Here is a 57,671-nt window from a genome sequence, read left to right on the forward strand (position 1 = left end):
GTCGGGGTTTTCCCGCTGCGCGATACTCCCAGCAGGATGATATCGGCTTGTTCCAACCCTTTTAGCGTGATGCCATCATCATGCGCCAATGTATATTCAATGGCCGCGATACGGTCGAAATAAGTATCGGAATCTTTCCCCACACTGCGAGAACGTTGCAACTTGGGTTTTGGCGCCATCTGAATGTCATCTTGCACTTTCTGTACAATGCTTTCCAACACATCGTAGCTGTATGCAGGCGCTTCCAGAAGCATTTCACGTACGTCTGGCACCACGATAGAGAAAAACACCAGAGGTTTGACGCCATTGCGTTGGTAGGAAGTTTCAATTTCTTTTACAACGTCAGCAACTTTGTCCTGGCTTTCTACGAACGGAAAGGTTTTTTCGTTAGGAATGAACGGAAATTGACCGAGAACAACATGTCCTAATGTCTCACATGTTATCGCCGTACCGTCAGAAACATAGAACACATCACGACTTTGGTTATTTATTTGCATTTCTGTTTAATTTTTCAAAATCTTTTGAGTAGGATGGTAAACATAATATTAATAAATCAGTTTGGCTTTCAGTTAGGTTCACCACAGCTTTAAAAATTCTTTTGAATTTTTTTTAGCCAGAACGTAATCGTTTGCCTTTGATATCAATCTAAATGAAGCAATGTATGGTCAAAGTGTAATAACAGCCAACATGCGATTGTTTAGAGCGATTTAAGTCCCCCTACTAAGCTGCAATGTTTCTGGAGAAAGACATGCAAAAGAACACCCTCTGGTTCAATGGCCTATCCATGGATGATGTCGACAAAGTCGGCGGTAAGAATGCTTCACTTGGCGAAATGGTTTCTAACCTAGCGAACGCAGGCGTTTCTGTACCAAATGGTTTTGCGACAACCTCATACGCGTTTAACCAATTCCTTGACCACGAAGGTTTGGATGAGCGTATTCACCAATTACTTGATGAACTAGACGTTGAGGATGTGGAAGCTCTGCGTAAGACAGGTGCAACCATCCGTCAATGGGTATTAGAGGCCCCTTTCCCTGCGGACCTTGAACAAGAAATCCGTGAAAACTACCAAGAACTGATTGAAGGCAACCCTGAGCTTTCAGTCGCAGTTCGTTCGTCTGCTACGGCAGAAGACCTGCCTGATGCTTCTTTTGCTGGTCAGCAAGAAACGTTTTTGAACGTGAAAGGCATCGATGCAGTACTAGAAGCAACTAAGCACGTTTACGCTTCTCTATTTAACGACCGTGCGATCTCTTACCGTGTACACCAAGGTTTCGACCATCGTGGTATCTCACTATCTGCGGGTATCCAACGTATGGTGCGTTCAGACAAAGCTTCTTCGGGTGTGATGTTTACGCTTGATACTGAGTCTGGTTTCGACCAAGTTGTCTTCATCACCTCTTCATGGGGCCTAGGTGAAATGGTCGTTCAAGGCGCAGTAAACCCTGATGAATTCTACGTTCATAAGCCAATGCTTGAAGCGGGCGAACACCCGATCGTTAAGAAAACATTTGGTTCTAAGTTGATCAAAATGATCTACTCTGACAACCAAGAGATCGGCAAACAAGTTGATATCGTTGATACTTCTGATGAAGAGCGCAACACGTTCTCACTGAACGACGAAGAGATCAAAGAGCTCGCCAAACAAGCGATGATCATCGAGAAGCACTACCAGCGTCCAATGGACATTGAGTGGGCAAAAGATGGCATCGACGGCAAGCTGTACATTGTTCAAGCTCGTCCTGAAACCGTATGTTCACAAACGGAACAAAACGTGATTGAGCGCTACGAGCTACAGAACAAAGCAGATGTTTTGATTGAAGGTCGTGCAATCGGTCAACGTATCGGTAAAGGTGCAGTGCGTTTGGTTGACTCTCTGGACCAAATGTCATTGGTTCAGGAAGGTGATGTGTTGGTTACAGACATGACTGACCCAGACTGGGAACCAGTGATGAAGAAAGCTTCTGCTATTGTTACCAACCGTGGCGGACGTACTTGTCACGCAGCAATCATTGCTCGTGAACTTGGTATTCCTGCAATCGTTGGCTGTGGCGATGCGACAAGCAAACTGACTGATGGCGCAACAGTGACAGTATCTTGTGCAGAAGGCGAAACGGGTTACGTTTACCAAGGTGAACTTGAGTTTGATGTAAAACGCTCTTCTGTTGATGAACTGCCACTACTGCCGACCAAAGTGATGATGAATGTGGGCAACCCAGATCGCGCATTCGACTTTGCTCAGATTCCAAACGAAGGTGTTGGTCTTGCTCGTCTAGAGTTCATCATCAACAAGATGATCGGTATTCACCCGAAAGCATTACTTAACTTTGATGCGCAAAGCGATGAGCTAAAAGCAGAAATTAAACAGCGCATTCGTGGTTACAAAGATCCTATCGATTTCTACGTGAGCAAGCTGACTGAAGGCATCGCGACTATCGCTTCTGCTTTCTGGCCAAAACGCGTCATCGTTCGTATGTCTGACTTTAAGTCTAACGAATACAGCAACTTGGTTGGTGGTAAAGCCTACGAACCGCATGAAGAAAACCCAATGCTCGGCTTCCGTGGTGCGTCTCGTTACATTTCTCCAGTGTTTGAAGATTGCTTCGAGTTAGAAACTCAAGCTATCAAGCGCGTTCGTAACGAAATGGGTCTGAAGAACGTTGAAATCATGATCCCATTCGTGCGTACACCAAGCGAAGCTGCATCAGTGATAGATTTGCTAGCGAAGTTTGATCTGCGCCGTGGCGACCAAGGTCTGAAAGTCATCATGATGTGTGAGCTGCCATCCAACGCCGTGCTTGCTGACGAGTTCTTGAAGTACTTCGATGGTTTCTCTATCGGTTCAAACGACATGACTCAGCTAACGCTTGGTCTGGACCGTGATTCTGGCGACGTGGCACATCTGTTTGATGAGCGTAACGCAGCAGTGAAAATCATGCTGAAAATGGCAATAGACGCAGCAACCAAAGCTGGTAAGTACGTGGGTATTTGTGGTCAGGGCCCATCAGATCATGAAGATTTGGCGGAATGGTTGATGGAGCAAGGCATCAGCTCTGTTTCACTAAACCCAGACACCGTTATCGATACTTGGTTACAGCTCGGTAAAGTTAGCAGCAAGTAACGCGCTAAAAACTCAAGCCCTCACACTCCCCTTGTGAGGGCTTTGTTATTCATACGTCATTTCGCAATCAGTTCGTGATTCCTCTCTCAAGATCGCCATTTAGTCAATTTCATTATCAAAGTCTGATGACCTAGAATGAATGATGTATCGACAACTCCAGAGAGAATTTGATGAAAAAGTCTATCGCACTCATTACCACATTGATGCTCCTAGCATCTCCCGCTTACGCAGATTGGGATGATATTTCCAACAAAATGTCTGAGCTAGGCGAAGCGGTTTCTGATACTGCGCAAGATGCTTGGGACGATACCAAAGCCTTTTCAAAACAAGCGTGGCAAGATTTCACGAACTGGTCCGAGGAAGCAATCAATACCGCGGGCGAGTGGACAGAAGCTAGTATCGAGAAAAGCAAAGAATGGATAGATGCAGCCGACAAGAAAATTGATGAACTGATGGAAGGCGACACGCCAGAAGAAGCTCGCCAAGCCGTAGACTTAATGGCGGATAGTGCTTTGCTCAAGTTGTTTAATGAAAAGCCGGAGGCCAAAGCCATTTACGACAACGCTTACGGCTACGCGGTCTTTGATTCTCGTAAATTGTCTTTGTTGTTTCACACCAACTCAGGGTCAGGTGTCGCAGTAAATAAGGAAACAGAAAAACGCACTTATATGAATATGTTTGGTTTGGGCGTCGCACTTGGGGCTGGCGGCAAGTTTTACCAACAAGTGATTCTGTTTGAGAGCAAAGAAGACTTTGACACTTTCGTCAACGAAGGATGGGAAGCGACCAGTGAAGCCTCTGCTGTAGCTGGCGAAGACTCAGAGCAACTTTCAAAGCAATTTAACAGTGGCGTCGCCGTTTATCAGTTGAATGCAAAAGGCTTGCTCATCGATGCCAACGTGTCTGGTTCTAAATATTGGGTTAACGAAGAGCTCACCAACTCGCAGTAACGCATAGCAACTAATCGCTTAAACAGAACGGTTGTTATGCACCCTTATCAATAAGTTAACGCAGCTATGACTCCTCAAAACTGAGTACTTGTGCAACTTTCTCATGGGAAGTCACCAGAAGATGGTGACTTCCCTTTCTCGTTGGATGGCTTTTCGTTATGCTTGCCCAAAACCATCTGCGATTCGGTATCCCATGCCTGACAATAACTTTAATAATCTGCTGGCAGAAGCAATTTCTGCTCTTAATACGCCTAACTTTACTCCTAAGCTTATGCGTGTCATTCGCACTCTTTTTCATTTTGATTGCGCGGTTATTTTAGGTTATCGAGAAGGTAAACATCCTATCTATCTCTACGACTCGATTGAGAACGAGCGAGAGTTACTTTTTCAACGCTACCTTACTGACTCATTTCAAAATGACCCTTTCTTTCTCAAACTAAACGAGACAAAACAACAAGGCATATTTACGCTCAAAGACGTGGCGCGTAAAGGCGTTGACTTCACTTCATACTGCGAGCAGTTCTATCATCAAACAGGGTGGAAAGACGAACTGAGCATGCTAGTCGAAGTCGAACCTGGCCGTTGGGTCATGTTGTACTTCGGGTATATGAATGATGGAAAATACTTTTCTCAACAGCAAATCAATAAATTAAAGCCCTACTTCCCGATAATTCAATCGCTTTGTCAGCAGCACTGGAAACAAACGGAGTTTACCTTTTCTGAGCCTGTTTTTGCCCAGAGTGCTTATTCTGGCAGTATGCGATTAGCCATTGAGCAAGCTTTAGCAACATTTGGCGTAGAATCACTCACTCGTCGCGAGCAAGAGGTGGCTTCACTTCTCGCTCAAGGGTTTGACACCAAAGAAATTGCCGCGCGGTTACACTTAGTTCAAGGCACAGTCAAAAATCATCGAAAACGCATTTACTCGCAGTTAAATGTGTCTTCATTGAGTGAGTTATTCCAGCTTTTCCTCAATCACCTCATTCTCCATTCAAGATAAAAAACTGTCCCTTAAGGGATATATGGAGAAAAGGTGTCGCGTTTTAGTCTGAATACAACAACCACTAAGACAGACAAAAAGAATGACGACACCATTACTGCAAGATTTACAAGATCGTGGCTTGATTGCACAGGCCAGCGATTTGGAAGAAATTCAGACACTTCTCTCACAGCCACAAACCGTTTACTGCGGCTTCGATCCTACAGCAGGCAGCTTACACATCGGCCACCTCGTGCCTTTGATTATGCTTAAGCGCTTTCAAGATGCCGGACACCAGGCTATAGCCTTGATTGGCGGCGCAACGGGCATGATTGGCGACCCAAGCTTTAAAGCGACCGAGCGCAGTCTGAACTCAAAGGAAATCGTCTCAGGTTGGGTTAACGACCTTTCTAATCAAATTCAGCAGTTGATGAATCACCAACTGGCCAAGCCAATGATCATGGTGAACAACGCTGACTGGATGAAAGCGATCAATGTGATCGACTTCTTCCGCGATGTGGGTAAGCACTTCTCGATCAATACCATGATCAACCGAGAGTCGGTAAAGCAACGCTTGCAACGCCCTGATCAAGGCATCTCTTTTACCGAATTTAGCTACGCTCTGCTGCAATCGTACGATTTTGCCGAGCTAAACCGTCAATACGATTGTCGTTTGCAAATCGGTGGCAATGACCAATGGGGAAACATCGTCGGTGGGATCGATTTAACTCGTCGTCAAAATGGTGAGCAAGTATTTGGCTTAACTCTGCCGCTGATCACCAAATCCGATGGCAGCAAATTTGGCAAAACCGAAGGCGGCGCAGTGTGGCTAGATCCTAGCAAAACCTCTCCTTACGCCTTCTACCAGTTCTGGCTTGGCGCAGAAGACGCCGACGTTTACCACTTCTTGCGTTACTACACGTTCTTGAGCTGCGAAGAAATTGCCAGCATTGAAGCGCAAGACCAAGCAAGCCAAGGCAAGCCACAAGCACAACGTATTCTCGCTGAAGAAATGACGCGATTTGTTCATGGCGAAGAAGGTCTAGCCAGTGCCGAACGCATCACGCAAGCTTTATTCAGCGGTAATATGCAACAACTGAGTTTGGGTGAATTAAAACAATTGGAGTTGGATGGTTTACCAAGCATTGAGAGTGCACAACAAGATTTGGTTGAGCTGCTGGTTGAGTCGGGTTTAGCAAGCTCGAAACGTGTTGCGCGCGAACACATCAGCAACAACGCCATCAGTGTAAACGGTGAAAAAGTGTCGGCTGATAACCCGAGTTTAAGCTTCCCACTGTTTGACCAATACTGGTTACTGCAACGCGGTAAAAAGCACTTCTGCCTCGTAAAGCGTACCGCTTAACAAAGCATCGTAGTGACACCTCACAAGGCAAAGTGATATAGCGAGTTAACTGACAAGACTTTATAAGGTTAGCTCGCTCTAGTATCGGCTGTGCATACCAAAATGATGAGACATTCCATCTTCCATTCGGCCGCCTTTCCAGCCACCAGCACCGAATAAATTAAGCACATCTTGAGCGGTATAATCAGCACCAGCAAAGAAGTCATGCGCCACATCAGAGCGGATGGCTTGCAACTCGGGTTGGTTTTCCAAATCAAGTTCTTGCGGATTCGCGTACAACGCCAACGCAATTTTTTGTTGGCACGTGCTTAACTCACTGGTGCTCGTCTTTACCTGACCGACGGAAAAGTACTCACGACTGCCGTATCCCACCACCAATCTGGTACTCATTAGCTTAATCACTTTCTTAATGCGGCGACGTTGTATAAATCTCAACATGTTGAAGCCCTTATTTATATTTCGATAATTAATAATAAGTTTTGTATACCACACATCAATACTCTAGAGTGTCAGGGTTTAGCACGGCGCTCAAAGAGTATGGAGTTCAAGAGTGAAAATTGACGATCTAAAACTGTTCACCAAAGTCGTCCAACTTGGTAGCTTTACAGCGGCAGCCAATGCTTTGGACTTGCCACGAGCAAATGTTAGCCGACGCATTGGAGAACTGGAACGTTACCTCGGAACGCAACTTTTTCACCGCACCACTCGCAGCCTTTCGCTGACAAACAAAGGCGATGCCTACTACCAAGATCTGCAAAAAGTGCTCACCTTGCTTGATTCGGCAAACCAGCAAGCCAGTAACGAAAGCATCGAGGTCAGAGGCAAAATCAAACTTGGCCTTCTGCCAGAAACCTATGAACCTCTTCAACCCATTTTGTTTGAATTTCAGGATCAATACCCGCAGGTTGAGCTCGACATTCGCAATATCAACAATGGCTTTATTGATATGTTTCAGCAGGGGTTGGACATCGCGCTGCACGGCGGCATGCTGTTTGATTCAGACATTGTCGCCAGAAAGATCTTAACGCTAGACCGATGTGTCGTTGCCTCACCGAACTATCTTCAAACTCACGGCACGCCCGCTACATTAGAAGAGTTGAGTGATCATCAGTGCATTTGTTTTCGTTGGCCAAATGGCAATGTCGACAACCTTTGGCATTTTCAGGAACAAAACGTAGCGCTCAAACCGAAACTCATTTCCAACAACATCGGCTTTATCAAAAGCTCCACAGTGCTTGACCGCGGCATCAGTTATATCCCAAAACTGTTGGTAAAAAATGAGCTCGAATCCGGTGCATTGGTGCAAGTATTGTCTCAATATGCCGTCACAGAAGAAACGGGGTGGTTACTCTACCCTAAGCCGAAAACGCTGAACCAAGCTAGCCGGTTACTTATTGAACATTTGTGCAATAAAATCCCAAAACTTTTGTAGCTTGCATTTATTGTCATAAAATTCGTGACATTGAATCATGCGTACGCATGATTATCTGAACATCTGTGAATTATAAGATGGCGCCGAAATTATGGAGCCATCTTATGAATCATCAAATTAAAACCGCCGCGCTGAGCACTATCGCGCTCTCTCTACTCGGCTGTAATCAAACTCAACCTCAGGTTGAGGAGCCTAGCGCATCCAGACCCGTTCAAGTGATTGAAGTCAACGAAAGGAATGAAGAACTCAACAAATCATTCAGCGGGATCGTAAAAGCAAAAGAAACCGCCTCACTCTCTTTTCGTGTACCCGGCACCGTGGAAAGCGTGTTCGTAAATAAAGGCAGCTTGGTAGAAAAAGGCCAAGTCATTGCCATGCTGGACAAGCACGACTACCAAGTCTCACTAGAAGAATTACAAGCACGCATGTTAGAAGCACAATCAGCCCACAAACTTGCGAAAGCTGAGTTAAAGCGCGTAAAACAAGCGACTTCTGATGATGCCATTGCCAGCGTAAACTTAGACCGAGCCATCAGCAGTTACGAACGTAGCCTCTCTGCCGTCAAAGTGGTTGAGAAAAACATCCAACGTGCAAAAGATGCCCTACGTTACACCACTCTACGTGCACCATTCACTGGCATTGTTGCCGACGTTTCTGTTGATCCACATGAACAAACCTTGCCGGGCGGCAGTGTTGTGTCAATTCAGCAAGAAGGCAGCTGGGAAGTGGACATCGACGTGCCAGAAAATATGATTGCGCAATTCGCACTAGGTCAGCCAGCATCATTGACTTGGTATGATTCGGAACAATCCTACCGAGCAACCGTGTCAGAAATCGCGCCGAAAAAGCACCTGCTCAAACAAACCTATACCGTCACGCTAGACATCGATTCGATTTCCAGTGCGCTATTCAACGGTAAAGCAGTCACGGTTAATACCGCGCTCAACACCAGTCACTCAAGCCATTGCTTTCCTTACTCTGCAATTTTGGGGGAGAAACAAACTCTGCACGTGAATGTGGTTCGTGATGCGGTTATTCATTCAGAGCCGGTCAATCTTGACTCTATCGACGCATACCAAGCGTGTGTGACCGGAAGTTTTGAGCAAGGCGATTACGTGGTGATCAGCGGTAGCCATTATCTGAGCGAGGGCGATGCCGCCCCAAACCTGACCATCAAGACGTTGTAGGTGCGAATCCATGATCAATTTAGCTGAATTCGCGATTCGCCAACGTAAGTTCGTTCTGTTCTTTATCGTATTGAGCGTGATCGCTGGCATCTATTCTTACTTCGACTTAGGCAAGTTGGAAGACCCGAGCTTTACGGTAAAAACTGCGGTAGTCGTGACCCTTTATCCGGGTGCATCTGCCGAAGAAGTCGAACACCAAGTCACCGATACCGTGGAAACCAAATTGCAGGAAATGGCGGAGTTAGATCGCTTGCGCTCATTGTCTCGCCCCGGTTTATCTATGGTCTTTGTTGACCTCAAAGAGAGCCTTAATTCCAAAGCACTTCCGCAGGAATGGGACTTATTGAGACGCAAAGTGGACGATGTAAAACTACAGCTGCCTTCCAGTGCGCAGATCAGCGTAGTACAAGACGAGTTCTCTGAAGTCTACGGCATGCTTTTCTCTATCCACAGCACAGATGCTGCACCAGAAGAGTTGCGTCGCTACGCCGAAGAGCTGCAACGCCAAATCAAAGCCGTCGACGGCATCAAAAAGATCGAGCTACACGGCATTCAACCTCGCGTTGTACATATCGATATGCCAGACGAGCGCTTGGCTCAATATGGTTTGTCGATCGCACAAGTTTGGAACCAACTGAGCACACAAAACAGCACGTTCGAAGCGGGAAAATTCGATGCAGGTACAGAGCGTATTCGTATTGCGCAAACCAGTGAGTTTCAGTCTCTAGAAGACATTCGCAATTTAATCATCAATGGTGGCACCGGCGAGTTTGGCTCGGGGTTGATTCGTCTTGGTGACATCGCCGACATCACCATGGGGTATCAAACACCAGCATTGGCAGAAAACCGCTACAACGGAGAGCCCGCTGTCACCTTGGCTGTGAGCCCAGTTCAAGGCATTAACGTGGTGTCACTTGGCGATACGATTCAAGACATCATCGCTAACTACCAGGCAACGCTGCCGCTGGGTGTCGACATCTCGACCGTTGCTTATCAACCTGAAGAAGTACAAAAGTCTATCGACGACTTTGTTGGCAACCTGCTTGAAAGTGTCGCGATTGTTTTTGTGGTGTTGTTGGTTTTCATGGGCTTTAAGAGTGCAACCATCGTTGGCGCAAGCTTGCTCCTGACGATTTTGCTCACGCTTGTATACATGAACATCGCCAGCATCGATTTGCACCGTGTCTCGCTAGGTACGTTTATTCTCGCACTGGGCATGTTGGTGGATAACGCCATTGTGATCACCGATATGATGATCGCCAAGCTCAACAAAGGTATCGAGCGAACTCGCGCCGCGATTGATTCCGTCAAAGAAACCGCTGTGCCACTTTTAGGCGCAACTGTCATCGCGATTATGGGCGCAAGCCCAGTGTTGTTCTCCAAAACCGACTCCGCCGAGTTTGCAAGCTCTGTGTTCTACATTGTGGCATCGTCACTGTTGCTTTCATGGATCGTCGCGATGACGTTTACGGTATTAATGGCGTGGATGTTCATCAAGCCAAAAGCTAACAGCGAAGAGACCAAACCGAGCCGTTATAAACAGTTGGTATTCTGGACGGTGGACAACCCGCGTAAAGCATTAGCCGCTTTGGTTCCGTTAATTTTAGTCACCGCCGTGGCAATCCCGTATGTGGCCGTGAACTTTATTCCTCAGTCGGATCGTTCAATTGTGTTTCTCGATTACTGGCTACCCAATGGTGCCAAGATTGAACAAACCTCGGCAGACATGCGCAAAGTTGAAGAATGGTTGGTCGCACAACCAGAAGTGGAAAGTATCTCTAGCTATGTCGGCACCAGTGCACCTCGCTTCTCGGTAACGGTAGAGCCTGAGCCGCTCGACCCTGCCTACGGCCAGATTCTGATCAACACTAAAGACTACGAGAGCATCAGTCACTTGGTGACGCGTGGGGATGATTGGCTGAAAAAGGCATTTCCAGATGCCGAACCTCGCTTTCGAGCGCTGAAGCTGGCAACCAAAGATAAGTTCGCGGTTGAGGTGCGTTTTTCTGGTCCGGATGAAACCGTATTACATCAACTAGCGGCAGAAGCGAAAACGATTTTTGCTTCAAACCCTGATGCAAAATACACTCGCGATGATTGGCGCCAAGAAAGCAAAGTGCTCAAGCCGATTCTAAACCAAGACAAAATGCGTCAAGCAGGCATTAACCGCGCCGATGTCGCTTTCGCGCTAAAACGTGCATCAGACGGCATGCCGCTCGGACAAATGAACCTGAATGATGAGTTGATTCCAATTCAGTTACGTGGCACATCGCAAAACATGGCGTCACTAGAAACGCTACCTGTGCGCTCGCTACTTGGCTTTAACAGCGTTCCGCTTGGTCAAGTGGTGGATGGATTCGAACTGGTCACCGAAGAGAGCATGATTTGGCGACGCGACCGCGTGAAAACCATCACGGTTCAAGCGGGTGTGAGCCGAGACTCCACACCAGCGAACGTTAGAAATGCCATTAAAGATCAGGTTGAATCTATCCAACTTCCGGCGGGTTATAGCATGGAATGGGGCGGCGAATATTACGATGAAGACAAAGCGGTCACCGACATCATGAAGCAGCAACCAAAAGCAATGCTGATCATGGTGATCATCCTAGTTGCGATGTTCAACGGCTTTAAGCAGCCAATCATCATCCTCGCAACGCTACCACTGGCAGCATCAGGGGCTGTGTTTGCTCTGCTTGGATTCGATAAACCATTTGGCTTTATGGCGCTGATCGGAGCTATCACACTGACCGGGATGATCATCAAAAATGGCATCGTACTAATGGATCAAATTGAGCTCGAACGCGCAAATGGCATGAGCTTGTCTGACGCCATTAAAGAAGCCACGGTCAACCGTACTATGGCAATTTCTATGGGTGCGTTAACGACCGCGCTCGGCATGATCCCGCTGCTGTCAGATCTGCTGTTTGACCAAATGGCGGCAACCATCATCGGAGGCTTGGCTGCCGCAACCATATTGTCACTGTTTGTCATGCCTGCGCTGTATCGCCTTGCTTACAAAGAAAAAGCACCATCCACACAAACCAACGCTGAGCTAGAGGAGGCGTCATCGTGAAAAAATTCATTCTAACGCCTGTCGTTCTAGCCCTAAGTTTAGCGGGCTGTGCAGTGGGCCCCGACTACCAAGCACCGACCACCAGCATGGCAGAAACCTACTTGAACGCCGAAAATGCAGGGTTGAGTACCGATTCACAACCCGTTGAGTTTTGGTGGACTAAGTTTCACGATCCGGTGTTGAATCAAATGGTTCAAGACATACAGAGCCAAAACATTCCGCTGAAAGTGGCGGCCGAACGGGTGAAAATGGCCAACAACTATAAAACCATGGTGGAGTCATTCAAGGTGCCGACAATTAATCTCGGTGCGGGTTACATGAACTATCAGTTCAGTAAAAATGACTCTTCACTCGGTCCGATATTGAATCCACTCAGTGATTCCGTGTCGGGTCTGCCACCTCAAATTGGTAACATCACCCTAATGGATAATCAGCACGATGGCGTATTTGCAGGCGCGAGTATCGCTTGGGAAGTTGATCTGTTTGGGCGCATTGACCGCCAAGCGAACGCGGCGCATATTCGTCTCGAACAAGCTCAGATTTATCAAAGCGGCTTGAACACAGTGATCACGGCGGATTTGATTCACAACTACTTGCAATACCAAGGTGCAAGCGAGCGCCTTGAGTTGGCAAAGTCGAACTTAGAAGATCAACGACTTACACTCGACCTCGTCGAGAAAGTCGTGCGCAGCGGCTACGGTTCTGATCTCGATTTAGCCCAAGCAAAGGCCACGCTTGCGGCGATGGAATCGCTCGTTCCGCAGTTAGAAATTGCACAACAAGCGCACAAACATCGTTTAGCAGTATTGCTTGGTGAGCCGCTAACGCAAGTCGAAATCCGTCTGTCTAAGCAGCATAGTGTACCTGTCATGCAAGACATGGTGCCGGTCGGTTTACCTTCCGATCTGTTGAAACGTCGTACCGATATCCGCTTAGCAGAGCGCGAAATGGCCGCGCTCAATGAAGAGTTAGCAGCAAGTGTTGCTGATCAATATCCGAAGTTCTTTTTGACAGGCGCTCCGGGGTTGTCGGCGTCAAGCTTTGACGATCTTTTCAGTAGCGATTCTTTCGGTTGGATGGGCGCGGCAGGCGTAAGCTGGAACTTGTTCGATGGGGGGCGTGGGGAGGCGATTGAAGCCATCAACCAAGCGCGTTTTGATTCGGCGACATTGTCTTATCAACATACGGTCGAGGCAGCTTTGGCAGAAACCGAATCCACGCTGTTTACTTATGGTCGCAGCCAAGAAAATCAGCGCCGAATCGGTGATGCATTGAAAGCCACCAATAACGCCGTCAACAAAGCCAAGTCACTGTACCGAGCAGGCTTGATTGATCACTTATCGGTTTTAGATGCGCAACGTCAGCAACGCATGATGCAAGATCAGCAAGTCGCGGCAAAGTTACAAACCGCACACGCTACGATTGCGCTCTACAAATCGCTTGGTGGTGATTGGACGCTACAACCAGAAGCACAACCCGACACGAATGCCAAAGGTTAGGTTTCTTACAAGCCTCACACCTTTGCGTCATAACGGATACCGTTAAATCGGTTAAAAAGAGGCCACTTAGATGGCCTCTTAGTTTGTGAGGCAAATATTTCTACCACCTATACCCTCTCTCGGTTGTATAATATCGGCTCTGAAATATTTTGTTACGTTACCTCGGTAACACCTGAGATTACAACATGAACAACAGCAGATGGGTCGGCTTTATAGGCGGCACGATTGTCTTACTTAGTACCTTTATCCTCTTCGGATCTTCCGTCCACTCTGCTTGGTACCGAATCCCTGCGGAAGCCATTCATGGTATCGCCTTCACTCTGGCTTTTGGTTTAGGGTTAAACAGTCTACTGGCGTACGCGACGGCAATGCTTACTCTCGCAGCGCTATTCTACATAGGTTTTGTTGTTGGCTACCGTATTCATCAGAAACTTAAATAAACTTCTGTCTCAACCTGAGCTTAATAACGGATACTTGGTAACTAAAAAGGGAGCAAAGGCCCCCTTCCCAGATATCAGCATATAGATGTTCTATGCTCGTTTTAATCATTAAGGTGGTATACCCTCAACGACTGTTGCATGCCTAAAACATCATCACCTAAATACTCAACCGTCATTGGAACGTTGGTCAGCAGAGTAAAACTGGAGTCACTGAACCTTCCATCAACATCACTTTCCAAATGAACAAAAAACGCAGGCTTGTCAGCAATCAATGTAATTTGGCTTCCGTCAATAGAGACATCAATATTGGCTTTTGCCATAGGCAAAGTTTTCAGCTCATGAGTGCAAAACCATGTGTTGCTTATTCTGTCTTCACCGATTTGCGCTTCAACATAGAGGAAGCCTGACGTAAGTTCATCCTTCTCAACCGATTCATTCAATTGCCACAAAATCGTATTGCTGTCTGCTATGACCGTTTGTTCTAAGCTCCAACATTGCTTTTCTTCCCCTTGCCAATCTACCCACTTGAGCAGTGCGTTGACGCTTGCGGGCTCTTTGGCATCATTGAGCAAATGCAGGCTCAACTTGCCTGTATGCTCGGAAAATACCAAATACTGCGGCGCAAAAAAGCGTTTTGCATGGTAGTGCAACTGCTTCCAACGACCACTGTATTCCAAGCTAGACCAAGAACTGACAGGCCAGTTGTCGTTGAGTTGCCAGTACAGCATGCCGCGACAAACTGGAGAAATGGCACGCCAATGATCGCACGCAGTTTTGATCGCGATTGCCTGCTGAACTTGGCTTAAATACAGCATGTTCTCGAATCCAGAGGGAAAACGGAAATAACGCGTGAACATCTCTGTGATGATACTGTTACCACGAGGATTCTTCTGATGTTGTTCAAAGGTTAGGGACGTGATATTCCAATCTTGCTCCGGGACAAACTGCTTAACTTCTGCAAAAGATGGCCAAGATTGAAAACCAAACTCAGAGCAAAAACGAGGATTCACGTCCAGGTAGGCATTGAATGATTTTCCTGAATGCCAAACGTCCCAAAAGTGCATATCACCTTTACTATCATCATGCCACGCGTCACCGAAATCCAGTTCACCATTACACGGGGAACTTGGCCAGAAACGACGAGCGCTATCGTGCTCAGTAATCACCTGCTCAATCATGCGGTTGAGGCGATCGTAGTTAACCGTGTATTTGACTTTATTGTGCTTAGATTCTTCGTACCAACCAATAGCTCCAATCACTTCATTATCACCACACCAAAGTGCTATTGATGGGTGCTCTTTAAGCCTCGAGATTTGGTATCGAAGCTCACCTTCGACCTCTTTTAAGAAGTCATTATCAGATGGGTACAGTGAACATGCGAACATCATGTCTTGCCATACTAACAAGCCGAGCTCATCACACAGATTGTAAAAGATCTCGCTCTCGTACTGACCTCCGCCCCACACACGTATCATATTCATGTTAGCATCAACCGCACTTTGCAAAAGGTTGCGATAACGTGTTTCGCATTCTCGCCCCGGCATTGCGTCAACAGGGATCCAGTTGGCACCTTTGGCATTAATTGGTACGCCATTGACGATGAATTCCATCGCAGAGCCATGTTCATCAGCTTGGTTATTTAGGGTTAACTGACGCAAACCAACGTTGCGCGTTAACTTTTGCTCTCTGCAAGAAATGGTAATGGGGTAAAGATAAGCTTCGCCATAACCCGATGGCCACCAGCGTTGAGGCTCCGAAATGTGGAACTGGCAATGATAGTGACCACTTCCGTTTGTTTGAATGCATTGACGCTCGCCATTAAATTCAACCATCATTTCATGGCGTTGACTGTCCGTTTCCACTTCAACTACTACATCAAGAAACACACTCCCATCGGCTTGCCATTGCTGCTCTGTCGAGAAGCCTTTGAGCCAAAGCTCATTCACAATGTCGATTTGAATGGGGTCGTAAATACCCGATACCATCAAGCAAATGCCCCAGTCCCATCCGGAATGGCATTGTGTTTTGCGGATCAAGTTCATGTGTGGAATTTGGTTGTTGCCCATTGCCGATGGAATAGGAAATGGCAGTTTTTTTGCTCTTGCGATACCTTCTAAATCCACCCGAGCAAACTCAACCCGAATCGTGTTAGTACCTTGCTTTAAATGCGGTTTAATATCCACACGTTGCTGGGTAAACATGTTTCTGCAAGTTAGTGCTAACTCACCATTAATATAGAAGGTTGCCAAGGTATCGACACGAGTTAGCGTCATCCAAATTTGCTTGGCAGACAACGTAAACGCGTCGACGTCAAACTCACGTGAGATATGCCACTCACACTCTTCAATCCATCGAACTTTGTTTTCATTATCGGCAAAATAAGGATCTGGAATCTGCTCTGCTTGTAAAAGCGCCGACACATTATCGCCCGGAATAAACATTGGAATTTCAATATCGGGACGCTGTGGCGAGGTAAGTAACCACTGTCCATTAAGTTCGAAGTGAGCCATTGAGTAAACCTCAGTTTGGAGAAGAAACATGTTTGCTCAATGTAATCCTGAGTAATCCATGCAAAAACAAGGGAAATGTTATTTACATACGAAATGCGGTGCACTTCACGTAAAAACACTTTCCTTTGATCTCTACCCAAAAATCAGCAACTTGGCTAACCTGTTAAAAATTAATCAAAATCTAAGGTTATATTTGCAACTTCGACATGTTAACATCATCGGCTTTTTGAACATCCTCACACTTTTCGTCGAAACGATGTGAGGGGAAATGCACGGCTTCATAGCCCTAAAAAGCGAAGTAATTATGTCAAATATGACGAATGCCGCCTCCCACACAGCGCCTATTCAGGATGCTGACTATTCTGCTATTCATCCCCCATCTCTGCTCAAGCGCCTCGAACTCACCAATCCTGTCTTTTGGTTAAGTGGTAGCTTCCTCACTCTATTCGTTTTACTTGCCCTAACGAATACCGACTCTCTAACCGCAATGGTTAACACCGGCTTCGGCTTTGCTACTAAATATTTCGGAGCTTACTGGCAAGTACTGCTTCTTCTGAATTTCCTTATTGGTTTGGCTCTTGCGTTTGGTCGCACTGGTTATGTGCGTCTAGGTGGTCTAGCGAAACCTGATATTGATAACTTTAAATGGTTGTCAATTGTACTCTGTACCTTACTTGCAGGTGGTGGTGTGTTCTGGGCCGCAGCTGAGCCTATCGCGCACTTTGTGACTGCCCCACCTTTATACGGTGAAGCCTCTCCGAAAACTGCCGCAATCAATGCTCTATCTCAGTCTTTTATGCACTGGGGCTTCTTAGCTTGGGCGATCCTTGGTGGTCTATCTTCCATTGTCTTAATGCACTTGCATTACGATAAAGGCCTGCCTCTTAAGCCGCGTACTCTGCTTTACCCTGTGTTTGGCGATAAAGCCATTAAAGGCTGGATTGGTGATGTTGCTGACGCATGTAGCATTATTGCCGTAGCAGCAGGAACCATCGGTCCTATCGGCTTCTTAGGTTTACAAATTAGCTACGCGCTAAACTCATTGTTTGGCCTGCCAGATACGTTCGTAACTCAAAGCATGGTTATCATGGCAGCGATCCTGATGTATACCCTTTCCGCACTAAGCGGTTTAAGCAAAGGTATTCAAATCGTCAGTCGTTACAACATTATTTTGTCTGTGCTGTTAATTGGTTACATCCTGTTCTTTGGACCGACAAGCTTTATTGTTGATGGCTATGTACAAGGCGTTGGTCGCATGGTAGATAACTTCTTCCCAATGGCGCTTTACCGTGGTGATACGGGCTGGCTAAGCTGGTGGACAGTATTCTTCTGGGGTTGGTTTATCGGTTATGGCCCAATGATGGCGATCTTTATTGCTCGTATCTCTCGTGGTCGTACAATTCGCCAATTGATCATGTCTATTAGCATCGCAGCACCGCTGATTACTTGCTTCTGGTTTAGTATCGTTGGCGGCAGTGGCCTTGCGTTTGAACTTGATAACCCTGGCTTGATTTCATCTGCGTTTGAAGGCTTTAACTTGCCTGCAGCACTGCTAGCGATTACGGGTGAATTACCTTATCCAATGATCATTTCGGTTCTGTTCCTGATCTTAACGACAACATTTATCGTGACGACGGGTGACTCAATGACTTACACAATCAGTGTAGTAATGACGGGCTCAACAGAACCAAACGCAGTGATTCGCTCATTCTGGGGCTTGATGATGGGTATTGTCGCTATCGCGCTTATCTCAATGGGCTCTGGTGGTATTTCTGCATTGCAGTCTTTCATTGTAATTACCGCCGTGCCTGTGTCTTTCATTTTGCTGCCAAGCATTTGGAAAGCGCCTGGCATCGCAAGTAAAATGGCAAAAGAGCAAGGCCTAGTTTAAACCGCCTCTCTAACCAATATGCGAAAAAGAGCCCTTCATTGGGCTCTTTTTAATTCTGCACTTTATCCCACGCTATCAATGCGAATTATCACTGCGTCTGGACGCCAATACTCAAATTCGCAGTCCATTAATTTGCCATCTTGTTTGTAGTTTACTCGACGAATTTTCAGAACCGGCTGTCCTTCAGCCAAGTTCAACGCTTTAGCGACATGAGCAGGCGCTGACGTTGGAATCACATCAAAACGTGAGCGCTTTGTCTCGTAACCATACTTCTCACGATAAATGCCCGTCAGCGACATGGTGAGGTTCTCGGACAATATGCCTTCAAACAGTGCCGATTTGAGTACATTTTCAACAAACAATACCGCTCGCCCATCAATAAAACGCAACCGTTCAATCACATAAATTGGGGTAATTCGCTCAACCTCTAACGATTTTGCATATTCACCTGCAGCCATTTCACTTCGTACGTTGAGTAACTTGGTTTCTGCAATACGATGCTGCTCTCTAATCATTTGATGGAAGTGAGAACGAGACAACGGGTTGTAACAGATCCGCTCTGGAGATACGTACCAGCCACGACGCTCTTCTCGGTAGATCAGGCCTTCAGTTTCTAAAGACACCAATGCATCTTTGATAGTGATTCGAGTCGTAGAAAATAGTTCACTGAGCTCTCTTTCTGATGGCAATTTTTGTCCTTCCGACATGATGCCGGAAAGAATCTGCTGCTTTAAGCTGCTTCTAATTTTTCCTAATTGGGTACCAAATTGTCCGGTGCCTGTCGCTCTCATTCTGATCTAGTCCAACGATAATTTGATGAACAACATAAGGCGTGTAAGTAACAAAAATATGACATTAATCAACAGAACACATATTGAGCGCATGAAATATAAGTGCCATAGAAATTCATAAAAACTGTCAAATTACTTGCGCTAAATCGTCACATTCCATCCATAGCATACAAAGCGAACTTACTGACCTAGTCCAGAAGGATGGAGACAATGAAAACTTTGCTAAGTCGTTCAATTACTGCACCAGCGGCAATCATCGCGGTAACGCTTGCAGCACCAACAGTAGCGAAAGAAGCCGATATTGAGTCATTGGTTACCGCAGCACAAAAAGAAGGGGCGGTTTACAGTGTAGGTATGCCTGACAGTTGGGCGAACTGGAAAGACACTTGGGCTGATTTAAAGTCAAACTACAACCTTAAGCACCAAGACACAGATATGAGCTCGGCTCAAGAAATCGCAAAATTCGAAGCTGAGAAGAAAAACGCGACCGCAGACATTGGTGACGTAGGTTTTGCCTTCGCACGTGTAGCGGTTAAAAAAGGCGTCACTCAGCCATACAAACCAACCACTTGGAATGACATTCCAGATTGGGCAAAAGACAAAGATGGTCATTGGGCACTTGCTTACACTGGCACTATTTCTTTTATCTCCAACAATAACCTCGTAAAAGACGCGCCAAAAACGTGGGATGACCTATTACAAGGCGACTACAAAGTGACCGTAGGTGACGTCGGCGTAGCAGCACAGGCAAACAACGCGGTTCTCGCCGCAGCGTTCGCCAACGGTGGGGACGAATCCAACCTCAAGCCTGCGCTCAAGTTCTTTTCTGAACTCGCGAAGCAAGGTCGTCTTTCATTTACCGATCCGAACATCGCCAACCTAGAAAAAGGCGAAGTGGAAGTGGCGATCATGTGGGACTTCAATGCGTTGAACTACCGCGACAAAATTGACCGCGACCGCTTTACAGTGAGCATTCCTCAAGATGGCTCTGTGATTTCTGGTTATACAACCATAATCAATAAATATGCGAAGAACCCTAATGCAGCAAAGCTTGCTCGTGAGTACATCTTCAGCGATCAAGGGCAAATCAACTTAGCAGAAGGTTATGCGCGTCCAATCCGCACCAACATCACACTGCCTCAAGCGGTACAAGACAAGCTAATAGCTAACGACCAATACAGCAATGTTCACCCAGTGACTGACTTCTCAGCTTGGGAAAAGTCCGCACGTAAGCTGCCACGTCAATGGCAAGAAAGTGTCTTAATCCACCAGCAATAAGAGTAAGTCGTTATGAGCAATAAGGTCATCCTTGTTGTTCTAGATGGACTGAACTATCAGGTAGCCCGTGATTGCATGGGCTACCTCAATGGTCTTCTAGAACAAAGTCGTTCCCAACAAGAAACTCGCGCAACGCTTTATCCTGTGCAGTGTGAGTTGCCCTCAATGTCTCGCCCACTTTATGAGTGCATTTTAACGGGCGTTCGCCCTGTAGAAAGCGGCATCGTAAACAACAATATCGTTCGTCTATCCAAACACGATTCCATTTTCAGTTTGGCAAAATCCCAAGGCAAAGTGACCGCTGCGGCTGCCTACCACTGGGTCAGTGAGCTTTATAATCGCGCGCCATTTGAACCTGTTCGCGATCGTTTCACGCATGATGAAACTCTGAATATCCAGCACGGCTGCTTTTACCATTGGGATCATTATCCTGATGAAGCCTTGTTCCTGGACGCAGAGTATTTACGTCGAAGCTATCAACCTGATTTCTTACTGATCCATCCGATGAATATCGACGATACAGGACATAAGTTTGGCCTAGACTCTCGCCAATACCGCAATTGTGCGCGAGGTGCAGACATTATTCTTTCCAACTACATCGAACAATGGCTTGCTGATGGGTATCAAATCATTGTGACCAGCGATCATGGCATGAACAACGATCTTTCTCACGGTGGGATTTTACCTGAAGAGCGAGAAGTTCCTCTGTTTGTCATTGGCGATAAGTTTACCCATCAGGATTGTCATATTAAGCAAACTGATATTTGTGGCACCGTTTGTCAATTGCTAAACCTTGACCACACGAAGCCATACACTCAGGAATTGTTAGCACTATGAGCAGTTCTGTCCTCTCCCCAAGCTCTAGCGAATCACGCTCAAATTTGGCAAATACTTGGTTAAAGCGCTTTAAGCCAGCCATTTGGTTAGTGCCTTTCGCGCTGTTTTTCTACCTATTTCAACTCGCACCGATGATTTGGGTACTGTTAAACAGCTTTATCTACGATGGCGAGTTTGCCTTAGATAACTACATTGAAGTGCTCGACTCCGCCTTCATGATGCAGGCGTTTGGCAACAGCTTGTGGTTAGCTGTGTGGTCGAGCATTTTTGGCTTAGCCATTGCGACTTTGTTGGTCTCTTCTCTACGCAGAGTCGATTCTAAAGTCCGCGACGGTGTGATTGCGTTTACGAACATGAGCAGCAACTTTGCGGGCGTACCTCTGTCATTCGCTTTTATTATTATTTTGGGCACCAATGGGGCGATTACCCTTTTGCTCAAGCAGTATGGCTTACTCGGTGATTTCGACCTTTATGGTAAATGGGGCCTGCTGGCCATTTACATCTACTTCCAAATCCCGCTGGCGGTGTTGTTGCTCTACCCTGCGTTTGACGCGCTGAGTGATGATTGGCAAGCAGCCGCTGCGCTACTGGGAGCCAAAACATCACAGTATTGGGCGAAAATCGCTCTGCCAGTGCTCTCACCAGCCTTATTCGGTACCTTTATTATCTTAATAGCCAACGCAATCGGCGCATATGCGAGTGTTTATGCGTTGACCTCCGGTAACTATAACGTCATCACAATTCGAATTGCGAGTCTGGTATCGGGAGACCTGTTCCTTGAACCTAATCTCGCCGCTGCAATTTCGGTGATTCTAATGGCGTTACTTGCCTTTATCACAGTGATTAACCAATGGCTCATTTCGAAAAGCTATGCAGGTAGGAAGTAGTCATGCACAACGTTAATACTCGATTCCATAAAACAGTGGTTTATTCCATTGTTGGGATCATGCTCATCCCGATTTTAGCGACCTTTGTCTATTCGCTTTCATCACGCTGGGGCGCCACGGTGCTTCCGGATGGTTTCACTTTTGATTGGTACGTTAAATTGCTGACCGACCCACGTTTTTTGCAAGCGTTTGGGCGTTCGCTGTTTATTTGTATTGCTTCGCTAACCCTCAGTGTGCTTCTGGTTCTGCCAGCGATATTCGTGGTGTTTTACTACTTCCCGAAGCTCGATAAGCTCATGAACGTACTAATTTTGCTACCATTCGCTGTACCACCAGTGGTGTCATCCGTCGGCTTGCTTCAACTTTATGCTGACAGTGAAATATCTCTTATCGGTACCCCTTGGATTTTAATAGGCACTTATTTCACCATCGCGTTACCGTTCATGTATCGTGCGATTTCTAATAGCTTCGAAGCAATTAACCTTAATGATTTAATGGATGCTGCACACTTGCTAGGGGCAAGCACAACCAAAGCGTTTTTGATGGTCATTTTACCTAACCTCAAAAAAGGATTGATGGCATCGCTTTTCCTTTCATTTTCATTTCTATTGGGAGAGTTTGTGTTCGCCAATATTTTAGTCGGCACACGTTATGAAACCCTGCAAATCTACTTGTATAACATGCGTCAGACGAGCGGCCACTTTACGTCTGCCTTAGTGATGACCTACTTCCTATTTATTTTTTTACTGACTTGGTTGGCAAGTCGTTTCAGCCGAGGAGTCAAACAATGAGCTACGTAACAGCGAAAAATCTGACTAAACGTTTTGGTGATAACACCGTATTTGAGGACATTCACTTTAACATCGAGCAAGGTGAATTCATTACGCTTTTGGGCCCTAGCGGTTGTGGTAAATCGACACTACTTCGCAGCCTTGCTGGGCTTAACCCTGTCGATGGAGGCGAGATTTGGGTAAACGGAGAAGATATCACGCATCAAGCCCCGCAAGAGCGTGGTATTGGGATGGTCTTTCAATCGTATGCGCTGTTTCCCAATATGACCGTTGAAGGCAACATTGCATTTGGCTTAAAAATGAAAAAGCTTTCGAATGATGATATTCGACGTGAAGTGGCTAAAGTCATTAAACTGGTGGATCTGGCAGGTAAAGAAAAACACTATCCGCATCAACTTTCTGGCGGTCAGCGCCAGCGTGTCGCACTCGCCCGAGCGTTGGTGGTGAAACCTCGCATATTATTGCTTGATGAGCCACTTTCTGCGCTTGATGCCAAAATCCGCAAACATCTTCGTCAGCAAATCCGAGATATTCAGAAAGAGATGAATCTCACCACTATCTTCGTAACTCATGACCAAGAAGAGGCGATGATTATGTCTGATCGTATCTTCCTAATGAGTAAAGGGGAAATTGTTCAAGCAGGAACACCTGAAGAAATTTATACTCATCCTGCTAACGAGTTTGTGGCCGGTTTCATGGGACACTACAACCTTGTAGAAGCCAATAAAGCCAAGCAACTCTTCAACATTGATACCGAATGGAAAGTAGCGATTCGCCCAGAGTCTATATATGTAAAAGAGCAAGGTCGTCAATATGATAGCCACATCTCAGCGCCACAAGTAGGTACGATCACCAACCACCAGCTTCTAGGTAATGTTATTCGCTATCAAGTGAACGTTGAAGAGTGTGAGCTCACTGTTGACTTGCTTAACCGCTCTTCAGAACGCTTACTAGCGAATGGCAGCCAACTAGAGCTACTCTTTAACCTAAACGAAATTCAACCAGTGAGAGCCTAAACATGTCCAAACCTTTGTATGTTTTTGATATGGATGAAACCCTAATAAACGCTGACTGCGCAATGATTTGGAACGAGTTTATGGTTGAGAGAGGCATCGCGACTGATCCTTTATTTATTAAGGAAGATCAGCGTCTAATGGCCTTGTACTCTGAAGGCAAAATGGACATGGAAGATTACCTAGCGTTCTCCATGAAGCCACTAGAAAACATGCCGATTGAAGAAGTAAACGCCTTGGTTGAAGAATGTGTTGAAAGCCATATTCTGGCTAAACAGTTTCCTCAAGCCAAAACCCTGATTGAGCAACTGTCTCGTGATGGTATAGATATGGTTATCATCTCTGCCAGCGTCACTTTTTTGGTGGAAGCCGTTGGTCGCCGTCTTAATATTCCAATCGCACTCGGCATCGATTTAATCGAGAAAGACAACCGTTATACTGCTGAAATCGACGGTGTCCCTAGTTATCGTGAAGGTAAAGTCACGCGCTTAAAACAGTGGCTAAAAAATCAGCCTGAGCCTTATTCTGAAATCCATTTCTATACCGATTCAATCAACGATTTGCCTTTATGTGAATATGCAGATTACACCTACCTTGTAAATCCATGCCCACGCCTCAAAGAACACGCGAATCGATCACATTGGACGCTATTACGTTGGAATTAGCCTTCGGTCTTTATAGCAATAAAGGGCAGCGAACTGCTGCTCTTTTCCTTTAATTGCCTGGTTATACGTGAACTCAAATTTGAGACCATCGAAAAACAAACACACCAGTAACAAAATGGCGTAATCCATGTCGAATTATTAAAAATAATGAAGATTTAGCAGTGTGATATGACAAGATTTATATAACCAAAATGGATAAAGAAAGGGCCATCTATATCTCATGATGTATTCAAATTCGACAGTCAAGCATTCCAGGAACAATAGAACAACATATTCACAATCCAGACTAACGATAATGAAAACATTGATTGAAGAATTAACATTTTAACAATCATTGCAACAATGTTAACTTTAGCTCCGTTGGTCGCGCTGGTGGTAAGCCTCTCACCAAGCCTATTGTCAGTTTTATATGGACGTTCGACCACCTCCAAAATGAATAGACACCCAATTTGGTGCCCTTTATTACGCCCGCAGAGGAAATTCTTTGCGGGCTTTTTTCTTCCAGCTTTATTGGTCTGGTAGTAAAAACAAAAAAGCCAGCCTTAAAGGCTGGCAAGTAGAGCAACAAGGTCAGTGCTTACTGCTAACTAGCACTGAACTCGTATTGGATTCATTTTCGTCTGTTAGTCTCTTTATCGGCAGTTATGACTTGCTTGCTTTCTCTTTGTGGCACGTTACCTTTACTAACTGTTCTTGCTCATCTTTAATGTTTTTCACGATACGCTCATCGCGTGCGTGGATGGCATCCATATTCATTTTCTGAATATCTGCTACAGCTTCATGCTTCATTTCAGAAAAGTCCTGACGTAAATCTGAGCTCCACTCCTCTTTGTCTAAAGTGTTAGCAGCAGCGATTGGTGATGACATTACAACAATAAGACTTAGAGTAGATAGAAATACGCTTTTCATAATAAGCTCCTTGAGGATTAGCAGTTCATTTTAGTTACAATTTATATATTGCACATACGATGCCAACTTTTATTTTGTTATTTTTCAATAACTTAAACAAGTCCATGTTTTCATCATTATCTCCATCTGGTAAATTTCGCTAACCAAGTGTTAAATTAACCAAGGGAATCAAAAACGCAAATGCATTCATAAAAAGAATGATTTATCAGGGGATTTTCTCGCTGTTCTCTCATCGAATAAATTACGTAACAACCCACTCTAGAACTGCTTTGAATCAAAATACAGAAATAAAAAAGCAGCCCGAAGGCTGCTCCTAATCGTTAACATCAAGCTTGTTAACTCTATGTATTTACTTCAACGCTCGACGTCACTGGCGACTTTCTGAAACGATTGATAAAGCGATGAACAAACCCCTTAATCGATCTGAAAATATTTTTAATATCTTCAAGCATTAAATACAAACAAGGCACCAGCACTAAAGTCAGAACCGTTGCGTACAACACCGCAAAGCCCAAAGCTACAGCCATTGGTATGACAAAACGCGCCTGCAAGCTCGTTTCAAACATAATCGGCAATACACCCGCAAACGTCGTTATTGAGGTGAGCGTGATCGCTCGAAAGCGTGCACAGCCCGCTTCAACCACCGCTTGTTTGATGTTCATACCCTTTTCTCTCACTTGGTTTACGTAATCTGTCATAACTAGAGAGTCGTTGATAACCACGCCAGCAGCGGCGATCAAACCAAATGTCGACATCATACTGATATCCAAACCTAGCCAGAAGTGGCCCCAAATCGCCCCCGTCAGACTAAATGGAATGACTGACATTACAATCAAAGGTTGGGTGTAACTTTTTAACGGTACGGCTAACAAGATGTAGACGATGATCATGCCTGCAATAAAGAACAGAATCTGTTCATTACGCTGCGCTGCTTGCTCTTCAATATCACCACCCAATTCCGTTTTCACACTCGGGAAGACTTGCTTCATGTCCGGTAAGATATTGTCGTCGATGACCTTCACGGCTTCTTGAGGTTCAACCAATTCTTCGTCTATCGAACCATAGACATAAACGGTTTGATACCCGCCTTCACGTCGAATGCTACTCACGCCCGGCTGCTCGTTGATCTTCACCACATCACCCAGCATGACCTTCTTACCTGCTGGCGTGGTAATCACAGCGTAACGTAATGATGAAAATGCTTCACGTGTCAGTTGCGGGTAACGCACCATAACTTTGATTTCTTCACCATCACGAATAAGACGCTGTGCTTCACCACCGTAGAAGCTGCCACCCACTTGCTCTGCGATCATGGTGAGATCCAGTCCGAGATCGTACGCTACAGGCGCAAGAGAAAGGAGCACTTCTTTGCTTCCTGAATCAATAGAAGATGAAATATCGTATAACCCTTCTTCCTGCTGTAAACGCTCTATCAAGTAACGCCCAGCCTCGTTCAATTCATTAATATTAGAACCAAACAGCAAGTAACCAAACTCATCTCTGTCACCGCCACCCGCGCTCTGCTCGCGGATTTTGATGCTCTTCATTCCAGGAATAACTGGCATAGCTTCACGCCAACGTCGAGCAAGTTCAAATGTATTGAACGGGCGTAATTCCTCATCAACCAATGGCACTAAAACACGGCCTTCGGTGCGGCTTCGGTTGTACGAAAGCACATCACGAATCATGCCTTGACCATGTTCTGCGATGGTCTCTGATTCAATTTTTTGCATCACACGTTCGATGGTCTTAAGAGCGCTGATTGTTTGCTCACTTGAAACGGTATCGTTCATTTCAATAGTGATCGCAGGATAATCAGTAGGCACTTTAGGGTTAGGGATCACCCGAACATAATTCGCGTTGACCAAAGCCGCACTGATCAGCAGTAAACCGCAAAACACAGCAAACACGGTCCAGCGCCAATGCGTACATGTCGTTACAAAGTTACGATACGTACCGTTTACAAAGCCAAAAAAACGTTGGTTAAATCGGTCACGCCAGCCACCAGGTTTAACTGGCTTAAAGTGAGTATGTGCGAGGTGAGCAGGAAGGATTAACTTCGATTCAATCAAACTGAAGATCAAACAAAGAATCACAACGCCCGCGATACCATAGAAGAAAGCACTGTCAATACCGCTAGACAACAAGAAAGGGGCAAACACGGCAATTGTGGTTAAAACGCCAAAAGTAGCTGGCGTGGCAACACGTTTGACACCGCGAACCACATTTTCGACGCCACCACCTTTTTCTTCAATTTCGCTGTAGGCGCTCTCTCCCATCACGATGGCGTCATCGACCACAATACCGAGCACCATAATGAAGGCAAAAAGAGATACGATGTTTACCGTGATCCCTAATGCAGGCATCATCATCACCGCGCCAAGAAAACACACTGGCAGCCCAATCATTACCCACATTGCCAAGCGAAAGCGCAAGAAAATTGTCAGCATAATCGCCACTAGAGCAGCGCCTTGCAGCAAATTTTTCAACATCATGTCGAGACGACCGTTTAAATAATAGGTCGTATCCACTAAGACTTTGAGCTTAACGTCCTGCGGCAATGTCTTGTTTTTTGCTTCGATATAATTACGAACAGACTCGGCAACAGGGATAATGTTCTGATCACGAGTCGCTTCAACAGACATGTAGATCGCATTTTGCCCTGAGTATTCAAAGTAGCGCTCTTCTTCCGTAAAGCCATCTTTGATCGTGGCGATATCTTGCAGTAAAACCTTCGCACCATTTGCGCCAAGCTTTACAGGAATATTCCTAAATTCATCACCACGGTAGTACTGATTTTCAATCCTTACTGCGATCATCCCTGAGTTTGTTTTGACTTCGCCCGCAGAAAAGTTGGCAGAATAACGACTGATCGCGCTGCTGATATCGCTCAACGTCAAGTCGTATTTACGAAGAACGAGTGGATCAACTTCAATCGCTATCTCTTCCTCTGGTGCACTCAAATACACCAACATGACATTTTTGAGTTGAAGTAATTCATCCTCGACTTGCTTAGCAATGGGTTTGAGCTCTTCAAGCGGTCGGTCCCCAACTAACCCCATTTCGATTACATCTTGGCGCCACTCAACTTGGTAGACATTGATCGGTTCCATACCGGCAGGTAAGTTGGATAAAGTATCAATGCGTTGATTTACATCATCCAAGACACGCTTGATATCAGCATTCACGTCTACCTCGATAGAGACATACGCGCTACCTCTAGAGGCCGTTGAGACCGTTTTTTTAATCCCGGTGACATCTTTAATCGATTCCTCAACCTTAACGAGAATGCTTTCTTCAATTTCTTGAGGAGAAGCGCCAGGATAAGTCGCACGAACATCAATGTAGTTCACCTCAATGTTCGGAAACATCTGCCTTTGAATAAAGAGAAAACTCACCACCCCCATGATGATGATGAACACCATCAAAAGGTTGGCAGCGACGGGGTTATTCGCAAAATAAGCAATTAAGCCCTTTTGTTTAGTATCTTCCATGACAAACTCCTACTTACTGTACGACGGTTTCGGAGTCGTCACTCTTTTTTGCGATTTGTACCGCCATGCCTTTTTGAGGGTACTCCGGCAAGGTAAGTACCAGCTTATCACTTTGCTCTAAGCCTTCCCCCACGAGTAAAAACTCACCTTCTGCTCTCAAGACCGTTACCGTCCGAGGTTGAAGTTGATTCTCACCATTCACTACCCATACCGTGCGATTTTTGACTAATTCCTGTGGCAGGCGATAGATATGCTTTAGCTCCTTACCTGTGAAGCTCACTTCAACGTAGGAGCCAAATTTAATTGGAGGCTGCTGATTATCAATACCATATGGGTCTGCGATTTGAATGACCATGTTAATCATTCGGGTAGCGCTATCAATCATGCCTAAATCACGAACCACTCGACCTTCTCTAGTGGTAGAAAACACACCTTGCTGCGTTACTGTCGCAGTGAGCTCACCAATGGATTCGGGTAAAAATGCACTATCAAAACCGGCAATTGGTACGTGCACCTCCGCCACTTCAATGTTGTTTAGCGTGGCAACTCGAGAGCCAGATGTGACAAATTGACCAACACCAATATCACGCTCAACAACCAGCGCATCGTAAGGTGCAACGACTTTGCAATTTTCTAAATCTCTTTTTGCTCGTTTGAGTGCCGCCTGAGCCGACTTCACTTGCGCTTGCGCGCTCAAAACGTGAGGCTTACGTAAATACAGGTCTGTCACTTGCTTATCGCTCAGTCTCTTGGCCTGGCGTTTTGCCACTTCCGCTTTGGCTTGCTCCTCAATCAAGCTCGCACGTGCGCTAGCTAAATTGGCTTCGGCTTGCAAAACCGACGCTTCGTAGTTGTCACTTTCAATCGTGAACAGCACTTCTCCTCGTTTCACGATCCCACCCGTTACAAAATTAGGGTGCCAACTTATCACTTCACCACTGACTTGCGCGGAAAGGTGTGTTTTTTCAAAAGGGACTAACTCACCATGGCTGGTTATCACCACTTTATGATCGGTAGGAAAAAGAGAAGAAGCCTGAACGGTAGGCTCTGTAATGGCATCTTTGGTTGACTCTTTTTCCGGAGCTGTCGCGGCGATTGCGGCATATCCTGCATAAGAGCCACCAACGACAACGAAAGGTAAAAGCCAACGTAATACGGGTTTTGCTAACATCGAAAATCCTTTTTTATTGTTGTTTTCATCACCATGCTTTATTAAATCTTTGACTCCCTGTAAGCATGATGGTGAGGGAATTACATTTGAATAGACGTCAAAGCAGCGCGTACCTTGCTTTTTCGGTTGCTAACTACAGAGTTATTGCCAATTCAAAGTTAATAAAATTAACAAAAAATTAACCAACTTCGCAAGTTGCCCTGACTTAACTCTTCTTTTGAATAGCAAGGGACGTGCCAGGCATTTATTTATTAAAATTCAAATAGTTATTATCACTCAACTATTTTAACCAGTGTGCTATTGGTCATAATCACCAGATATTAGTGATTATGACCAATTCAGACACAATCATAATTAAAATAAATGATTATCTGCGTTCAAAAAGGTGAACTTAATCCCGAGAACATGACAATTCATTGATTAATAGCCCGTTATCAAACCTTGTTGGATGCACGCTGCGGCAACTTAGGTCTATAATTTCCGATAAGTAACACTCTGTAAGACAAGGAAATGTACTTTGTTACATACACTCGCTAAGCTACTCTTCCCTTCTTTATTCACAATTTTGTCGGCATGTTCATCCGTGTCATTGAACGATCCCAGTGAAAAATCCACTAGCTTCCAACTTGGGTATCAAGGTGACTCCGTGCTTGCACAGTACTTTGAAGCTTACGGGAAAGACCCAAAGTCAATAACTGGCTTTTCCCCGTTAAATCAAGGACACGATGCCCTTCTTGCTCGCACCTCTTTAATCGAGTCCGCACAAAAAAGCCTTGATCTTCAATACTATATTTACCGTGGTGACGAAACGAGTCAGCTAATAACGTGGCGCTTGTATGAAGCTGCAAAGCGTGGAGTCCGAGTAAGGCTGTTGCTTGACGATATGCAAAAGCGAAACGACGACGTGATGGCTGCACTCAATGCACATCCTAATATCGAAATCCGCTTATTCAATCCGCATCAGTATCGCGATTCCCGCTGGTTCGCACTTGCTAGCGATTTTGAACGTCTTAATCGTCGTATGCATAATAAGTCTTTGATTGCAGACAGTGTTTCTGCCATTGTCGGGGGTAGGAATATCGGCAATGAGTACTTTTCTTTTGAATCACAGGTCGAATTTGGTGATTTTGATCTACTGCTCTATGGTGAGGCGGTACAACAAACTGCAGATCAGTTCGACCTCTACTGGAATAGCGCCTATGCGATACCAATGGAATGGATAACACCGAACTCACAGCAAATTACCGACCTGGCGATTCAAAAGCAGGTCGACAAACTCCAGCTAGAGGAAAAGTTCTCAACCGGCCGTTATGACTTCACTAAACTGGATATGTACCAAGCTCTCAAACAAGGCAATCTCAAGCTCTACTGGGGAGAAGCAAAAGTATGGTTTGACTTACCCGATAAAGTTGCGACCCGAGAGAGCCAACTTATTGATAATTTAACGGAGCTGGTTAAAAGTGTTGAACATTCATTTGTTCTTATCTCCCCCTATTTCGTCCCAACCGAAGTCGGCACTCAAGCATTGAGTAACGCGGCCAAGCGAGGTGTTGATATCACGATAGTGACCAATAGTCTCGCCTCAAACGACGTGTTTGCCGTGCATGGTTGGTACGCAAAATATCGAACAGACCTACTCGAAGCTGGGGTCAAGCTATGGGAAGTAAAAGCGAGCGCGAAACTCAAAAGCAAGTGGAGCCTCACGGGGAGCAGCAGAGCAAGTTTACACGCAAAAGCAATGACGATTGATGACAAAACGCTGTTTGTTGGCTCGATGAACTGGGATCCACGTTCAGCCGCTTTGAATACCGAAATGGCCGTTGTTATCGAACAGCCAGAATATGTGCAAATGTTTCTAGAACAACTGCCGAATCAATTGTCGAATAACGCCTATGCCTTAACTCTGCGCGACGGAGACATTGTCTGGACTGACATAAAAACAGGCAAAGAATATGATTCTGAACCAGAGGCCGGAGTATGGCGAAAAATGGGCGCTTGGTTCTCCGGCATATTGCCAATTGAAGATCAGCTATAACAATTGCCAATGTTTCAAAACCTCCCCGATAAAGCAATACAAGAATGGACACTAGATTTGGGGAAACACAATAAATACAAGGAAGTTCAATGTCAGCACAATGGAACGAGTACTATCAGAAAGTTTTAAACCAACCTCACCGCCCAAACGTGGAAAATGCCGTAAACCTACTGAAACTCGAGAGCAAAGTCGCTCTTGATATTGGCTGCGGAATAGGTCGAGACAGTCATTTCCTCCTCGAACAGGGGTTTAACGTTCACGCATTTGATAGCCATGAAGATGCAGTAAAAACTTGTTTAACACGCTTTGAAGGCCATAAGCGTTTCTCAATTTCACAGTGCTGTTTTACTGAGTTTGACTACCCTCAATGCAGCCTGGTTATAGCGAATGCCAGTTTGTTCTTTTGTCCGGACGAAGGCTTTGAGCAAGTTTGGACCAAAATAGACAGTGCCTTACAACCTGGCGGTATCTTTTGCGGTGATTTCTTAGGAGCAAAAGACTCCTGGGTTGCATCAGAAATGCATCCGAACATTACCGCATTAACGAAAAAGGAAGTGGAAAGTTTATTCGCGGATTACGAACTCATTTCATTGAATGAAAGAGATGAAGACGGAACCACGGTAGTCGGAAGCCCAAAACACTGGCACATGTTTAGTGTGACCGCTCGCAAGCGCTAAAAGCGGTCTCTCAAGAAAGCAGCACTTCAAATCAGTGCTGCTATCAGCGATTAATTGACTGGATACACCACTTCAAAACGCTCCAAAACTAGCGTACGTTTCTCATGCCAATCTATGTTCAACTCATCGCATTCAGCTTTAAAAAATGCAGTATGCGCGTCACGCCACCAGTTTAAGGTTCTATCACCTTCGCCTTCTGCGTAAGCAAACTCTGCGGTTACATCCTCATATTTGCATGTGCTGACATCAGTAATTCGTATCACACAAACGGGGTCTCCGTTCCAATTCGTGACGACTTGTAAATGGCCCACTTGTGGCATGCTTTCGCCATGCTCTCGATACCAAAGCTCCATACTGCAAGAGGCGATTTTCTGTCCAATTAGAACCAAATCGGCGCATACATTGGCGTTGTATTCATCGGCACAATAATAGTCAGCACTAACTGATGGTACGGCTGCTCTTTGTTCTGGTGATAATAATTTTAGATACTGCTCTAAGTAATCCTTGGCTCTCGCGTCCATGCTTGCTCCTTAGTCATCATTCCGCAAGGAGAATAAAAGATATCTCGACAAATAACCACAAGGAACAAACTGAAAAACAACAAGAATATGACTTTTACGTAGACGACAATTATTTCTTTTGTAATAACTTTGCTAAACGTTTGTGCTATTTGCTATTGTTGCATGGTCTATCTGTACTCTTCTCGTGAAAGGACGTTATATGCGCTTATTTATTGGTATTTTTTTCTCGCTGATACTTGCCTTGCCGACGATGGCATCGGACGAAAAGTATTCAGAATCGGATCTGTTAGATAGACCATTAATGGAACGCTATATTTTAGATGAGCTAAAAGCACTGCGTCAGGACTATCAGAGCCTAGAAAAACGAATGATCACAGAGATCACCGACCGCGAGCTGACGGTTGCGGATAAATCGTTGAACTATGCCAACGTGACCGTAACCTACTTCTTCTACATCATCGCAGGTGTCGCATCGCTGATCGCCTTTGTAGGCTGGCAATCTCTGCGTGAGTTTAAACACAACACCAAAGAGATGGCGGATAAACGATTAGAAAAGATCGCCCAAGAATACGAGAAGAAATTTGTAGCACTAGAGCGAGATTTAAAACGCAAAACTCGCATTATCAGTGAAAACAATAAAGAAATTGAGAAAATCAATGAGATCCATAACTTATGGTTGCGTGCGCAAAGCTCACAAACACCAGAGCAACGTATTGAAATCTATGATGAGATCTTGCTGATTCGCCCAGGTGATTTAGAAGCGTTGACTTACAAAGCAGATGCCGCGATGGAAATCAACGAATACCACTGGGCACTTAGCATCTGTAACCGCGTACTTGAAGTCGATTACACCAATGGTCCTGCACTGTATCAACGTGCTTGTGCATACTCTCGTCTTGGCATTGAAGAGCAAGCCATTGAAGACTTGGAACGCGCTATTGAATACAGCCCATCTATTCGTGACTTGCTTGCCGAAGAGCGAGACCTCGAATTGCTGCATGGTAACGAGCGCTTTGAAAAGCTCTTACACCTAGCAAACGAATAATGGAATGAGCAGCATGAGTAGTCACTTTAACTTAGAAGACGCCAGCCAAGTGTTGGTTGGCGCTTTTGCCCTCGCCGTACCCATCTCTTTTTCTGAAGAGGCGTGGCGACTGGGTGAAAGCTTGCCAATGGCAAACCTGCTCATGCTGTTAAGCCTTTCTGTCATTTTCCTCAGTTTTTTCGCCTATCAAAGCGTGTTCCAAAGCCACATCAAAAATCGCGTATCCATTTTTATTTTTCGTGTGGTTATCGCGTACCTCATTGCGGCCGTTGTGGTGGCGTTAGTTCTTTTCTGTCTTGATAAGCTGCCACTAATGAATGAGCCTTTGGTTGCGATAAAACGGGTCATCGTCATCACTATGCCGGCGTCAATGGGTGCAATTGTGGTGGACAGTTTCGACAAAGAATAGGAATAGCACCTACTCTTCTAACGTTAAATTAGAACCCGAGTGGTCTTTGCCTAACACATCTTCTGGGTTTCGCAGCGCGCAGGTTTCTAAAGACAAACATCCGCAGCCAATGCATCCACCCAAATCGTTTTGCAAGGCTTTGAGTTTTTGAATCTTTTGTTCTAACTGTTCATGCCAATGGCTCGCCATGACTTCCCATTGATCTTTGTTCGGAGCTTGATGTTTCGGCAGCTCATCTAGCGCATGTTTGATTTCTTCTAACGATAACCCCACTTGCTGAGCCGCTTTAATCACCGCGACACGGCGCAAAACGCTACGGTGGTAGCGGCGCTGATTGCCTTGATTTCTCCAACTCGAAATCAGTCCTTTTTGTTCATAAAAATGCAGGGCAGAGACTTTCACTCCGGAACGTTTTGCCACTTCTCCTACGCTGATTTCCATCCTTGACTCCCTGTGTATCAATTTTGTTAAAAAAACACTTTACCTCAAGTTTACTTGAGGTTTTAAAGTTGCACCATCTTAATTAACGCTAAACCCCGGCGATCTCAAGATAATGTGTTCAGCGCGAACGACTTGGTTGTCAAACACAGAACAGTTGGACATCAACCTTTTGAAATCCATCGGGAGTTAGAGGCAAACATAATGAAAAATAAAACTCAGCCGTACTTAGCTGGCCGCTTATTCGACAGCATTTCCTCTGGCTTGTTCATGATGGCACTGCCATGGGTCATGCTTTCCGAACCTAACATGGGTACATTCGTCGCTTTAGTTTCTCTGAGCTGCACCGCGATTTCTTTTCTAGCAACGCCTTTCTTTTCCACTTTAATTGACCGACATTCACGCAAAGTACTACTCGTGCTCAATCAATGGATTCAATCGGGCATGGCTTTGGTGGTGTTCATTGCTTATTGGTTAGGGTTTGAGTCCCACTGGCTGCTGGCTTTTGCGCAATTGGTGTATTGGGTTTCGAGTAACTTTGCATGGACGACCAACAACGCCTTCACCCAAGAAAATTATCAGCATCACGAATACGCAAAAATTTCGGGTCAGCAAGAAATTGTAATGCAATCCACAACCCTCGGAGCTGGCGCGTTGGGTATTGTTTTGCTTGAAATGTGGGGCATGAAAGAGTTTGCTTTGTTTGCGGCCAGCGCATCCGCTTTGGCGGCGATGTTTTATATTCTGACGCCGTATACCCAACAATTGAGGGCATCAAAGTCCGTTGCTTTCATCGCACAGCTCAAAGAGAGCAAACAAATATTCCGTCTCGAACCCCGCTTTTATGGCTTTATTCTGCTCTCTTGCCTCTCTTATCCTGCATTGACGTATTTGAGCAAATTGGTGCCGATTTGGTTTTCTGAACAAGGCGTCTCTGGCGATTGGTTTGCAGGGTTCAACATCAGTTTTGGTTTCGGCTCGTTACTAACAGGTTTCATTGTCACCAAAGTGCTGAGTCGCGCCTCCCATAGCCACATTATGTTTGCTTCGATGGTCATGGTATCTCTAGCGTTTATCGGAATGAGTTTTGCGATAAGCCCGCTGACCATCTTATTGTTTACGGCGCTGTTTGGTGTGTTCAACGCGCTAAATCGCATTGCGAGAGTCAACTGGATGCATCACACCGTAGCGGTTCATCAACGAGGTCGCGTCGATGGCGGCATCAGCATGTTTGCCACCACCATTCAATCTCTCAGTTACGTGTTAATCGCGATGTTGAGTCATTACGAGCTAACACAATACGGTTTTGCAATAGCAGCTGTTGTCATGGTGTTAGCAGTGGTTTTGATGGGATTACTCAGCCGAGACGTCGAGCCGTTTAACGACCTGCCCCTTCATGCAGCAGCAAAGTGAAGCATAGAAATTGAGAAGTTGAGAAATTGAAAAAGCGAGATAAGAAGGCAACCAACATCCTCTTCCTATTTTTTACGCCAGCACTTTTGCCTCTATCGCTCATCAGCAAGGTTGGGTATTCTGAGGTGACCAATATGAGCAGAGGGAAATCGCCGTGAACTTAAGACAATTGGAAGTCTTTTACGCCATTATGCAAGCAGGAACGGTGTCTGGTGCTGCTCGCTTACTGCACGTTTCCCAGCCCAATGTCACTCGAGTTCTCGCCCATACAGAGCAACAACTGGGCTTCGCTTTATTTGAACGCGTAAAAGGTCGCCTCGTTCCCACTCAAGAAGCCAAAGCCTTATTGCCAGAGGCAGAAAAAGTCTATCAACAACTCGGACAATTTCGTTCCCTGACCAACAAAGTCAAACAGGGAACTCAACATTTACGAGTCGGTGCCCCGCCTGTTTTGGCTGCGCACTTGTTAGCGCCGACTGTCGCGTTGTTGTCGAAACAACACGGTATCTCCTTTGAGCTATTAACGGCCAATCGCGATGAGCTGTGCTCCGGGTTGCTGAAACATGAATTGGATCTCGCTATCGCTTTTGGTGAAGAAACACCACCAGCAATCATGGGGCACGTGTTATTGAAAGAATACTTAACACTGATCGCTCCTAAAAGCGCAGCGATACCCGCAGAAAAAACCGTCATTTTAGAAGAACTCATCAGTCATGATTTACCCATTATCGGTTTAGATAGTCGAGACCCTCTGGGCTTATTGTTGCATCAAACCTTGTCGGCGCGTGACGAGCATTATCAACATGCCATCACTGTGCGCAGCTACTCCGCAGCGGCTGAACTGGTGAAACACCAAGCAGGATTCGCCATTGTCGATCCATGGACTGCAAAACAATATCGCCAAGATAATGCCGTCTCCGTGCATGCTTTGGAGCCAAACATGTCCTTCTCTGTCTCTATTTTGTTCGCAGAGCACACACCTCAATCCATTGCGACAAAGCAATTTATCACCGCCCTAAAACAACAGATGGTTTAAAGGTATAACTTGAAGTTATACCTGCCTAACAAATAAGCATTCGGTTTCCTAAATCAGTCTGGCTACATTAATGAGCAATAACGATAACGAAGGGAACCATCATGCAAATTGCTCAACCTTACCTACTCTTTCTTGGCGATGTAACCGATCCACTCGCAGCAAAAACCGCGCGTGGCATTTACCAATGGCGACCTGAGATTTGTCTTGGCCAAATCCGCCTGACGCCAGAAACCGTATCGCTTGGTTTAACCGACATGACACTACAACAAGCGCAGCAGCAAGGAGCAAAAACGCTGGTACTTGGCACAGCAAACCCGGGGGGAGTCATTCCCGAAGCTTGGCAAGCAACCTTACTTGAAGCGGCAGAAATGGGATTTGAAATTGCATCGGGCATGCACCAACGTTTGGCGGAATTTGCTCCTCTTGCCGATCTAGAACAACGCGGATTAACCAAACTGAATGATGTTCGCCATTATGATGCCCCGCTCAAGGTCGGCAATGGCAAAGCTCGCGCAGGCAAGCGAGTACTTACTGTAGGAACAGATTGCTCCGTTGGCAAAATGTACTCTGCCCTCGCCATTGAACACGCATTAAAGCGTAAAAACTGTCGCGCAGAGTTCAAAGCAACAGGTCAAACGGGAATTCTCATCGCAGGCAGTGGCATTTCAATTGATGCCGTAGTTGCCGATTTTATCTCCGGCGCAGTAGAAGCGATCAGCCCCGACTTCACTGACCACGATTGGGACATCATCGAAGGGCAAGGTTCGTTATTTAACCCTTCGTTTGCTGGCGTAAGTTTGGGCTTACTTCACGGCGCACAAGCGGACGCTCTGGTACTGTGCCATGAGATTGGTCGCCCGCACATCCGCAACTTACCACATGCGAGCTTGCCAACCATTGAACAAACGATAGAAGCGAATCTGGCCGCTGCTCGCCTAACAAATCCAAACGCTCAATTAGTGGGTATTTGCTTAAACACTTCGGCGATCAGCGAAGAAGATGCAGCCCAGTTATTCCAGGATTGGAGCGACAAATACCAAGTGCCCGTCACCGACCCTGTGCGTTTTGGCGTTGATGCGGTTGCAGACTGGCTTCTTACGATTTAGGAAACATTTACGGTTTAGAAAATAACTGCGGTTTAGGGAAAACTAGTGAGATGAAAATTCATGTAGAACCTGTCACGATTGCTATGGCGACACCATTTCGCATCTCTCGCGGCAGTCGGACAGAGTGCCACGTAGTCCTCGTGACAATTGAACATCTAGGCATGCTCGCCCAAGGAGAATGCACACCATACCCACGTTATGGTGAATCGGTTGAATCGGTGATTAAGGCGATTTCTCACGCCGCGCATGAACTGCAAAGTTTGTACGCCAAAGGCGACGCTGATGTGATGACTCTCAAAAGCCAGCTTCAATCGTTATTGCCCGCAGGAGCGGCAAGAAATGCATTGGATTGCGCCCTTTGGCATCTTCTTGCGCTTTTGAGCCACAAGCAACAAGTTCACGACCTCTTTACGTTACCCGAGGCGATTGTGACGGCGATGACGGTTTCTATCGACACGCCGCAAGCGATGGCAAAACAGGCGCAAGCTTACCTTAGCCAAGGCGCAAAACTGCTTAAGGTAAAACTGGATGGTGAAAACGTGATTGAGCGCGTTGCAGCAGTACGCGATGCCGCGCCGCACGTACAAATTGTCTTAGATGCGAATGAAGCGTGGCAAAACCTCGACCTCGCGACGGTATTTGATCAACTCGAACCGTTTAATATCATCATGATCGAGCAACCGCTGCCACAAGACCGTGATGACGTACTCGCCAGCATTCCGCACCCCATTCCACTTTGCGCCGATGAAAGTTGTCACACCAGAGAGCAATTGCATCAACTGCTTGGCAAATATGAAATGGTGAACATTAAGCTAGATAAAACGGGCGGGCTCAGTGAAGCATTATTGCTGGCCGACGATGCAAAAAAACTCGGTTTTAGCCTCATGTCCGGTTGTATGTTGGGGACGTCGCTGGCAATGCGAGCTGCGTTACCTATTGCTGCTCAGGCGAGCGTTGTCGATCTTGATGGCCCGGTGTTGCTCGGACAAGATATAACGCCGAGCTTAGTTTATCGCGACGGCGAAATCGTTCTTTCCAAATAGCCTAAACAATCCAGAGGTTTTGCTCCAAAAGTCAGAACCTCTGAGTTTATGATCTCGATTAAAAAACAATCAGCCCCATCATGAAATAAGTCACATAAATTATATGGTTATTACGGCATGCTAAGATTACAGTAGTCCAATAAGGTGGTCTTATGCATCGAGTCATCCGGAAAATGACATGGAAGACGAATAGGCGGTAATCCCGCCCTACTCCAATGCAGTGCGTGGGTTTCTCTAACAACCCACTTCCTAGCAATTCGTAGGTTTTTCACGCCATCTTGCAAGGAGGCTCTATGCCTATCAACAAAATACGCAATATCGCTTTTGTCGGCCAAACCGGGACCGGTAAAACCACGCTGATAGAAAAACTGCTTTTCACCTGCGATGCCACTCACCATTTAGGCAGCGTAGAAAAAGGCGATACCGTTACCGACTTCGACCCTCAATCCATCCAATATCAACACAGTATTGAAGCAACGCCAGTCGCACTGCGCTGGAATAAACATCGGCTCAATATCATCGACACTCCGGGACAAAACGAGTTACTTGGCCGTACGATCAGCGTTTTTCCTGCCGTTGAAACATCCGCCCTTGTCATCGACCCTCAAACCCCACTAAACCAAACTTCCGATCGCTTATTCACCTTTGCTAAAGAGCAGCAAAAATGTCAGATGATCATCATCAATAAGCTCGATAACCACGGTAGTCAGTTAGAAAGATTGATGGAGAACATCGTTGAGCATTTTGGGGACCACTGCTTGCCGATCAACTTACCTTCGGCTGACGGAGAATCTGTAGTTGACTGCTATTTCGAACCAGAATTGGGACGAGAAACCTTACTTGCGACGGTAGATGAAGCTCATGAGACCTTGATTGATCAAGTTATCGAAGTCGATGAAGAACTGATGGAACTGTATCTGGAACAAGGTTCCGAACTCACCGCAGAGCAACTGCATGATCCGTTTGAAGAAGCACTGAGAACTGGACATGTGATTCCGGTCTGTTTTGTCTCAGCACAAACCGGCGCGGGCGTCGAGCTTCTGCTGCGCACCTTGGCGGAGATCATGCCCATGCCAAACGAAGGTAACCCTCCTCTATTGGAAAAGAACGGCAAAAAAATCAAAGTAAATTGCGAAACCCTAGAGCACACCGTCGCACACGTGTACAAAGTCAGCGTCGACCCATATATGGGAAAACTTGCCTACTTACGTGTGTATCAGGGTGAAATCAATGCGGGCAGCCAGCTTTATATTGGCGAAAGCAACAAGGCATTTAAAGTTGGGCACTTATATCAACTGCAGGGCAAAGATAGAACCGAGATCCCTCGCGCGCTTGCCGGCGACTTCTGCGTTTTAGCCAAAGTGGATGATCTCGAATTCGATTCAATCGTTCATGACTCTCACGAAGAAGATGGTGTTCAACTCAAGACATTGGACCTTCCTGACTCCATGTATTCTTTGTGCTTGAAGCCTCTTAAGCGTGGAGATGAGCAAAAATTAGGCGATGTACTGAATAAAATCGCCAGCGAAGATCCTTCGCTGCGCATCGAACATCGCGCTCGCACCAACGAAACCATCATCAGCGGCCAAGGGGAGTTTCACCTCAAAGTCGCATTAGAAAAGATGGCGAACGTGTACAAGCTGGACGTCGAAACCTGCCAACCAAGCGTCGAATACTTTGAAACCATCACTAAACCTGCCGAAGGGCATTATCGACACAAAAAACAAAGTGGCGGTGCAGGCCAGTTTGGTGAAGTGCAATTGAAGGTTCGCCCACTCGAGCGTGGCGCCGGATTTAAGTTCATCAACAAAGTGGTGGGTGGCGCAATTCCAACCGCGCTCATTCCTGCTGTTGAAAAAGGTATTTTGCAAGCGTTAGAGGAAGGTGCGATTTCTGGCAACCCAATTAAGGATGTGGAGGTCACGGTTTATGACGGTAAATATCACTCCGTCGATTCGAAAGAAATTGCGTTTGTCATCGCAGGTAAGAAAGCCTTTTTAGATGCGATCAACAACGCTGATCCTATTGTGCTGGAGCCCATTGTCCAAATGGAGTTACACGTCCCAACCACAAACGTCGGTGACGTGTCTGGGGATTTGTCAGGTAATCGAGGATTAATAGAAGGCACCGAACCGATTGATAGCCAATTCACGTTGTTGAAAGCCAAATCGCCAGTAAACGAGTTGCAAGATTACGCTCGTCGATTGCGAGCTATCACGGGTGGTGAAGGCAGTTTTAGTATGACTTTAAGCCATTACGAGCCCGCGCCACCAGCAGTGCAAAAACAAGTCTGCCAAGGCAGTGCTCAACAAGGTTAATTCCCTACGATTCAAATCAATCAAATAAAAAAGCGCCCTCAAAATGAGGGCGCTTTTAGGTAAATTAAAATTTATTTATCGAGAGACAAACCGATCTGACTGATTTTATTTTCAAACTCTTCGATGCTGTTCGCTTTGTAAGTCGGAGCACCGTTAAAGTAGCGCGGTTTCTCTGGCAGCATCGCATTTTTCAGCTCTTGTTCTTGATCGACATTGTCATGATAAACCGTTACACGATTTGGAATATCCTGCTTTATTACAGCCATATTGGTTCTCCTTGTTTAAATCGAATATTAAGCGTAGAACGTGGTTAACGATGCGTAAAAGCCACTGTGTAAAATTTAGACACTAGCGACAATTTTATACTCAAACCATTGCATTATTTTGTTTCAATGTTCTCTTTAAGTATTCTTGGAGCACACACCTTTCGCGTTTAAGGTAAGTGAAGGTTCCACCATCAAAAGACAGGATGTCTCATGTCAAGGCAAGAGCTTAACCAGATGGGCAGTGCCAAAGTTTATCTGGTAGAAAAACACGGCATTTCATTCATTGAAAAGCAACAGGTAGAACAGGTTGAGGTCGCTTTTTATCAACACCAGGCTAAACCATTCAATGAACTTGGCATTCTTGTACCTGAGCTCATTGATTACGATCACCAACAAAATACGTTACGAATCGAGTATATCCCGCACTCTGTCAATCAAGAATTCCTGCTTGAAGAGCCGCGCGTGATAGAACAACTAGCTAAAATACACAGACTATCTCCGACATCAAATGGTGTTTATCATCCTCATCAGTGGGCACAACCAGCCACTTCCCAAGCTTTAAGCACGCTCAAACTAGACGCAAAAACAGAGCGGTTCTTTTATCAGCTACAAGAGCAATCCGGCCCGCTTTTCAACGCCAAAAATTTGATCTCTGGCGACACCAATGCCGGGAACTGGGGGCGACGAGATAATGGCGATTTGGTGCTGTTCGACTGGGAACGTTTTTCGACAGGGCATATCGCGATAGATTTAGCGCCACTAGTCAAAGGCATGGGCACACTCGAAGATTATCTTGGTGTGGCGCATACCTATACCAAGACGGCAAAGCAAGGCGATGTGAGTAATTTAGCAAGAACGATTGCAATAGCTAAAACGTGGATGGTGGTAGAAGTGGTGAACATACTGGTCTCGAGACAGAACCCTCAGACCAGTAAATACATTGACTGGTTTAAACAAACCTTACCGAAATGGGCAAAAGATCTTAGCGCTCAGATGACGAATTAGGTTCGGATATTTGATACAAACGTCTTTCAGGCTCTGCACAAGAGGTTTCACAATTGCACACCTTATCAACACCGACATTATTCAATCCGCCACAACTCCCTTGAATACGCTTGTTGTGGAAAATGACGCCAAGCGACATCAACAAAATGATTGCGAGAAAACCAAGAAAGGTAAATAACCAAACCATATTAACCTGCCTTATTAGCCATCGTCTTTAGCCTAAGTATAGCAGGGCGAGATGTCACTTTAAGTAGCCCTGTTGGTGCTTTCGGTCTTGTCAGCAAGGAGGGTTTGGATTTTTTGCCACCACAACCACAGGAACCGCAACCGCCTTTTGACTTGTGAGCACTTTTCTTATGATTGTTTGAGGGACGACCTTGAGACGGCTCAATGAGAGGCTCTCTTGGAACCGCAAGTACATCTTCCAATGAGCTACGGGTAGAAAGCCTGAATACTTGCGTGCCACTACGAAGTAATTTGGCTAGTGCGCGTTCACCGATATTTCGTACAAGTACAGCATCCACATTGTACTCTTGCAGAGACTGAATTAACTGAGACTTCGCATTGCAACCTGCTTGTGGCATCGAAGCAATGTTCGCTAAGTTTTTCAGCATACCGTCAGTATCAGAATAAATAGCAATATATGGTGCTTTAACAAAGTGGTTTGCCACCCGCTCACCATCATTAGGAATAGCATAAATCATAAGTTTGACTCCTCATCCGGAAAAACTAATGCATGACCTTCAACTAAACTTTTTGCGACTTTCAATCTTGCACTTTTTACTGTGTTACCAAAAGTTTGTCTAGAGACGCCCATCTGTTCAGCAGCTTGCTGCTGGCTAAGACCCTCTAAATCGGCCAAACGCAGTGCTTCTAGCTCTTCTGGTAATATGGCGACTTGCTCCAACTGATGAAATGGCACGCCATTGGGTTTGAAACAATGGTGTGCAGCACGTCCGCATATTCGTCTTTCTATCTTTGGTCTTGCCATCATTATCCCTCGAAAACACAGGGTCAAATTACGCCTTAAACTGGCATATGCCAATAACATTTTTAGCATATGCCAATAAACTAAGTTTGCAAAAATCGACACGATAAATACGTAAGACATCAGGATTAATTAGACATCTAAAAATTTACAAACTTTGGTGACAAACGAGCAAAAAGATCAATTCTAATTATCTAGATAATAAAAACGTTAGTTTGCGCAGACTTTTCATACAAATACGCGCTAATGTATTCATTTTATTGGAGAAGAAAAACTATAATCCGATTAAATCATTCATTTGAACACTAATGATTATTTTATTAAAAGGGTGTCTACCTAAGTAACTATAAAGTGCAGATCGACTGCATTGAAATGAGCCTAAAGGGTAAAACAATAGATGGAGGACCTATCGAACCACCAATCATTACTTGGTCTACGATCCCAGCCATTCTTGCTGAATCACGTCTCTTGAGGGCACCTAGATATATCAGAAAAGGAAGTAAATATGTCTGACTCGAATTGGCTCAGCGAATTCCCAGAAATGGATCGCTCTGATCTTAGAGCGATTCGCAAAACACTCGATGGCGCCTACCGAGATTTCTCTCGTGAATATGGTGAACTTATCGAGTCTCTCTTTGACCCGCTCCTTTCATTTCTTGTCTGGTTTGAAAAACTGCTTATTTCAACACCTTGGGTCGTTGTTTTAGGCGTCTGCACCGCCCTCGTTTATGCCGCTAGTCGCTCTTGGAAACTGGCCATCGCATGTTTTGGCTCACTTATCCTGATTGGCTACTTCGGCATGTGGGAAGACACAATGCGCACGCTCAGTATTATCACGGTGTGTACCATGCTGGCAATCACACTCGGGATCCCTATCGGCATCGCTATGGCGAGCTCTAATCGTATTCAGTCAGTTGTGACACCATTACTCGACGTCATGCAGACCATGCCGGCATTTGTGTACCTCATCCCAGTTGTGATGTTGCTCGGGATCGGGAAAATTCCTGGCCTCATCGCAGTAGTAATCTACGCGATTCCACCTGTTATTCGTTTAACTAATTTGGGTATTCGTTTGGTGGATAAAGAAGTGTTGGAAGCCGCAACCGCATTTGGAGCCAGCAGTAAACAGCGACTTTTTGGGGTCCAACTTCCGCTCGCAATGCCAACCATCATGGCAGGAATCAACCAAACGATCATGATGGCACTGTCGATGGTCGTCATCGCATCGATGATTGGGGTAAAAGGTTTGGGCCAGCCCGTTCTTAAGTCGATTACCAATCAATATTTCACTCTTGGTCTTTTAAATGGTCTAGCCATTGTCGCTCTAGCGATTCTTTTCGACCGCGCTTCACAAGCGTATGCGAAACGCACTCAAGCCCATCTAGGAGATTTAAAGCATGACTAGTCCACTTATCGAAATCAGCGGTCTGTATAAAATCTTCGGACCTAAACCCAACAGCGTGATAGAGCGCGTCAAGTTGGGACATAGTAAAGAACACGTGCTAGCGGAAACGGGCCACACGGTCGGGCTAAAAGACATCAACCTCCAAATTAAAAAGGGCGAGATTTTCGTTATCATGGGTTTATCCGGTTCAGGTAAGTCCACCATGATTCGCCACTTCAATCGCCTAATCGATCCAACCATGGGACAGATTTTGGTGGAAGGGGTAGATGTAATGCAGCTTTCTAACAAGGAGTTAGAGCAGTTTCGTCGTCATAAGATGTCGATGGTGTTTCAACGTTTTGGCTTATTGCCTCATCGCACTGTTATCGACAACATCGCTTACGGTTTGGAAATTCAAGGAATAAGTAAAGAAGCGCGCTTATCAAAAGCAAACGAATGGTTGGATACCGTTGGATTAACGGGTTATGAGAACCAATATCCCGCTCAGCTATCAGGTGGTCAGCAGCAACGCGTAGGCCTCGCGCGAGCATTGGCAACCAACGCCGAAATACTGTTAATGGACGAGGCATTCTCAGCGTTGGACCCACTGATTCGGAGCGAAATGCAGGATCAGTTAATAGAACTGCAACAGCAGTTACACAAAACGATTGTTTTTATTACTCACGACTTAGATGAAGCACTGCGCCTTGGCGATCGCATTGCGATCCTTAAAGACGGTGAGCTTGTCCAACAAGGTTCACCAGACGAAATATTGCTGCATCCTGCCGATGAGTACGTTGAAGCCTTTGTAAAAGACGTCAATAGAGCGCGAGCATTGACGGTTGAGACTGTGATGCAGCCACCTTCATATCGCATTGCCGCTAAAACCATTGAAGAAGCGCTCAGTGAGATGAAACGTGTAAAACGTGATTATGCTTATCATGTGACCGATTCAGGCTATCAAGGCGTGATAACGCAACAAGGGTTACTAGACGCGACGAAGTTAGCTCAAACCCCAAGCTGGGATGATGATATCTATGAAGAAGTGCCTATCATCTCTCCCCATTCAGCCATTGAGCAAATATTGACTGAAACCATGTCGTGCGAATACTCACTGCCCGTTGTCGATGAGCATGGTCATTTGAAAGGTGAATTAGAGCGTCGTACTGTTGCTGGTTTATTCGCTGATGAAGACAGCACAAAACGAAGCACCTCACGTTCAAACATCGATAAGGCCTCTTAACTGATTTAATAAAACAGCTTACAGCAATGTGGGCTGTTTTCACTATCTCTGCCCCCACCCCTCTAGATATTTATTTGTAGACTCAAGCTTGATATCCCAATCAACATTTACATTGTTCTGATTTTCCTGACAATTTTATGCTCATATTCGGTTTTATTGACATAGATAGATCATTCTATTGCTTTTTGATGACGCAAATACCTGATAAATGTCTACTATTACTCTCATACAAAATCTTGATTTAAAGAGGGATAAAATGAAAAAAACAATGTTGGCACTAACAGGCGCGGTAATCATTCTTGCAGGCTGTCAAGATGAGAAACCTGCCGAAACAAGCGCAGTTGAAGTACCTCAAGCGACGGAAACTGAAGTCACTACTAGCGCAGAAGTTACTACAGAGACAATTGACACGCTGCCAGTAGCAGAAGAACAAGTCATCACTGAAGAAACATTTGTAGACTCTGAGCATAACGCACAAAATGCCCTGGACTGGAACGGCACATACAAAGGTACGCTTCCATGTGCGGATTGTTCAGGTATCGACATGATCATCACACTAAATCAAGATGGCACTTACGTACTTGAAGAAAGCTACCAAGACAAAGAAGACGGTCAGTCAAAGTCTGAAGGCCAATTCACTTGGGATGCAAACGGCAGCATCGTAACGTTGACAAACGAAGATGCACCAAACCAATACTTTGTTGGTGAAAATGTACTTATGAAGCTAGACATGAATGGCGAAAAAGTAACAGGTGACCTAGCACCGTTATACAACTTAACGAAACAACAATAAGTTCGTATCGATACCTGATAAATAATCTAAATCCGAGCTACCCCAGCTCGGATTTTTCTTTCCATCGACGGCGGTTGTCTTTCTTATCTTCCTTCTATGATCTTACATTCCGCTTCTTATCCTGATGGTTCATTACATTTCCATACGCTTTGCTGATAGAGGCTTACAACTTCATTTTGTACAGTGTTCAAAACAAATCAGAGCAACTCGGAAAAACGATGAAAAAGACATTAATTGCACTACTAACTCTGACTGCTGCTGCTTCAGCGGTTGCTGGTGATACTTATATTCGTAACGGTAACATCTACAACAATGAAGGTGGCTGGAACGCGGAAGTCGGAGTGGCTCATGGCAGCGATCTTTTCAAAGATCAAAAATACAATACAGCTCCAATTCTAAATGGCGGTTACCATGGTGACGACTTTAACGCCGATCTAAGTGGCATTAACTACCGCTTCTTCGGTAACACCAATGAATTAATCAACATGAGTGCTTACCTTGTTGGCAGTGGTGTCATGCGTGACGGTGATATTGCAAAGAGCCTGAAAGGCACGGATAAACGTCGCTTTGCTGTCGATTTAGGTTTGAACACTGACTTTACGTTAGATCAACACAATGTGATTTCAACATACCTTCAACATGATATCAGTGGTGCTTACAAAGGTTACTTAGCGGGCGCGACTTACTTCCACATTATGAACTTCGGTAGTGTTGATTTTGTTCCTTTTGCTAACCTAACTTATCAAAGTGAAGACTACGTAGATTACTACTTTGGCGTAAAACAACGCGAAGCAAATGCAAACCGCAAAGCGTACAAAGGTGATTCAACAGTAAGCTATGGTTTAGGCTACAAGCTAGTCATGCCAATCAACGATAACTGGCAAGTGAGCCAAATGACACAATACACTCGCCTAGGCAGCGGTATCAGCGATTCCTCGATTGTTGATAGTGCAAATCAATGGGTTGTTGGTGCGAGTGTGTCGTACAACTTCTAACTCTACATTCCACATAAAGCCATCATTGCGATGGCTTTATGTATTCATACTCTGTGCTCACCGTGTCGAAATATGCTAGTTAGAGTGAGCGATCCAGAGACGATGCAAATCGCTATAACCCGTATTTTTCACCTGAACACCGCGCACTTGCTGTGTTTTTGTCACCTCTTCATAGCCAACAAATAAAGGCAAATAAAGATACTGCTCTCGTAACGCTTTTTCTACGCCTAAAAGAGATTGTAAAGATTGAGCATTTGTCATGGCTTCGCGAAGGTTTTCTCGATGGATCAACATCTGGCTTTGATCAAAACTAAAACGCAAACCTGTTGCTATCGATAGCCATTCAAATACGCCATACTCAAACGGCGCTTCCATAACTTCTTCAATTAGGAGCAAGTCCGCTCGATGTGATACGACTTCAGGAAAACTAATGTCATCAATAATGACGATCTCTAGCTCTAATCCCGTCGCCCGAATCACTCGGTGCAACCACTCAGAGTGACGAATTAAACTTGGTATCGTCCAGATTGGCTCAGCTAGCGCTACTTTACCTTGTAGCTTAGGCGTCACAATAGCCTCTGCTATTAGTAAATCTTGCTCTTGAGTCGCTAACTGAATGCTGTCAACGGCACTTTGCGCCTCATAGATTCTCTTTTGCGCATTGATGTAATCGGCGAGTTGATGCCAATCTTCTTTTGCGAGATTAGAGTCCGCGCGTTCACGATAGGTCAAATATGAAAATGCGCTGATTTTTTCCACTTCAACGTGATCAGAGGTTTGGTTAAAACTCAACATATTCAGGGTCTTAACATCACCATGAGACAGCGTAATTTGGTCCAACAATGCGCGCGCTGAAAAATATTCTTTGTGTGCTTGAAGAATCATACTCTCTTGGTTCCAACCACTGATTTTAAATGGTCCGGTGCCTATGTGGTAAGAATAACCAGAACCGAAAGAAACAACATCTCGACAAAGAATAGAAGCGTGAGGAGTGGCTAGCATATATGGAAAAAACATGTTCGGATGTTTCAATGTAATTTTTAAGCAGCTCGATGTTTCGGCAATCACACTGTCAATACATTGCCAGAGCTCGTGTACTGGTCCTTTTATTTCCTTAAGTCTTTCTATGCTCCAAACAACATCTTGTATGCTGAGAAGTTCGCCATCGTGACGATATATTCCAGGTCTCAACCATAACGTCATCACATTGCCTTCCATTTTCCACTCATGTGCTAGCGAAGGCTCAATGCCACCATTGGAATTTTGAGTCAGCAAAACATCATAAACACTTTTCGCCACATGCAGTTCAGTATGACGATAAGTGTTCGCAGGATCGACCTTAGACACCCAAGGATAAGAGGAGATCAAAATAGCGTTATTTGACTCATTCAACTGGTTCACTTTTTCAGAGGCAATCGTCAGCGCCCTGACAGCACTTTGGCCGAACCAATCGATAAGTTTTGTTATCGAGTTCATTCTTCCCCGACCAAGCTCCTCAACCAAAAATTCGGTCATCGCTTGTTGAAGGGAAATAGTAATATTCAGACGACTAGCGTTACTTCTGCCAATTGCAGGTTTCCAATCTACCCAACCGTAAGAGGCAAGCTTTTTCATCACAATAGAAACATTGCGCCTTGACGTACAAATTACCACTTCAAGCTCAGACAGCGTAACGAAGTGATATTGATGAGGTTCAAAGTGCTTTAACAGTAGATCCAGATACCTAAGATTGACATCGTTCACAAAGATTCCTAAGAGTTATTCCAAAGCAAAAAAATAGCACAGGACGCTTAGCAACTAAACTTCCTGTACTATATCTAAACATATTCAAAGCTTGGACTCAGCTCGACCAACAGAAGTCAAAAACGTGTACTAAGCCAAGAGGTAACTTGAATAAGTATTCTTAGAAACGGTAGCTCATACCTACAGAGAACACATTGATGTCTGCATCAACCGTTACTTTTTCATTGCCAAATTTCGCAATGTCTAGCTCAGGCATCATGTATTCCCATTCAACTTGCAGAGCAAAGTTTTCAGTAATAGCGAACTCTGCACCTAAACCGTACATGCCTGTTACAGTACTGTCAGAAATGGTGGTATGGCCTGCGCTACCGTCAATCACAGAGTTGCTAATTTTGAATTCAGCATTGAAGTAAGAAAGACCAGCTTTAGCAAAAAGGTTGAAACGATCACCAATAGGTAGAGTCGCTTTTGGTTGAATCGATAAATACTTCATATCACCAACAGTAACAACTTTGCCGTCTAAAGCATCGTAGCCACCAATGGCTGCTTCTAGAGAAATGTATTCGTTGAATTTGTAACCACCGAATACTTTGCCTGAAAGGCTTGAGTCATCTTCAAGTTTAAGTTTAGTGCTAGCGTTAGTACCACCACCATTGATAGAGCCATTAACATCACCAAACGATGCTTGACCTACCGATGCACCAACGTAAGGAGCTGCGTTTGCAACAGAACATGTTGCTAGAAGGGCTGTCATTAGCCATGTTTTTTTAAACATTGTATTTCACTGCCTGTTAATTATTGAGGTTGTGTTTTGCCCATCCTTAAGCACGTCATGCTATCCATTTCACTCGGTTTCAAAACCAAGTTGATGTTAATGAATAAAAACTCAATAAAACATGAAATATTTAAACACAACTTTGCCACTTTATTTCTTAATTATGACAATTTAGTCATTTTACAAGCACTGTTGCTTCAACCAATTAGTGAGTTTGATAATTTCCGCCTGCTTGGCTCGGCTCTTTTTATGAATAAAATAAAAGCTGTCCCCCGTCTCTAATCCATGAGAAGGGATATACACCAAATCATGCGCTTTATCTCTTTCATTGAGCATAAAATCATTCGCAAATGCGATGCCTTGGTCATAACGTGCAGCCTCAATTGCCAACAACATATGACTAAAATGTTGAACATCGACATCTTTTGGCAAAGTGTAACCACCCGCTCTGCACCACTCTGCCCAGTCTTTTCCTCTCTCACGATAAATAGAATCTGTCGACAAAATAGGATATCGCCAAAGCGCTTCTGGAATGGGTTGATCTTGTAACTCTTTCCAAATTTTATGGCTGCATACCGGATACAGCGTTTCCGCGTATAACTTCACCGACATATAGTTGCGCTTTGGCTTCTCTACCGTGATAAAGCAATCACCAACGCTATCTGTCTGCTCAGGATCACCAACAACCATATTGAGTGTCAGATCGATTTCCGGATGTAACCGCTTAAAATCAGACAAACGCGGAATAAGCCACTTTACGGCAAGCGAGCTATAAATCGCTAAACGTATGCTGCCTTTGTCCCCTTCTCTCACCTTTTGGCTGGCCATCGCAATAGAGCTAATTGCCGGGCTAATATCCTCTAAATAACGAGCACCAGTATCCGATAAAGAGAGCTTTCTTCCTTGACGAATAAATAATGACTCGCCCAAATAATCTTCCAATAATCGTATCTGATGACTAACGGCACTTTGCGTCACATTGAGCTCTTCAGCCGCAAGCGAAAAGCTAGAGTTTCGAGCGACAGATTCAAAACAGTGAACCGCTCTGAGTGGTGGCAATTTCATTATCTAAAAATCTCATACTTAAACTAATAAATATCACTTCACTTCATCCTATGACATCACCTACTCTTTGGCAAAGAAAGAGGAGAGGAAATAAGTGAAAGTTACATCGGTCGGCGCAGCTATGCTGCTATTAATTGTTGGGAATCTCATTGCGGTGCTTTCGGACTCTTTAATTAAAAGTGTCGGAAATGAAGTGCCTATTTTTCAGTTTGTCTTTTTCCGACAAATTTCCGCAGTGCTTTTCCTACTGCCTGTCTGCTTGCTGACAAAAAAGACTCATTTTCTTGAAGGATTTAAATGGCATGCTGTCCGCGCTCACGTGTGGTTGCTTGGTGCTATATTTATGGTTTTGGCGATTTCATCTTTACCGCTCGCAACTGCGAACGCAATCTTCTACGCCGCGCCATTAATCATGCTGCCGCTTGCCGCGATATTTTTTGGCGAACAGCTGTCTAAACAATCGATCGCGGCTGCGATCATGGGCTTTGCTGGAGTGTTGGTCATCATTCGTCCAGATCAAATCGACTGGGCAGCGATTTCGGCTTTAGTTGTGGCTACTACCCTGGCAATCAATAACTTGCTCATTCGAAAACTGCCAAAAAATCAATCTGTCATGCAAACGTTATTGATGACAAACTTGGCAGGTATTCCCGTGGCTTTCTTACTTGTTCTGATCGAAGCGGAACCTTGGGACTGGAGTGCTTTCCCTGTCGCTGCTGGCTCAAGTTTGTTCATCATGATTTATGCGGCAACATGTGTGATCGCTTACCGCTCGATTGATAGCAACAAAATTGCCAGCGCTGAATACAGTGGTTTAATTGGTGCCGTGTTTGTGGGATTAATCTGGTTTGGAGAAGTGCCAGACATATTTATGGCGATAGGAACAATAATGATTGTTGTGCCGCTGGTTTGGCTTTCTAAACGAGAACGTCGCAAGAAAAAGCTGCAAGCTCAACAAGAGCGAGAGCAACAAGAGGCGCACGTTACTTAAAATCGCGCTCTATCTCAAAGACTAAAAAAACCGAGTCGTAAGTACTCGGTTTTTTTATGTGGCTCTAATCCATTCTGACGTAAGCGACCACATGAGATAAAAACTGCCTTGCAAAACGATCATTAAACCGGATGCGATATTCATGATCGGCTTCCGATACTAAACGCCAACCTTCAGCAAAGTACTCTTTGATATCATCGACCGCTTCGTCTTCATTTTTGATGTGTTTCGCGTTCCACTGATAAGTGCAAGAGACAACGATCAGCCCACCAACCTTGGTGGTTTTTTTTAGAGCATTGATCACGCTAAGTGGCGACTCACATTGATCAACCACGTTCAAACATACGACTAAATCAAAGCTAGACTGGAGAGTATCGTGCTCAAAAGGTTGGTTAATCAGCGTCAAATCAACATGAGCACATTTCTGTACGATATCTCTATTCTCTACCTCTAAAGCGTTTAAGGTGTTCACATCGTGAAGATAAGTTAGCTCGACTCGTTGTTCTTCTATTAATAGTTGCTTCAAGCCATCCATCAACCTATTTGAAGGCTCCACAAGCGTCGCTTCTTTAAGGTTAGGTAAGCGTTGCACTAACTCATAATAGTTTCTTCCCAGCGCCGCGCCAACCTCAAGTAGGGAATACGGCTGAACGCCGCTCTCAAGTGCCATCTGCGCAATAAAATCAGCAACTTGGGAGCAGTGAGGTGATGACAAAAAAGAGAGTGGGACTTGTTTTGAGCGACTGTTTATCGTCTCAATCTGCTTATCTTCGATGAACTTGTCGAACCATTGCGCTTCGAAATAACCAGCTAAACCGCGATCGGTCAGGTAAAAATCTTCCATGTTTTTTCCGTTCGTACTTTTCGAAAAGTGATTGTATCGAACGCTGAAATTAGCTGGTAATTCTGGCTGCACATTCCCGCGGGAAAATAGATGAAAACACCGCTTATGTGAAAAAGCCCTTTCATCTCAAAGATAAAAGGGCTTGTTAATTACTTCGGTTGGGGAGCTAGTTATTGCGGAAGAACAACTTTGCCATCTTGAATTGGGAACGTTTTTGTCGCTGGCTTGCTCGCTAAGCGAACCGTCGTTGGCGCACCTGAAACTTCATAAGTGACATCGTAACCCACTACTTTTTCAGATGTTGTGTATTCTGTGTGGCACTGCTTTTTCGTCGTTGTCACTACATCGCCTTGTTGCACGTTCTCCTGAATCTTACGACCCGTTAATGCACCAGCGATCGTACCAGCTGCAGTTGCAATCACTTTACCTGAGCCGCCACCGATTTGGTTACCCAATGCCGCGCCAGCTGCTGCGCCGCCGACCGTACCAATTATTTTATTATCATCCGTAGGAGCAACTTGCTCCGTTACTACCACGTCTTTACATACTTGGTGTGGATTTTTCACCGTTTCAGTCACCGCTTCAACCAAAGTAATGTTTGCTTGGGTTGGAGCTGGTGGCGTTTTGTCTTTACAGCCTGCTAGTACAGCAACAACTGCCGTTGCAATTGCGATAGATTTCATATTCATGATTTACATCCCAGTATGGTTTGCTTTGATGAGCGGTATAGTAAATCGCAATTAGGAAATCACATCAGGCGAAAACAAACCCTCTGTCATTAACGAGTAAAGAAACACTGTTTTATAAAAGGTACGTCAAGAAACACTCAACAGAATGTCAACTAAGCTAAAACCGTATCATTACTGATTATGGTTAGGCTTGATTAACCTATGAGGCTTATTTTTAAGCCAAGCTTAAAAACAGTTCGTCATCCGTTAAATACTTATGACGGTGACTCAGGTTACGCACGTGCATAAACATAAAGTCAGGAAAACCAGGAGCAATAATGTTGTTTGGTTCCCAGCATACACCGCCAACAAACACATATCGCCCTTGCTTGTCATCTTCGTGAAGGGGGTTATTAAGAGGAGAAGAAAACTCTGCGCGACAACCTTCAATCACACAAACAATTTGTCCTTTAAAAAGGCCGATCACGCGCTTAACAAGATTTGCCTTGATGCCACATTTCCATGCTTGACGAGTGGCCATCTCATAGCCATATTTTCGGATCGCTTTCTTTTGCAAATGTACTACTAGGTTCATTTTGACTCCTGATTCAAGCAATTACGCGAAGCCCAAAGTCATAAAAGCAGATAGACGTCTATACCCGAGTGACCTCATGGTACATGGGAATAAACTACGTGATTAGACTGAGTTTAGTGTCCGATGAAAATACACCTTCCACGATGCTGTAACGTATCGATTTACACCAATCATAGGCACATAGCACATCAAAAAAACAACCTCATTTTCGAGTGCTTTCCTACGCTGTATCTGGTTACTTCTGCGTATTACTATAACGAAATCACCCTCTACGTTTGTCTATATAAATTTGTCGTAACGATAGAGGGTGCTTATCAAGAAGGAGGGATAACGCCTACGCGTCGATGAGATAGTTTTGACCTTCAGTTTCTAGACGATCAATCAGTTTACGACACTCATTTAAATCAAGAGGTTGCTCGAAGCGGCGCTTGAGGTTCATCAAAAAGAAGATATCTTCACACATGGCTTTCTCAGGTTCGTCACTGATTTTTGCGACTGGTGAACCATTGCACGTGACCATTTTGATCACGATAGAAAGTGGCTGGTAGGCTTCACCCGCTTTATTGACATAATCACCCATATCATTCGCAAGAAAAGTACCGATACCGAAACTCACCTGAATACGTCCCTGGAAATACTCGCAAATATCTAACGCTTGTTCGAAGTTAAGTCCGTCTGTAAACACCAGCGTTTTTGTTAACGGGTCTATATTAAGCGACTGATAGTGTGCAATCATTTTTTCACCCCAGCTATAAGGGCAACCACTATCGTGACGTACACCGAAATACGCGTTACTTAGCTCTTCATCAAAGTCTTTAAGGAAGGCATCAATACCAATCGTGTCGGTCAGTGCAATACCTAGTGCACCGTTAAACATTTTTTGCCAACGTTGCAAAGCCACTTTTTGCGAATCTCGCACATTCACCAGAGCTTGATGGCCCATAAACCATTCATGAGCAACGGTACCGATAGGCGTTAAATTCAGTTCTTTTGCTAAGTGGTAGTTGCTTGTTCCTGTCAAACATTCCGGCACTTCCTGGCACAAGAACTCCAGCATGGTGCGCTGAGCTTGAAAGGAAAAACGTCGACGCGTCGACATATCAGAAAACTTAAAGTTAGTGATGTTACGACGCTTTAGTTCGGATTTTAGGTACCGAACTTTCTCTTCTAAAACGGTGGTAAATTGCGCTACAGGGATATCTGACCAACGCTGACGGCTACGAACTTCAGACACGATGCTCATGATGATCGTTTCGTACAAAATAGTATCTCGCCACAAACCATTAATAGTAATGCGTAACTGGCTTGAGCCATCAGCCATGGCTTTATTATGGAAAGAGACATCACTTTGCGGGTTAAACCGGAAATGGCGCAATGCATCAACAAAATCAGGATTCAGGTAAGGCGCGACACGCTTGATGTATTCGATTTCTTCTTGCGTAAATTGAATGTCTTGCAGTTTAAGAACTTCTGCTTTTACCTCTGGTAGCAGTTCAGAGAGATCTTCCTCGCTACGCACAATAAACTTGTATGACACCATCGCATCAGGGTAAAACGCTGTTACTGCGCTCATCATATTGACTTTGTAAACATCAAAATCCAAAGCGCTTTGAATGATGCGGGAAGAAAATAGTTTGGTGGTCATTAGGTGCCCTTCTACACGCCCTTCCTGGGTATATAACTTTTTGTTACTAACTAATTTGCGTAAACAATAAACACCCATCTATAGTTTGTCAACTTTTGTTACTAACCACTCATTTTTATAAGGTTTTTCTGTCTAGAATTCGCACACAGATTGTGAATAAGTCAGATTCATTCGTAGATTTATACTCAAGGCGTACTATGAAGCACTACCAAAAACGTTTCGCACAACTCGTTACTTACCCATTGATTGACCACTTGTTATGCGCTAGATTACTTACAAATCAATATTAGGACCCAACCATGATCGTATCTGTCGACATTATTCCATTCAGGCTATCTGGCTGTGCCGA

General features: G+C 45.0%; 52 protein-coding genes (2 of these 52 running past the window's edge). 32 read left to right on the forward strand and 20 right to left on the reverse strand.

The genetic code is table 11. From position 1 onward, the window contains the following. Window positions 1-497 carry the 5' portion of a posphoenolpyruvate synthetase regulatory kinase/phosphorylase PpsR gene (ppsR, locus tag VEA_RS18220; protein WP_005392709.1) on the reverse strand. 340 nt of this gene lie to the left of the window's left edge, so only the first 497 of its 837 coding nucleotides appear in the window; its start codon is at window positions 495-497; its stop codon lies beyond the left edge, outside the window. A 251-nt stretch (window positions 498-748) separates the two neighbouring features. Between ppsR and ppsA the strand changes: the two genes are divergently transcribed. The 4 genes from ppsA to tyrS all read left to right on the forward strand — a co-directional run bounded on the left by ppsA (window position 749) and on the right by tyrS (window position 6,413). Continuing rightward, window positions 749-3,121, forward strand: coding sequence for a phosphoenolpyruvate synthase (ppsA, locus tag VEA_RS18225; RefSeq protein WP_006741382.1), 2,373 nt, complete (start codon window positions 749-751; stop codon window positions 3,119-3,121). 170 nt (window positions 3,122-3,291) lie between these two features. Then, complete coding sequence (locus VEA_RS18230) at window positions 3,292-4,071, forward strand: lipid-binding SYLF domain-containing protein (RefSeq protein WP_006741381.1); 780 nt, start codon at window positions 3,292-3,294, stop codon at window positions 4,069-4,071. A gap of 193 nt (window positions 4,072-4,264) precedes the next feature. Continuing rightward, complete coding sequence (locus VEA_RS18235) at window positions 4,265-5,071, forward strand: response regulator transcription factor (protein WP_041853148.1); 807 nt, start codon at window positions 4,265-4,267, stop codon at window positions 5,069-5,071. 82 nt (window positions 5,072-5,153) lie between these two features. After that, window positions 5,154-6,413, forward strand: coding sequence for a tyrosine--tRNA ligase (gene tyrS, locus VEA_RS18240; protein ID WP_006741379.1), 1,260 nt, complete (start codon window positions 5,154-5,156; stop codon window positions 6,411-6,413). 78 nt (window positions 6,414-6,491) lie between these two features. On the opposite strand, the gene VEA_RS18245 is transcribed toward tyrS, so the two are convergent. Beyond that, the gene (locus tag VEA_RS18245; RefSeq protein ID WP_012842376.1) at window positions 6,492-6,851 is read right to left on the reverse strand and encodes a DUF6559 family protein; all 360 of its coding nucleotides are present in this window, start codon (window positions 6,849-6,851) and stop codon (window positions 6,492-6,494) included. 112 nt (window positions 6,852-6,963) lie between these two features. On the opposite strand from VEA_RS18245, the gene VEA_RS18250 reads away from it, so the two are divergent. From VEA_RS18250 to VEA_RS18270, 5 genes are all read left to right on the forward strand, one after another. Next, complete coding sequence (locus VEA_RS18250; protein ID WP_005392703.1) at window positions 6,964-7,845, forward strand: LysR family transcriptional regulator; 882 nt, start codon at window positions 6,964-6,966, stop codon at window positions 7,843-7,845. Window positions 7,846-7,949: 104 nt separating this feature from the next. Then, the gene (locus VEA_RS18255; protein WP_006741377.1) at window positions 7,950-9,032 is read left to right on the forward strand and encodes an efflux RND transporter periplasmic adaptor subunit; all 1,083 of its coding nucleotides are present in this window, start codon (window positions 7,950-7,952) and stop codon (window positions 9,030-9,032) included. Window positions 9,033-9,042: 10 nt separating this feature from the next. Next, complete coding sequence (locus tag VEA_RS18260) at window positions 9,043-12,105, forward strand: efflux RND transporter permease subunit (protein ID WP_006741376.1); 3,063 nt, start codon at window positions 9,043-9,045, stop codon at window positions 12,103-12,105. Further along, window positions 12,102-13,604, forward strand: a complete 1,503-nt coding sequence (locus VEA_RS18265; protein ID WP_006741375.1) for an efflux transporter outer membrane subunit — start codon at window positions 12,102-12,104, stop codon at window positions 13,602-13,604. Before VEA_RS18260 ends, VEA_RS18265 begins: the two co-directional genes overlap by 4 nt. 185 nt (window positions 13,605-13,789) lie before the next feature. Next, entirely contained in the window at window positions 13,790-14,044 is a 255-nt protein-coding gene (locus VEA_RS18270) for a hypothetical protein (RefSeq protein ID WP_006741374.1), read from the forward strand. Between the two features lie 101 nt (window positions 14,045-14,145). On the opposite strand, the gene VEA_RS18275 is transcribed toward VEA_RS18270, so the two are convergent. Beyond that, complete coding sequence (locus tag VEA_RS18275; protein ID WP_006741373.1) at window positions 14,146-16,554, reverse strand: beta-mannosidase; 2,409 nt, start codon at window positions 16,552-16,554, stop codon at window positions 14,146-14,148. Between the two features lie 304 nt (window positions 16,555-16,858). Here VEA_RS18275 and VEA_RS18280 point away from each other — a divergent pair, with 304 nt between their 5' ends. Next, the gene (locus tag VEA_RS18280) at window positions 16,859-18,445 is read left to right on the forward strand and encodes a BCCT family transporter (protein WP_005392697.1); all 1,587 of its coding nucleotides are present in this window, start codon (window positions 16,859-16,861) and stop codon (window positions 18,443-18,445) included. A 62-nt stretch (window positions 18,446-18,507) separates the two neighbouring features. Here the strand turns inward: VEA_RS18280 and VEA_RS18285 are convergent, their stop codons facing one another. Continuing rightward, a complete protein-coding gene (locus VEA_RS18285; protein WP_006741372.1) occupies window positions 18,508-19,236 on the reverse strand; it encodes a UTRA domain-containing protein in 729 nt (242 codons plus the stop codon). Between the two features lie 210 nt (window positions 19,237-19,446). Between VEA_RS18285 and VEA_RS18290 the strand changes: the two genes are divergently transcribed. From VEA_RS18290 to VEA_RS18315, 6 genes are read left to right on the forward strand one after another with little or no spacing between them, the layout of a single operon-like run. Next, the gene (locus tag VEA_RS18290) at window positions 19,447-20,514 is read left to right on the forward strand and encodes an ABC transporter substrate-binding protein (protein WP_006741371.1); all 1,068 of its coding nucleotides are present in this window, start codon (window positions 19,447-19,449) and stop codon (window positions 20,512-20,514) included. Window positions 20,515-20,526: 12 nt separating this feature from the next. Next, window positions 20,527-21,351, forward strand: a complete 825-nt coding sequence (locus tag VEA_RS18295) for an alkaline phosphatase family protein (RefSeq protein ID WP_006741370.1) — start codon at window positions 20,527-20,529, stop codon at window positions 21,349-21,351. Continuing rightward, window positions 21,348-22,238: an ABC transporter permease gene (locus tag VEA_RS18300; protein ID WP_006741369.1), complete on the forward strand. Its 891-nt coding sequence runs from the start codon at window positions 21,348-21,350 to the stop codon at window positions 22,236-22,238. The genes VEA_RS18295 and VEA_RS18300 overlap by 4 nt, the downstream gene beginning before the upstream one ends. Window positions 22,239-22,240: 2 nt before the next feature. Then, complete coding sequence (locus tag VEA_RS18305) at window positions 22,241-23,029, forward strand: ABC transporter permease (protein ID WP_006741368.1); 789 nt, start codon at window positions 22,241-22,243, stop codon at window positions 23,027-23,029. Beyond that, window positions 23,026-24,045 carry an ABC transporter ATP-binding protein gene (locus VEA_RS18310; protein ID WP_006741367.1) on the forward strand — a complete coding sequence of 340 codons (1,020 nt, stop codon included), beginning with the start codon at window positions 23,026-23,028 and terminating at the stop codon, window positions 24,043-24,045. Before VEA_RS18305 ends, VEA_RS18310 begins: the two co-directional genes overlap by 4 nt. A 2-nt stretch (window positions 24,046-24,047) precedes the next feature. Continuing rightward, window positions 24,048-24,707, forward strand: a complete 660-nt coding sequence (locus VEA_RS18315; protein ID WP_006741366.1) for an HAD family hydrolase — start codon at window positions 24,048-24,050, stop codon at window positions 24,705-24,707. A gap of 642 nt (window positions 24,708-25,349) precedes the next feature. On the opposite strand, the gene VEA_RS18320 is transcribed toward VEA_RS18315, so the two are convergent. The 3 genes from VEA_RS18320 to VEA_RS18330 form a co-directional block, all read right to left on the reverse strand. Further along, window positions 25,350-25,616, reverse strand: a complete 267-nt coding sequence (locus VEA_RS18320; protein ID WP_006741364.1) for a hypothetical protein — start codon at window positions 25,614-25,616, stop codon at window positions 25,350-25,352. 341 nt (window positions 25,617-25,957) lie between these two features. Then, entirely contained in the window at window positions 25,958-29,110 is a 3,153-nt protein-coding gene (locus VEA_RS18325) for an efflux RND transporter permease subunit (RefSeq protein ID WP_006741363.1), read from the reverse strand. 13 nt (window positions 29,111-29,123) lie between these two features. Then, window positions 29,124-30,281 carry an efflux RND transporter periplasmic adaptor subunit gene (locus tag VEA_RS18330; RefSeq protein WP_006741362.1) on the reverse strand — a complete coding sequence of 386 codons (1,158 nt, stop codon included), beginning with the start codon at window positions 30,279-30,281 and terminating at the stop codon, window positions 29,124-29,126. A 517-nt stretch (window positions 30,282-30,798) separates the two neighbouring features. On the opposite strand from VEA_RS18330, the gene VEA_RS18335 reads away from it, so the two are divergent. Further along, window positions 30,799-32,316 (forward strand): phospholipase D family protein, encoded by a 1,518-nt coding sequence (locus tag VEA_RS18335; protein ID WP_012842377.1) that lies wholly within the window; start codon window positions 30,799-30,801, stop codon window positions 32,314-32,316. An 89-nt stretch (window positions 32,317-32,405) separates the two neighbouring features. Further along, the gene (locus VEA_RS18340) at window positions 32,406-32,993 is read left to right on the forward strand and encodes a class I SAM-dependent methyltransferase (RefSeq protein WP_006741360.1); all 588 of its coding nucleotides are present in this window, start codon (window positions 32,406-32,408) and stop codon (window positions 32,991-32,993) included. Between the two features lie 50 nt (window positions 32,994-33,043). Here VEA_RS18340 and VEA_RS18345 read toward each other — a convergent pair whose 3' ends face one another. Next, the gene (locus VEA_RS18345; RefSeq protein WP_006741358.1) at window positions 33,044-33,514 is read right to left on the reverse strand and encodes an ASCH domain-containing protein; all 471 of its coding nucleotides are present in this window, start codon (window positions 33,512-33,514) and stop codon (window positions 33,044-33,046) included. A 199-nt stretch (window positions 33,515-33,713) separates the two neighbouring features. Here VEA_RS18345 and VEA_RS18350 point away from each other — a divergent pair, with 199 nt between their 5' ends. Next, complete coding sequence (locus VEA_RS18350) at window positions 33,714-34,559, forward strand: tetratricopeptide repeat protein (protein WP_005392681.1); 846 nt, start codon at window positions 33,714-33,716, stop codon at window positions 34,557-34,559. A gap of 13 nt (window positions 34,560-34,572) precedes the next feature. Then, the gene (locus VEA_RS18355) at window positions 34,573-34,968 is read left to right on the forward strand and encodes a DUF2391 family protein (RefSeq protein WP_005373896.1); all 396 of its coding nucleotides are present in this window, start codon (window positions 34,573-34,575) and stop codon (window positions 34,966-34,968) included. 9 nt (window positions 34,969-34,977) lie between these two features. Here the strand turns inward: VEA_RS18355 and soxR are convergent, their stop codons facing one another. Further along, on the reverse strand, window positions 34,978-35,409 hold the full coding sequence (gene soxR / locus VEA_RS18360; RefSeq protein WP_006741357.1) for a redox-sensitive transcriptional activator SoxR: 432 nt from the start codon (window positions 35,407-35,409) through the stop codon (window positions 34,978-34,980). Between the two features lie 201 nt (window positions 35,410-35,610). Between soxR and VEA_RS18365 the strand changes: the two genes are divergently transcribed. From VEA_RS18365 to fusA, 5 genes are all read left to right on the forward strand, one after another. Beyond that, on the forward strand, window positions 35,611-36,819 hold the full coding sequence (locus tag VEA_RS18365) for an MFS transporter (protein WP_006741356.1): 1,209 nt from the start codon (window positions 35,611-35,613) through the stop codon (window positions 36,817-36,819). A 154-nt stretch (window positions 36,820-36,973) separates the two neighbouring features. Next, complete coding sequence (locus VEA_RS18370; protein WP_006741355.1) at window positions 36,974-37,855, forward strand: LysR family transcriptional regulator; 882 nt, start codon at window positions 36,974-36,976, stop codon at window positions 37,853-37,855. Window positions 37,856-37,956: 101 nt separating this feature from the next. Next, complete coding sequence (gene dgcN / locus VEA_RS18375) at window positions 37,957-38,961, forward strand: N-acetyltransferase DgcN (RefSeq protein WP_006741354.1); 1,005 nt, start codon at window positions 37,957-37,959, stop codon at window positions 38,959-38,961. Window positions 38,962-39,011: 50 nt separating this feature from the next. Next, window positions 39,012-40,004, forward strand: coding sequence for an N-acetyl-D-Glu racemase DgcA (dgcA, locus tag VEA_RS18380; protein ID WP_006741353.1), 993 nt, complete (start codon window positions 39,012-39,014; stop codon window positions 40,002-40,004). 293 nt (window positions 40,005-40,297) lie between these two features. Then, complete coding sequence (gene fusA, locus VEA_RS18385) at window positions 40,298-42,322, forward strand: elongation factor G (protein WP_006741352.1); 2,025 nt, start codon at window positions 40,298-40,300, stop codon at window positions 42,320-42,322. A gap of 71 nt (window positions 42,323-42,393) precedes the next feature. On the opposite strand, the gene VEA_RS18390 is transcribed toward fusA, so the two are convergent. Next, entirely contained in the window at window positions 42,394-42,588 is a 195-nt protein-coding gene (locus tag VEA_RS18390) for a hypothetical protein (protein ID WP_005392673.1), read from the reverse strand. Window positions 42,589-42,798: 210 nt separating this feature from the next. Between VEA_RS18390 and VEA_RS18395 the strand changes: the two genes are divergently transcribed. After that, a complete protein-coding gene (locus VEA_RS18395; RefSeq protein ID WP_006741351.1) occupies window positions 42,799-43,593 on the forward strand; it encodes a phosphotransferase in 795 nt (264 codons plus the stop codon). Here VEA_RS18395 and nqrM read toward each other — a convergent pair. From nqrM to VEA_RS18405, 3 genes are read right to left on the reverse strand one after another with little or no spacing between them, the layout of a single operon-like run. Continuing rightward, window positions 43,571-43,780 carry a (Na+)-NQR maturation NqrM gene (gene nqrM / locus VEA_RS23600; protein WP_005392671.1) on the reverse strand — a complete coding sequence of 70 codons (210 nt, stop codon included), beginning with the start codon at window positions 43,778-43,780 and terminating at the stop codon, window positions 43,571-43,573. The genes VEA_RS18395 and nqrM overlap by 23 nt on opposite strands. Before the next feature lies 1 nt (window position 43,781). Then, window positions 43,782-44,297 (reverse strand): NifB/NifX family molybdenum-iron cluster-binding protein, encoded by a 516-nt coding sequence (locus VEA_RS18400; protein WP_006741350.1) that lies wholly within the window; start codon window positions 44,295-44,297, stop codon window positions 43,782-43,784. Beyond that, entirely contained in the window at window positions 44,294-44,584 is a 291-nt protein-coding gene (locus tag VEA_RS18405) for a DUF134 domain-containing protein (RefSeq protein ID WP_005392669.1), read from the reverse strand. The genes VEA_RS18400 and VEA_RS18405 overlap by 4 nt, the downstream gene beginning before the upstream one ends. 502 nt (window positions 44,585-45,086) lie before the next feature. On the opposite strand from VEA_RS18405, the gene VEA_RS18410 reads away from it, so the two are divergent. From VEA_RS18410 to ompV, 4 genes are all read left to right on the forward strand, one after another. Continuing rightward, window positions 45,087-45,986: an ABC transporter permease gene (locus tag VEA_RS18410; RefSeq protein ID WP_006741349.1), complete on the forward strand. Its 900-nt coding sequence runs from the start codon at window positions 45,087-45,089 to the stop codon at window positions 45,984-45,986. Then, entirely contained in the window at window positions 45,979-47,208 is a 1,230-nt protein-coding gene (locus tag VEA_RS18415; RefSeq protein WP_006741348.1) for a quaternary amine ABC transporter ATP-binding protein, read from the forward strand. Before VEA_RS18410 ends, VEA_RS18415 begins: the two co-directional genes overlap by 8 nt. A 256-nt stretch (window positions 47,209-47,464) precedes the next feature. Beyond that, on the forward strand, window positions 47,465-48,001 hold the full coding sequence (locus VEA_RS18420) for a copper resistance protein NlpE (protein WP_012842378.1): 537 nt from the start codon (window positions 47,465-47,467) through the stop codon (window positions 47,999-48,001). A 218-nt stretch (window positions 48,002-48,219) separates the two neighbouring features. After that, window positions 48,220-48,996 carry an outer membrane protein OmpV gene (gene ompV, locus VEA_RS18425; protein ID WP_012842379.1) on the forward strand — a complete coding sequence of 259 codons (777 nt, stop codon included), beginning with the start codon at window positions 48,220-48,222 and terminating at the stop codon, window positions 48,994-48,996. Between the two features lie 75 nt (window positions 48,997-49,071). Here ompV and VEA_RS18430 read toward each other — a convergent pair whose 3' ends face one another. From VEA_RS18430 to VEA_RS18440, 3 genes are all read right to left on the reverse strand, one after another. After that, on the reverse strand, window positions 49,072-50,739 hold the full coding sequence (locus VEA_RS18430) for an ABC transporter substrate-binding protein (RefSeq protein ID WP_006741345.1): 1,668 nt from the start codon (window positions 50,737-50,739) through the stop codon (window positions 49,072-49,074). A 160-nt stretch (window positions 50,740-50,899) separates the two neighbouring features. After that, a complete protein-coding gene (locus tag VEA_RS18435) occupies window positions 50,900-51,514 on the reverse strand; it encodes an outer membrane beta-barrel protein (protein WP_005373936.1) in 615 nt (204 codons plus the stop codon). 180 nt (window positions 51,515-51,694) lie between these two features. Beyond that, window positions 51,695-52,579: a LysR family transcriptional regulator gene (locus VEA_RS18440; RefSeq protein ID WP_005392662.1), complete on the reverse strand. Its 885-nt coding sequence runs from the start codon at window positions 52,577-52,579 to the stop codon at window positions 51,695-51,697. A 94-nt stretch (window positions 52,580-52,673) separates the two neighbouring features. Here VEA_RS18440 and VEA_RS18445 point away from each other — a divergent pair, with 94 nt between their 5' ends. Then, window positions 52,674-53,570 carry a DMT family transporter gene (locus VEA_RS18445; protein WP_006741344.1) on the forward strand — a complete coding sequence of 299 codons (897 nt, stop codon included), beginning with the start codon at window positions 52,674-52,676 and terminating at the stop codon, window positions 53,568-53,570. A 64-nt stretch (window positions 53,571-53,634) separates the two neighbouring features. Here VEA_RS18445 and VEA_RS18450 read toward each other — a convergent pair whose 3' ends face one another. The 4 genes from VEA_RS18450 to pncB form a co-directional block, all read right to left on the reverse strand. Then, window positions 53,635-54,414 (reverse strand): methyltransferase domain-containing protein, encoded by a 780-nt coding sequence (locus tag VEA_RS18450; protein WP_006741343.1) that lies wholly within the window; start codon window positions 54,412-54,414, stop codon window positions 53,635-53,637. 170 nt (window positions 54,415-54,584) lie between these two features. Beyond that, window positions 54,585-55,103, reverse strand: a complete 519-nt coding sequence (locus VEA_RS18455; protein ID WP_005392659.1) for a glycine zipper 2TM domain-containing protein — start codon at window positions 55,101-55,103, stop codon at window positions 54,585-54,587. Between the two features lie 214 nt (window positions 55,104-55,317). Then, window positions 55,318-55,677 carry a hypothetical protein gene (locus tag VEA_RS18460; protein ID WP_006741341.1) on the reverse strand — a complete coding sequence of 120 codons (360 nt, stop codon included), beginning with the start codon at window positions 55,675-55,677 and terminating at the stop codon, window positions 55,318-55,320. Between the two features lie 334 nt (window positions 55,678-56,011). Beyond that, window positions 56,012-57,322: a nicotinate phosphoribosyltransferase gene (gene pncB, locus VEA_RS18465; protein ID WP_006741340.1), complete on the reverse strand. Its 1,311-nt coding sequence runs from the start codon at window positions 57,320-57,322 to the stop codon at window positions 56,012-56,014. 299 nt (window positions 57,323-57,621) lie between these two features. Between pncB and VEA_RS18470 the strand changes: the two genes are divergently transcribed. Beyond that, on the forward strand, window positions 57,622-57,671 hold the 5' portion of the coding sequence (locus VEA_RS18470) for an NUDIX domain-containing protein (RefSeq protein WP_005373953.1). 676 nt of this gene lie beyond the right edge of the window; only the first 50 of its 726 coding nucleotides appear in the window; the start codon lies at window positions 57,622-57,624; the stop codon falls past the right edge of the window.

The organism is Vibrio antiquarius (assembly GCF_000024825.1).
Taxonomy (GTDB): Bacteria; Pseudomonadota; Gammaproteobacteria; order Enterobacterales; family Vibrionaceae; genus Vibrio; species Vibrio diabolicus.

Excerpts from the sequence above, each read along its gene's own strand:
- ppsA (WP_006741382.1), top strand. The coding sequence starts at position 749 with ATGCAAAAGAACACCCTCTGGTTCAATGGCCTATCCATGGATGATGTC.
- VEA_RS18230 (WP_006741381.1), top strand. The coding sequence starts at position 3,292 with ATGAAAAAGTCTATCGCACTCATTACCACATTGATGCTCCTAGCATCT.
- VEA_RS18235 (WP_041853148.1), top strand. The coding sequence starts at position 4,265 with ATGCCTGACAATAACTTTAATAATCTGCTGGCAGAAGCAATTTCTGCT.
- tyrS (WP_006741379.1), top strand. The coding sequence starts at position 5,154 with ATGACGACACCATTACTGCAAGATTTACAAGATCGTGGCTTGATTGCA.
- VEA_RS18245 (WP_012842376.1), bottom strand. The coding sequence starts at position 6,851 with ATGTTGAGATTTATACAACGTCGCCGCATTAAGAAAGTGATTAAGCTA.
- VEA_RS18255 (WP_006741377.1), top strand. The coding sequence starts at position 7,950 with ATGAATCATCAAATTAAAACCGCCGCGCTGAGCACTATCGCGCTCTCT.
- VEA_RS18260 (WP_006741376.1), top strand. The coding sequence starts at position 9,043 with ATGATCAATTTAGCTGAATTCGCGATTCGCCAACGTAAGTTCGTTCTG.
- VEA_RS18270 (WP_006741374.1), top strand. The coding sequence starts at position 13,790 with ATGAACAACAGCAGATGGGTCGGCTTTATAGGCGGCACGATTGTCTTA.
- VEA_RS18275 (WP_006741373.1), bottom strand. The coding sequence starts at position 16,554 with ATGGCTCACTTCGAACTTAATGGACAGTGGTTACTTACCTCGCCACAG.
- VEA_RS18280 (WP_005392697.1), top strand. The coding sequence starts at position 16,859 with ATGTCAAATATGACGAATGCCGCCTCCCACACAGCGCCTATTCAGGAT.
- VEA_RS18285 (WP_006741372.1), bottom strand. The coding sequence starts at position 19,236 with ATGAGAGCGACAGGCACCGGACAATTTGGTACCCAATTAGGAAAAATT.
- VEA_RS18290 (WP_006741371.1), top strand. The coding sequence starts at position 19,447 with ATGAAAACTTTGCTAAGTCGTTCAATTACTGCACCAGCGGCAATCATC.
- VEA_RS18295 (WP_006741370.1), top strand. The coding sequence starts at position 20,527 with ATGAGCAATAAGGTCATCCTTGTTGTTCTAGATGGACTGAACTATCAG.
- VEA_RS18300 (WP_006741369.1), top strand. The coding sequence starts at position 21,348 with ATGAGCAGTTCTGTCCTCTCCCCAAGCTCTAGCGAATCACGCTCAAAT.
- VEA_RS18305 (WP_006741368.1), top strand. The coding sequence starts at position 22,241 with ATGCACAACGTTAATACTCGATTCCATAAAACAGTGGTTTATTCCATT.
- VEA_RS18310 (WP_006741367.1), top strand. The coding sequence starts at position 23,026 with ATGAGCTACGTAACAGCGAAAAATCTGACTAAACGTTTTGGTGATAAC.
- VEA_RS18315 (WP_006741366.1), top strand. The coding sequence starts at position 24,048 with ATGTCCAAACCTTTGTATGTTTTTGATATGGATGAAACCCTAATAAAC.
- VEA_RS18320 (WP_006741364.1), bottom strand. The coding sequence starts at position 25,616 with ATGAAAAGCGTATTTCTATCTACTCTAAGTCTTATTGTTGTAATGTCA.
- VEA_RS18325 (WP_006741363.1), bottom strand. The coding sequence starts at position 29,110 with ATGGAAGATACTAAACAAAAGGGCTTAATTGCTTATTTTGCGAATAAC.
- VEA_RS18330 (WP_006741362.1), bottom strand. The coding sequence starts at position 30,281 with ATGTTAGCAAAACCCGTATTACGTTGGCTTTTACCTTTCGTTGTCGTT.
- VEA_RS18340 (WP_006741360.1), top strand. The coding sequence starts at position 32,406 with ATGTCAGCACAATGGAACGAGTACTATCAGAAAGTTTTAAACCAACCT.
- VEA_RS18345 (WP_006741358.1), bottom strand. The coding sequence starts at position 33,514 with ATGGACGCGAGAGCCAAGGATTACTTAGAGCAGTATCTAAAATTATTA.
- VEA_RS18350 (WP_005392681.1), top strand. The coding sequence starts at position 33,714 with ATGCGCTTATTTATTGGTATTTTTTTCTCGCTGATACTTGCCTTGCCG.
- VEA_RS18355 (WP_005373896.1), top strand. The coding sequence starts at position 34,573 with ATGAGTAGTCACTTTAACTTAGAAGACGCCAGCCAAGTGTTGGTTGGC.
- soxR (WP_006741357.1), bottom strand. The coding sequence starts at position 35,409 with ATGGAAATCAGCGTAGGAGAAGTGGCAAAACGTTCCGGAGTGAAAGTC.
- VEA_RS18365 (WP_006741356.1), top strand. The coding sequence starts at position 35,611 with ATGAAAAATAAAACTCAGCCGTACTTAGCTGGCCGCTTATTCGACAGC.
- dgcN (WP_006741354.1), top strand. The coding sequence starts at position 37,957 with ATGCAAATTGCTCAACCTTACCTACTCTTTCTTGGCGATGTAACCGAT.
- dgcA (WP_006741353.1), top strand. The coding sequence starts at position 39,012 with ATGAAAATTCATGTAGAACCTGTCACGATTGCTATGGCGACACCATTT.
- fusA (WP_006741352.1), top strand. The coding sequence starts at position 40,298 with ATGCCTATCAACAAAATACGCAATATCGCTTTTGTCGGCCAAACCGGG.
- VEA_RS18390 (WP_005392673.1), bottom strand. The coding sequence starts at position 42,588 with ATGGCTGTAATAAAGCAGGATATTCCAAATCGTGTAACGGTTTATCAT.
- VEA_RS18395 (WP_006741351.1), top strand. The coding sequence starts at position 42,799 with ATGTCAAGGCAAGAGCTTAACCAGATGGGCAGTGCCAAAGTTTATCTG.
- nqrM (WP_005392671.1), bottom strand. The coding sequence starts at position 43,780 with ATGGTTTGGTTATTTACCTTTCTTGGTTTTCTCGCAATCATTTTGTTG.
- VEA_RS18400 (WP_006741350.1), bottom strand. The coding sequence starts at position 44,297 with ATGATTTATGCTATTCCTAATGATGGTGAGCGGGTGGCAAACCACTTT.
- VEA_RS18405 (WP_005392669.1), bottom strand. The coding sequence starts at position 44,584 with ATGGCAAGACCAAAGATAGAAAGACGAATATGCGGACGTGCTGCACAC.
- VEA_RS18410 (WP_006741349.1), top strand. The coding sequence starts at position 45,087 with ATGTCTGACTCGAATTGGCTCAGCGAATTCCCAGAAATGGATCGCTCT.
- VEA_RS18415 (WP_006741348.1), top strand. The coding sequence starts at position 45,979 with ATGACTAGTCCACTTATCGAAATCAGCGGTCTGTATAAAATCTTCGGA.
- VEA_RS18420 (WP_012842378.1), top strand. The coding sequence starts at position 47,465 with ATGAAAAAAACAATGTTGGCACTAACAGGCGCGGTAATCATTCTTGCA.
- ompV (WP_012842379.1), top strand. The coding sequence starts at position 48,220 with ATGAAAAAGACATTAATTGCACTACTAACTCTGACTGCTGCTGCTTCA.
- VEA_RS18435 (WP_005373936.1), bottom strand. The coding sequence starts at position 51,514 with ATGTTTAAAAAAACATGGCTAATGACAGCCCTTCTAGCAACATGTTCT.
- VEA_RS18440 (WP_005392662.1), bottom strand. The coding sequence starts at position 52,579 with ATGAAATTGCCACCACTCAGAGCGGTTCACTGTTTTGAATCTGTCGCT.
- VEA_RS18450 (WP_006741343.1), bottom strand. The coding sequence starts at position 54,414 with ATGGAAGATTTTTACCTGACCGATCGCGGTTTAGCTGGTTATTTCGAA.
- VEA_RS18455 (WP_005392659.1), bottom strand. The coding sequence starts at position 55,103 with ATGAATATGAAATCTATCGCAATTGCAACGGCAGTTGTTGCTGTACTA.
- VEA_RS18460 (WP_006741341.1), bottom strand. The coding sequence starts at position 55,677 with ATGAACCTAGTAGTACATTTGCAAAAGAAAGCGATCCGAAAATATGGC.
- pncB (WP_006741340.1), bottom strand. The coding sequence starts at position 57,322 with ATGACCACCAAACTATTTTCTTCCCGCATCATTCAAAGCGCTTTGGAT.